Origin of the sequence: Lysinibacillus sphaericus, from assembly GCF_005217585.1 — a bacterium.
Lineage (GTDB): Bacteria > Bacillota > Bacilli > Bacillales_A > Planococcaceae > Lysinibacillus > Lysinibacillus sphaericus.
Genome location: NZ_SZPT01000001.1, coordinates 692,058 through 749,728, shown reverse-complemented (window position 1 = coordinate 749,728; position 57,671 = coordinate 692,058). Strand labels below are relative to the sequence as shown.

Below are 57,671 nucleotides of genomic sequence, written 5' to 3'. Positions count from 1 at the left end.
TAGCTATTCGGCAAGAAGAATATCGAACATTGCAAGCAGAACATCGAGAAAAAATCTCAATGCATACGGCCATAGGAAGGTTTCATCAAGTTCAATATGAGGATACGAAACAGAAGTGTGCAAAGCTTGAACGACTGGCGGATATTTATAAGTTATTGTGTATCGAGGAAGAACGTCAAACAATGAATCACCGTCTATCTTTCCACAAGGAAGCAATAGAGGAAGTTTATAGGCATGTGCAAAGGAAACACCTTTATACGTATAGCGACGCCGTACAACGTCAATTTTGGGATGCCGTTAGTGAAGACATACTAAAAGCAATTGCCCATCTAGATTAACACTAGATGGGCAAACCACTTGATTTATAGTTTTAATACTTTATCTATTTCTTTTTCAATTAAACATTGAAGTCGCACTTTATCCATTGGTACTAAGCCCATTAAAACATGCAGGGCAAGACCATCAATAAATGCATGTAAATGAACAATTTCATCGTGTAGTACTAGTCCATCTTGCAGTAAATTTTGTTGTTGTAAATAAGCAAATATCTTTTCAATACCGCTCAATATATTTTCTTCTGACGCTTCTCCACTTCGCACCTTATAAGAAACAAATTCTAGCCAAACTTGCATTTCAATAATATGTTGTTCAGAGATTGGCACGAGCTCCAAAAGTACTGCTACAATAATTTGCTTAATTGGTAGTGGCTTTTGTAAATGCTGGGCAATACGCTCATTTACTTGCTGCTCTACTAACTCCATCGCAAATACGATTAATTCCTCATGCGTGTTAAAATAGTAACGAACAGCACCTAATGATAAATTTGCCTCCTTTGCAATTGAACGTACTGTAGCACCTCTAAGTCCATCCCTAGCAATTACATTCCACGTGGCTTTCGCGATACTCGCTTTTCTTTCTTCATGATTCACTATTTTTGGCATACTTCAAGTATAGACTATTTTAATACATTTGTATTATTTAAAACTTTATGGTAATTTTATTTAATACAACCGTATCAAAATAATGGAGGGTTTTTATGATTGCTTGGATTATCGCTGCAGAAATAGCATTTTGGATTGTCATATTAATAGCTTTGGTTTGTAGATACCGTTTTAACAAGCCAAAACTAAGCATTTTCTTTTTTGCCCTTACACCTGTTATAGACCTTCTATTAATCTTGCTAACTGCTATGGACTTAAAAGCTGGTACGCCAGCATCCGCTTCTCATGGTATTGCCGCTATCTATATAGGTGTCTCGATTGCCTATGGGAAGACAATGATTACATGGGCAGATGAAAAGTTTCAACAATGGTTTTTAAAAATCCAGATAGAAAAACAGCGGTTAACAGGATTGGCGAAAGGAATCCATGAAGTAAAAATGCTCGGTTTACATGTTCTCGCCTACATTATTAGTACTAGTTTATTGTATGCGATGATTGTATTTATTGGTCAACATACCGATACGTCTTCCCTACTACAAGTGATGAAAATTTGGGGGATTGTTTTAATAATCGATGCCGTCATTAGCCTTTCTTATGTCATTTTCCCCGGCAAAAAATAACAGTCGTGTTCTCTTGCCCCTTGCATGTGGAAAGGGATTGGTTGGATAGGTATTAATCGTGCAATACATAAAGATGTATTTAATAACAAAGCAATTACTAACCTTATAATTTCCAATCCATCCCCTTAGCTATAAACACAGCTAGAGGCTGGGACAAAAGAGAAAAAGTGTTAGATTGATAGCAGTCAATCTAACACTTTTTTGCTGCGCCGTTATTGTCCGCTTCGGCGGTGCTTTCCGCTCAGCGCAGAATGCGCGCTTCTTACGCTGTGTGCGTTCTGTGCAGGAGTCACCGCGTCCCAGCCTCTTTAGCTGTTTACCATTCCCCTTTATTTTCCTCCATACCTTGGCGTAATATGTCTCTTAATTCCTGTACTTGATCGACTTTGATTGCCACTTTGTTATAACGCTTTTTCAGACCTAACATAAACGTTACTTCCACCGGTTCTTTCATCTGCAATATCATGTGAGGATAGGCTTCTCCAAAGTCACGTGCAATAAAATCGATTGTATCTTTCGATAATTTTTCTTTTAACAGTTCTGGGTTTTCTTCCACTTTTTCAATCGCATCGAAGCGAATGGTCGCTCGCTTCATTAAACCTAAAGATAAATATAATGAATCAGAGGTTGCGTAAATAGGATTTAAGCGAATTGCCTGCATATCAGCTATAAAAAATAACACAGAGTAAATATTTATAATGAGTAATAAGATGGATAATAGCATGGATTTCTCATGAAGCCACCAGTGGATACCAATAGTCTCTATCACGATGGCATGAATCATCATTATCTGAAAGGCGATATAGCTAGAGTTTTTATGTAACGTTAATCCCGCCCGCTCTTTTCGCTTCCAACTTGCAAACCCGTAGTAAAGAACGAGTAAATCTGTACAAAGCATCTGTATAATCCGATACTTTGGAGCATGTTTTTCAACTGCTTGTGGAAAAGAAAAAATATCTGGTAAAGAACTTGCCCGCACATCTGCTATAATTTTAGGTAAGTAATATACTAACGTTGTAACAAATAATAGTTCGGTCACGATAAGTGCCCCTTCAATTGCAAATCCAGCCCATGTCACCGCCACATACGGTTGCAAATGATCCATTGGAATAATGAAGCGTGCTGCAATACAACCTGTTGCGGCCAAAACAATCGCATACTTAATAGAAAACTTTCGTTTATACAGCATAAATAGCACTGGTATTACGACGATAAAGTCGAGTAATGAGCCAAATACAACGCCCGCTGTTTCTGCTGGTAAAATGGACATACCTAATCCTGTATTATAAAGCGAGTAGTTGCTAATTAATACAACGACTAAAAACGCCATCCAGATGTTTTGTTTCTTTTTTAAGACCATCATTTCGAATCTCTCCTTTAACTATTAGACTGCTACACGTAATGACATCACTCTTTTCTTATTTCCTCTACCATGCCTTCTTTCAAAACAATGTTATTTAATTTTTGAATAATCTCCTTCAATTGGACTAATTCTGATCGTTCAAGTTTCGAGTAATACTTGGCAATAATATAGCGCTTAATTTCTTCTTCCCGCTTGAAATACTGATTACCCGCTATATCTAAGTGGACAAAAATTTCACGGCGATTTTTGGGGTTAATTTGTCGGATTACATATCGTTGATCTTCAAGTTTACTTACGAGTTGACCAACAGCACTTGAAGTAATATTCAAATAGTGAGCAATTTGTCCAATGGTTACACTTTTATTTTTATGGATAAAATCCATAAGTATCATTTGCTTTGTAGACAAATCATCTGTTACTAAATGCTGATGGACTTTTATAAAATGGCTATCCATCGAGTAAATCGCATCGTTAATTTCCTGTACGAGTTTATATAATGCGTCATCATGTTGGTCCATACAAAATCATCCTTTAAGTTAGGTTAATAGTTAAGTTAACTTTAATGTTAAGTTTATTTTAAAATAGAGTGTATCATTTGTAAACAATTTACAAGGAAAGCAAAGTTTTTAATGTATGAGCATGTCATGAAATATTCACTTTTCTCCGAACACTACGTATTGCTCTGTTCAACTAAAAATTTTTTGCGATACGCATGTGGTGAATAACCCGTATATGCTTTAAAACGCTCAATATAGTAACTAACTGTACTAAAGCCTGTGTCTGATGCAATAAACGTGATGGGCTTGTCACGATCACGCAACAACTCCATACTTTTCCTTAAACGGTAATGGGATAGATAGGTAAATGGTGTCATACCGACTACTTTTTTAAAAAAACGACTGCATTCTGCCTTGCTGATAAACACATGTGCAGCTAATTTTTCCAGGGTTATTTTTTCTTGATAATGACGATGAATGTAGTCAAGCATGTCTTTTGCACGCTCATGTTGCACGATCATAGAAGCATGTATCGTTTCCTCAGTAAGCTTCGATTGCATTAAAATAGCCTCCCAAATCGATAATAATCCCCTCCATACCTGAAATTCAAAAAAGGCATTTCGTTCTTTTAATAATTGGGCAACACGTTCTACAGCTTGTGCTAGCTCACCAGAAAGCTTAACAAATGGTAGTCTATTATTGGCTATATATGGTTGCACATATTTAGTTATCAACACACTGCCTTCATGACCGCCTAAAAATTTCGGATCAACATTTATACAAAACAGCAACGACTGGTCCACCTCATTTGGTTTTGCTTCATGTAAACATGCTGCATTGACAAATAGCCCTTCTCCCGCCTCAAGCAGTATGATGTCCGCACCTACACGATAGTTGACACGTCCACTTTTGACATAGACGAACTGTATTTCTTTATGCCAATGTAATGGCAAAAAATCCAACCGATCTACTTGTAATGTCGTTTCGTATAAAGCAATTGGAAATGCATTCGAACCATGTATCGTTAATTCTTGTAAATCCTTCGCTACTTTAATATGCGTCAATGTCAATGCAAACACCTCAATATATTGATAGTTTAAACCGTTAATACGATATTTTTTACAATGAAAATTATATATTATTTTTTTATATTGATAGTTTAGGAGATGTTAGAAAATGAATCAACAACATAAAAAAAACCGTGCTTTTGGTTTTATGCTTGTCATTCTTGGTGCAAGCTTTTGGGGAATTGGCGGAACAGTTGCGCAAAAACTATTCCAGCAAGAACATATTGAAGTTGGCTGGCTCGTATCGAGCAGGCTGCTTGTTGCTGGTATCTTGTTAATCGCCATTTACAAAATAACACATCGTCACCAATCCATTTTTGTTATGTGGCGAACAAAGCAAGATGCATTCAGACAAATTCTCTTTAGTCTACTTGGTATGCTTGCTGTGCAATATACATATATGATGTCCATTGCAATCGGAAATTCTGCTGTAGCGACTTTATTACAGTATTTAGCGCCACTTTTCATTATCAGTTACTATATTATTAAAAAATACAGTAAACTCACCAAACAAGATGGCATTGCTGTATCACTTACACTAATCGGTACGATTTTATTGCTGACAAACGGTTCATTTTCCACGTTTTCTGTCCCATTTATGAGTGTATTTTGGGGTGTGTTATCCGGTCTGGCTGTCGCTTTTTATACATTGTATGCCGTGCCGCTTTTACAACAATTCCATTCTTTACTTGTAGTCGGTTGGGCGATGCTCATTGGGGGTGTCACCATGAGCATATTCTATCAACCATGGCACATTGAGCTATCGACCTGGACATTTGCGACTACTACTTATTTTTTCTTTATCATTATTTTTGGTACGATGCTTGCATTTTGGTTTTATATTGCCAGTTTGCATTACCTATCCCCAAAAGAAACAAGCTTACTTGGTAGTTTGGAACCTTTAATGGCCGTCATCACAAGTGTTCTTTGGCTGCAAATTCCATTTGGGGGCTTCCAAATGATTGGCACATTACTGATTCTATGCATGATTTTATATCTTACAGTGTTTCAGAAGAAAAACTTAGAATTGTAATTTAAAGCCAGTTTAATAGTAAATAACTCCGAAATTTGACTATTCAAAAAATAATTAGTCGAAATCTACTATACGAGAACATTTTCACCATGAAATTATATATAAAATTTACATATTTCGTATATCTTTTCTCCTTGTTTGTCCAGTATACTAAAAAATATCAAGAAGTTAAGGAGGCTATATATGAATAAAAAAGTTATTTTCTTCGAAGTACAAGGCGGCACTGACAAGGGACCTGACGGCTACAGACTTGATACAATGCCGATGGTCAATGCACTTAAACAACGTGGACAAGATGCGGAAGTAATATTTTTTGAGGTAACAAAAAAGGACGAAATTTTTGACTACGTAAAAGAAAATGGCGTTTCCTATGTATCTCGCATTAATCCTGGTAATTTAGAACATGAGGAAGAATATTTCGAAATGCTACGAGAGTTATGTGCAGCAGGTGTGATTGGCATGCCTCATCCGGATGCAATGATTGGCTACGGTTCGAAAGATGTATTATCGAAATTAGTGTCTACCAATTTAGTACCAGATGATACATTTGCTTATTACACGATTGAGGCATTTAAAGCACAATTCCCTACTTCCCTTGCACTAACGGAACGTGTCTTAAAACAAAATCGAGGTTCAACTGGCGAAGGTATTTGGCGAGTAAAATTAGTCGAGCCCCTTGCTGCTGGCATAACAGAAGTACCTCTTGATGCCAAAATTAAATGTACTGAAGCAAAAGATAATCATGTAGAGTATTGGGAGCTAGGTGCATTTATGACGTTTTGTGAGCAGTACATTACTGGCACAAATGGAATGTTAATTGATATGCGTTTCCTTCCTCGTATTACTGAAGGCGAAATCCGCTTATTTATGTTGCGTGACAAACCAGTTCACGTGGTACATAAAAAACCAGCCGATACTGAAGATGCCTTTAGTGCTACACTTTTCTCTGGTGCGCAATATCGCTACGATAAACCAGAGGATTGGGAACAACTTGTACAAAACTTCTTAACACAGTTACCACTCGTTACCAACTTATTAGGTAATTATGATTTACCACTTATTTGGACAGCCGATTTTATGCTAGATACAAATGAGGCAGGCGAAGATTGCTATATTTTAGGTGAGATGAATTGTTCTTGTGTAGGCTTTACTTCTGAACTCGCTTTGGCACATCAAGTAGCGGAAGAAATAATCGCTTGCATTGAGGAACATCGCACAATTCCAGCATAACGATGATGACAACCTAAAAAGGCATTGAGAATCTACTTCTCAATGCCTTTTGTCGATTATCTGTACATTTTAATTCCTTGAATAAATTCATAAATAAAGTAACCTGCGAAACCAATTAATAACACGCCTGATATCATTGTCAGGGTTTTAATCATTTTTCGACTCATCGCCTTACGTGTAACCGAAACAATGGTCATCAAACCTATGTCGTGCAGTAAAATACCGCTAAGTATACCAGCAGCTATTACTAGGAAACTTGCTGACTCTCCTTTGTCATACGATTTTGCTAGAACTACACCGAATACATTTACCCAAAAAACAAGGTTTCCTGGCGAAATGGCTACCAGAAGCCCGTTGCGATACGATGTGAAAAACGATTTTGTTACCTTTTCACCCGCTAGCGTAATGTCTTGATCGGCATTTTTGATAGAATCTAACCCAAGTAAAAACAAGAAGCCGGCGCCAATAATCCACATAGGCAGCTGAATTAGCGGCATAGCTAATATAGAAGCAAGCCCCATATACAGAGCAAAAACTAATACTACATCAACCGTCATACCGCCAAGCCCTACTGCCCAGCCATGCATAAAGCCATTTTTTAGCCCCTGCTTGGTCATTTCGACCGTGATGGCACCTACAGGCATTGCTATAGCAAGCCCTACTAATACATACGCAACATATAAACTCAAACAAACACTTCTTTCATGCAATAAAATAAGCTTCTTACGTCCGTTTATAATCCTATTCTAGCATAAAAATACAGAAATGTAGTGCCTGCCACTCAAAAAATTTATAAATATACAAGTAAACATCTACTGAAACGCCCGTCGTTAAGCATATTTACTAAGTGCCAGTCACTCAAACAATTCATAAATATACAAGTAAAGCCTGCATAAACGCCCGTGGAATACTATGATTAAAAAGCTCGTCCTTATAGCATTTGTTTCTTCCACTGTGTTAGTAAATCCTCTGACTTAGCGATGTCCACCTTTAACGCCACTTGCTTAGCAAAGCAGCGTTTTTTGGCTTTCGACCAAGCTTCCTCTAGTGCCGGTAAGTAACTTAAATTTTTGGTAGCTGCAACTAACTGGAAAAAGATATTCCCTTGAATATAATACCAACGAGCATTCATGCCATCTAGCTGAATCGCCTCTTCAATGAGACGAAGTGCCAAATACGGGCTCTCTTCCATATGATTAATAAATTGCGCAAATGCTCCCCAATACAGTGCTATATTCGGTTGTAATTTAATTGCTTCCGCATATTGTACCATTGCTTTATCAGGCTCTTTTGCGAGTACAAAATATTCAGCCATTGTATAGTAAGCATTTGCTTGCGCTTCGATAGACCCCGCTAATAATTCATCTACCACTCGACCAAATTGCTCATCGTCCTGACTGCCAATATAGGCACTAAGGACATCACGCTCTGGATACGATCCATCCGCACGTTCGACACTTTGCTTCACATTATCTGCAGTGTGGACTGGCATAGTAGCATAGCCATTAGCCTCTAAAAGTGCCACATGCTGTTGAATAATAGGATAAGAATCATCTGCTTCAAATGATTCGTTCTTTAATAATGCCTTCGCCAAGCTATAGCTTTCTTTCACTTGTCCACTGACAAATAATTCATTTATTTGTTGTACTTGTTCATTAAATTGATTGATCACGATAAAATCCTCACCTTCACCAAAGAGCTTTCTTATTGGTAGTTTACCATCTTTAGAGCGAAAAACAGCAATAATCATAAAACCAATGCATTCTTATGCTGTTTTTTTAATATAAATAATGTCAGCCTACTTGCAACACCATGAAGAATAATCGGTTTCAAGCGCATTGCAACGTCAGCTTCAAAAAGCACCATTCATCATTCATAGAAAAATAACCATTATTTCCATACGAAATTTAGATAAATCCCTCCATCTTTCAAACTTTTTCACATAATAATAGTTATTATTTGGATATTTTTCTGAATTATGAGATAATTGAAGTAAAATATTTTCATCTTTGGGGCAAGTAAATTTTATTTTAGGAGGGGCTTGCTATGAATAAACGTTTTCATCTGTTATTACTTATTATGGGCAATTTATTAACACTTGGAGCCATTTTTATTTATGCTGTGCAAAGTCAAGTGCAAGTGGCCTTCAGCACCTATGGCCTCGTGATGGGATTATTAAGTACGCTGTTAATCATTATTTTTTATTTATGGGGCGATGCAGAACCCCACCTTTGAGTGCCAGTCACTCAAACAATTTTTAAACAATTTAAGGTGCATGACTACCAAGTAAAAATCCATGGAGACTTCTGCTATCTACGCTAAAGCATAACCCAATAACTCAACTATGAGCGTTTTTGTAACCTATGTCGTGCAGGCCAGAATACGCAGTGGATTTTTACGCGTTAGGTGCTCAGCTATCAGGGTATCCTCCACTAATTACGGCTAATAAATGTTGAAATAAAAATTTTTTTGTAGAAATTTAAAAACAATGATTGAGTAGTAAATCAATTTTCTGTATAATCAGCTTGTTTGACAATACTTTATATGAACTTGGGGGTAGACAATTGGGTAAAGCATTGATTATAGGAGCTGGCGGAGTAGCCAGTGTTGTGGTACACAAGTGTGTTCAAAATTCGGACGTATTTGAGGAAATTTGTATCGCAAGTAGAACTGTTTCAAAATGTGACGCTCTAAAAGAAAAACTAGACGGCGGAAAAACAAAGATTCATACTGCACAGGTAGACGCTGACAATACAGATGAATTAATCGAACTTATTAAAAGTTTCGGACCAGATGTTGTCATTAACGTAGCGTTACCTTATCAGGACTTAACGATTATGGATGCTTGCTTAGCGACAGGTGTGCACTATGTGGATACTGCAAACTACGAGCCACCTGAAACGGCAAAATTTGAATATAAATGGCAATGGGCTTATAAAGAGAAGTTTGAAAAAGCTGGCTTAACGGCATTACTTGGTAGTGGTTTTGACCCTGGTGTAACAGGCGTTTTCACAGCACATGCTCAAAAACATGAATTCGACGAAATCCACTATATCGATATCGTAGATGCCAATGCTGGTGACCACGGTTATCATTTCGCAACAAACTTCAATCCAGAAATCAATATTCGCGAAATTACAGCGAATGGTCGTTACTGGAAAGAAGGCGAGTGGATTGAAACAGCACCACTTGAGAAAAAAGAAGTGTATAACTTACCAGAAATCGGGCCAAAAGATATTTACCTGTTATACCATGAAGAATTAGAATCAATTGCTAAAAACATTAAAGGTCTAAAGCAAATTCGATTCTGGATGACATTCTCTGAAAAATACTTAACACACTTAAAAGTATTAGAGAATGTAGGCATGACTTCAATTGAACCAATCGAATTCGAAGGGCAAATGATTCAGCCAATCCACTTCTTGAAAGCCGTATTACCAGATCCAGCATCATTAGGACCACGTACAAAAGGTAAAACAAATATCGGCTGTATTATCCGTGGTTTAAAAGATGGCAAGGAAAAAACGTACTACGTGTATAACGTATGTGACCACGAAGCGTGCTATAACGAAGTTGGTTCTCAAGCGATTTCTTACACAACTGGCGTACCAGCAATGATCGGTGCAATGCTTGTTATGAACGGTCAATGGCAAAAACCAGGTGTCTGGAACGTAGAAGAATTCGATCCAGATCCATTTATGGATGCATTAAACAAATGGGGTCTACCATGGCAAGAAAGCCATAACCCAGAATTACTTGACTTAGAGATCGAAGCGAAGGAAAGTAGCCGATGAAACCAATTGATTTCACAAAAGTTCCATCACCTTCTTATGTAGTGGATGAACGACTATTAACAAAAAATCTTGAGCTTTTAAAGTCGATACAAGATCGTACGGGCTGCCGTATTTTACTTGCTCTAAAAGGGTTTTCTATGCATTCAACATTCCCTTTAGTTGGTGAATACTTAGCTGGGATTACATCAAGCTCACTTTTTGAAGCCCGTCTTGGCTATGAAAAAATGGGCAAAGAAGTTCATGTTTATGCTCCTGCTTATGTAGAGCATGAAATGGACGAGCTTCTTGGCTATGTTGATCACATCGTCTTTAACTCTTTCAACCAATGGGCACAGTACAAGGATAAAGTAAAAGCTGCTGGCAAAACAATTGAATGTGGTATTCGTGTTAATCCTGAGTACTCTGAAATAGAAACAGCACTATATGATCCTTGCTATACGAACTCTCGTCTTGGTACAACATTAGCTAACTTCGACAAATCTCAGCTTGACGGTATTGATGGCTTACACTTCCACGCAATGTGTGAGCAAAACTCTGATACATTAGAGCGTATAATTGAAAAAGTCGAAGAAAAATTTGGTGATGTTTTACACCAAATGAAATGGCTAAACTTTGGCGGTGGTCACCATATCACACGTGAAGATTATGATGTAGAAAAACTAGTGAATATCATTAATTATATTCAAGATAAGTACAATCTCCTTGTGTATTTAGAGCCTGGTGAAGCAGTAGCACTGAATACAGGCTACTTAGTTGCAACGGTTCTTGATATTCAGAAAAATGGCATGGACTTAGCTATTTTAGATACATCGGCAACTTGTCATATGCCAGACGTACTTGAAATGCCTTACCGTCCGATGATTATCGGGTCAGGTCAAGCAAATGAGCTAGCATACACATATCGCCTTGGTGGACTTACATGCCTTGCAGGTGATGTTATCGGTGATTACTCATTTGAAGAACCTCTAAAACCAGGCGATCGTCTTGTCTTTACAGATATGGCCCACTACTCGATGGTTAAAAACCATATGTTTAACGGTGTCAACCTACCATCTATCGTTTCATATAACGATGAAGAAGGTATTAAAGTCATTCGTGAATTTAAGTTTGAAGACTATAGCGGTCGACTTTCTTAATCCAAATGAAAACCCCCTCCAACATTGGAGGGGGTTTTCATGTTATTCCTTTTGTTTATCAAAACTTATGCTTCTACGTTTTCTTTTTCATTTTCCAGCATTTTGTGCAAATAATTGATAATTTCTCGAATGCCATCTAAAGAATTTACAAGAATTTTAGGGTCTACATACGTAATCATACGGTTTTCTAAATTGGCCACTGCCGTAAAGTAACGTGTTTTGGAATAATTAACAAGCCCCATTTGCTTTAAAATGGACTCCTCTAAATCAAGAATTTCACGTGCCTCTGTTACGAGCAAGCCATAGTTCACGACATCCGTATTGAGGACAATAATACGTGCTGTAGCCGCATTTGACGAACGATTATAGAGAATACGTTCAAAATCCAATACAGGAATTAGCTCTCCTCGATTTCTTGTAAAACCTAATAAATAATTTGGTAAATGTGGAATGGGCGTTATTTGCTCTAATTTTTCAATTGAGATTGCTTGCTCCACCGGTACTGCATATTCTTCTGTACCACAAGCGAAAACTACTGCCTTTACACTTTCCATTAGGTCACTTCCTTCTTTTTAGCGCTCGTGTTTAGCTGACTCTTTCACAATTTCCACAAGTAAATCTGCTAGTTTTTCTAATTCTTCTACAGGAATCTTTTCATTTGTTGTATGAATATCTTCATAGCCTACTGACAAGTTCACAGTAGGGATACCAAAGCCTGCAATAATATTGGCATCTGATCCGCCACCAGATATACCTAGTTGTGGCGAGCGGTCAATGTTGCGGGCTGCTGCCATTGCTACTTGAACGACTTTGTCTGACTCTGTAACACGGAAACCAGGATACATTAGTTTCACTTCTATCTCTGCACGTGCACCCATTGCAGCGGCAACTTGTTCGAACGTATCTTGCATATGTTGAGTTTGGGCATCAAGTTTTGTCTTATCAATAGAGCGTGCTTCTGCTAAAATCGTTACTTCATCGCACACTATATTCGTTGCTTGACCACCTTCAAAGCGACCAATATTAGCTGTTGTTTCTTCGTCCAAACGCCCAAGCTTCATTTGTGCAATACATTTTGACGCAACTGTAATCGCTGACACACCTTTTTCAGGAGCAACGCCTGCATGCGCTGTTTTGCCGATGATTTTAGCAAAAATTTTCGCTTGGAATGGCGCTGCTGTCACGATTCCACCTACTTTGCCATCACTATCTACCGCAAAGCCGTATTTTGCACGAATAATTGAAGGGTCCAATTCTTTCGCCCCCACAAGTCCGCTTTCTTCTCCTGCTGTAATGATGAACTCGATATCACCATGTTCGATTTGCTGTTCTTTTAAGCGTTTTACCATTTCAAACATCGCTGCTAGACCCGCTTTATCGTCTGCGCCTAAAATCGTTGTGCCATCAGAAACGATATAACCATCTTCACGTAGAGAAGGTTTAATGCCCTTTCCTGGTACAACTGTATCCATATGAGAAGTAAAATAGATTGGCTCAATGTCTAATGAACCTTTTAATGTCGCAATAATATTGCCAGCTCCATGACCATTTCGAGTATGTGCATCATCTTGCACTACTGTAAAACCAAGTGCTGTTAATTTGTCGATTAATACCGGCGCAATTAGTTGTTCATGTTTTGTTTCTGAATCGATTTGTACGAGCTCAAAAAACTCTTCTACTAAACGACTTGTCATGTTGTAAGACTCCCTTGATTTACGTGTTTTCCACGTCATAATATAAGTATTAGTTTAGCACAATGACTGAAGAGTTGGAATAATACGCTAGTAGTAACTTCTTTATTTTGTCTTTTCATTCCGTAGAAATCCATGAATCGTTGGTAACCCTTTAGCAAGCGCCCTAGCGTTTATAGCAAAAAAGTGTTAGATTGCTCACAAGCAATCTAACACTTTTTCGCTTTTGACTCGGCTTCGTTGTTAAATTTGTAAAATCGCCTTTTTTTCTTTCTGTAATTCTTCTAAATGAACTACTGCTTTATGATGTTTTTCCTGTAAACGTCTAATCGTATTATGTACGTCATCTTGTACACGGGATACTTGCTCTCTTGCTGTTGATATTTTTGAATGGACTGACCAAGCAGAAAAAATATCATCAAAGAAATAATCCGCAAATTTTACAAAACCGTCTGCCTCCACATGTAATGACTGGGTAGACAAATCTTGGACATCAAGCAATTCATTATGAAAACGTTGCAAGGCAATTTGAGCATTGTGAAGATAGCTTTCGGTTTTATCAAGCGCATCATGCTTTAAATGTGTGGCAATAATGCCACCTCCAAAAAACGTATCCCATGTAGAAAATCCACCCGCTGAATGCAGTGACGCTGCTGCCTGACCTAATTTAGTTAGCGCAATATCCCCTGCCTCTTCTGCTTCCGTTATCTCAAGAATTAGCTGCTTCGTCATCACTTCTTCATTCGCAAGCTGTTCCAATTTGTGCGCATATTCAGGCTCGTGTAGTTGAAGATAGCTTTGCTTTTTTTCTTGCAAACGACTTAGCGCTTGTTGCAATGGTTTTTCATTCGATTGGTTGAGCATGTGATTCACTTGCTCCAGGTCGATTGTTAAATCATGTAGCATTTTTTTGGCTTCATTGCTTTTCAATTCCAAAATTGCTGCTTTATCGACTTTCTCCGCTCTTAGCTCATCTTGCTGCCCTGTCCAAGTTCGAATCATATTCATAAATGAAAAACCTTCGAGCTTATCAAGTTTGATTCGAATTTGATTGAGTTCTATAGAATGTTTGGAAATTTCCTGCCTTGCATGCTCGATTTGTCCTTCAATTAAAAGCTTTTTTTCACTTAATCTATTAACATTTCTTAGCTGGGCATGAAGTTTTTCCTGCTCAGACTGTAATTGTTGCCACTCCATTCATCTCAACTCCCTTACCTATTTGTACGGGTGAGTCGCCATAATGTTTCAATTATCTGTCATTTTTTGAATATATTTTTTAGTCGTTCCATTTAAAAAACCCAGCAGCCAACTGGCTACTGGGTTTTTCCAACTTATAGTGGAATGTTTCCGTGTTTTTTCTCTGGACGCGTTTCGTGCTTGTTTGACAACATATCTAGAGCTTGAATAAGTTTGATACGCGTATCACGAGGATCAATAACATCGTCTACCATACCACGAGATGCCGCAACATAAGGATTTGCGAATTTCTCTTTGTACTCTTCAATTTTTGCTGCACGAGTTGCTTCTGGATCTTCAGACTTCGCAATTTCACGTGCAAAGATAATATTTGCTGCCCCTGCTGCACCCATTACTGCGATTTCAGCGTTTGGCCAAGAGAATACTAAGTCAGCACCGATTGATTTAGAGTTAAGTGCAACGTACGCACCACCATATGCTTTACGTAGAATAACTGTAATTTTTGGTACAGTTGCTTCAGAGTATGCATAAAGGATTTTCGCACCATGACGGATAATACCACCATGCTCTTGTTTTACGCCTGGGAAGAAACCAGAAACGTCTTCAAATGTGATAATTGGCACGTTATAAGCGTCACAAGTACGAATGAAACGAGCTGCCTTATCTGAAGAATCGATATCAAGACCACCAGCTAATACTTTTGGTTGGTTACATACAAGACCTACAGATTCACCAGCAATACGTGCAAAACCAACTACGACATTTTTCGCAAATTCTGAGTGAACTTCCATGAATGAACCTTCGTCCACTACTTGTTCTACAACTTTACGCACATCATATGGACGCGTTGTTTCGATTGGCACAGTATCCACGATTTCTGGACGGTAATCGTCACCTTCTGGTCGTGGTTGACGCGGTGCTTTTTCTTTATTATTTTGTGGTAAATAGCTTAATAATTGTTTAATTTGATTGATTGCCGCTTCTTCAGATGGTGCACGGAAGTGAGCGTTACCACTTACTGCATTGTTTACTTTTGAACCACCTAGGTCTTCAGCAGAGATTTTTTCGCCTGTTACTGTTTCAATTACTTTTGGTCCAGTAATAAACATTTGAGATGTTTTATCAACCATTAAGATAAAGTCTGTGATAGCTGGAGAATAAACAGCTCCACCCGCACAAGGTCCCATAATAACAGAGATTTGTGGAATTACTCCAGAGTAAATCGCATTACGGTAGAAGATGTGTCCGTAACCATCAAGAGAAAGAACACCCTCTTGAATACGCGCGCCACCTGAATCGTTAATACCGATAAACGGTGTGCCGTTTTTAGCTGCTAGATCCATTACTGTCGCCATTTTTTTAGCGTGCATTTCACCAAGCGCTCCACCAAAAACAGTGAAATCTTGAGAGAATAAGTAAACTGGACGTCCGTTAATTTTACCAAAGCCTGTTACTACACCATCGCCAGGGCCTTCCATTTTGTCCATACCGAAGTCTACTGTACGGTGTGTAATGAATGGGTTAATCTCGAAAAACGTACCTTCGTCTAGTAATAATTCAATACGCTCACGAGCTGTTAATTTACCTTTATCATGTTGCTTTTCGATGCGTTCATAGCCACCGCCAAGCTCAATTACCGTCTTACGATCATATAAGTCATTAATTTTGTCGAACATATCCATACTAATCACTTTTCCCCTTTTCCACTTTTATCGCATAATTCATATAACACACCGAAAGATGATTTAGGATGCATGAAAGCAACCTCTGCGCCACCTGCACCTGGTCCTGGCTCTTCCGACAAAAGACGCACGCCTTTTTCACGAAGTTCTGCCATGCGTTCACGAATTCCTGTTACACCGAATGCAACATGGTGAATGCCTTCGCCACGTTTTTCGATGAATCCGTGAATAGCGCTTTTGTCGCTCATCGGTTCAAGTAACTCAATTTTCACATTGCCAGCGTCAATAAAAGCAACACGAACCTGTTGAGATTCAACCTCTTCCACTTTCAGCAACTTTAAACCTAAAGTTTCTGTATAATATGTAATGCGTTCATCTAGATCGCGCACTGCAATCCCAATATGGTCTACTCTCTCCATGGTGACATCTCCTTCTGTTATGGTACATAACCTATTTTACAGATTTTTTTGTCAAAACTCTACTACTTGAGAAATTTTTCAGATTTGCTAAACTATTTATAAGAAAAGAAGGAGCGAACGAGCATATGAGTAATAAAAAATTTCAAAAAGTCGTTGTTTATGCCATGATTGCCATCATGGTCATCTCATCTCTTGCATTCGGTTTATCAATGCTAGTTTAAGAAAATGCAAAGCGTCCACGCTACTGTGGGCGCTTTCTTTCTACCTTTAAACCCTTAAATGATTGCTTTATTTCTAAATACCGATCCATTTCTTCAATGAATTGATAAAGCGCTGCTTGCGCAATAAACTCTTGATGGTTTGTAGGTAAAGGTAGTTTCGCAAAATCTCTTTTCGCTAACTCTAATTTTTCCCTATAACGACCTGCCGTATTTCCAGAATGGACATGCTCCCCAAGGTCTTGGACAAAGTCTGCCACAATTTCCGCCTCTTGTACTATAACAGGTAATGCCGTTATTTTCGGGAGAACACGTTCAATAATTTCAAGCTGTTGCTCACGCATATCGAAATAGACATAATAGTCATTTTGTCTACGAGTAAAATGATTTTCTACATCTTTAAAGGCTAATGATTTTGCATCATTCAACGTTTTGACTGCTTGAATCAGTTCTTGTCCATCCCATAACGTATCACCCTGTCTTAAATAGCTGGCAATTTCTAAAAAAATCTTACTGTACAGTTCCTCTATTTTAACTCTATAGTAATTTAATTCCTTTTGAATGTCTGGCATATACATATTAATGGCGATTCCCGTACCATAACCAATAGCCATTAAGGCTAACTCATTCGTTACCAAATCATACGAAAAGCCCTTAGCTGCGTAAATATGCATAATAATCACCGCACTTGATACAAAGCCATCTGCTACCTTTAACGAAACAATCGTCGGTATAAACAATACAAGCATTCCTGCTAATGTTAACGGGTGATAAGAAAATAGCTCAAAGCTCAAAAATGCATACAGCATTCCAATAATGCTTGCGACAAAGCGAGTATAAGCAGCATGAAGGGATTTTTTCTTTGTTGGCTGCACACATAGAATCGTTAGAATACCGGCTGAAGCATATGAAGCCAATTCAAAATACTGCGCAATCGCAATGGCGATTGCTGCTCCGACTGCTGTTTTTAATGTACGATAGCCGATTGAAAATTTCTTCAAGTCGACTGCCTCCCATCCTGCAGCATTCATAACGAATAGTTATTCATTAGAAGCTCATCTTATCTATTTAAACTTTTATTGTGTTGCACATATATTTAGCCAATATTACAAAAATTCCAAAAGGATTTGACTAAAGTGTACTAGTCACTTTAGTCAAATCAATAAAAGCTAAACTTATGTTGAGCGCACCATGTAGGTGTTAATAAACTTTATAGCTCTTCACAATATTCTTCAAAATTTGCTTGTAAGTTTGTCACTACTGACATTGGATCATGGCCTTCGATTTCATAGCGACCTACTTCTGCTACGACTTGTCCATCTTTTAAAAGAACAAATGATGGAGAAGATGGTAAGTGGTCTTCACCGAAGTGATAACGAGCAGCTGCTGTCGCTTCTTTATCTTGACCTGCAAAGACAGTAACTAAATGATCTGGTCTTTTATCGTAATGCACACATTGTGCTGCTGCTGGACGAGCAATGCCCCCTGCACAGCCACATACTGAATTAACCATAACCAATGTTGTACCTGGACGAGCAAACGCCTCTTCAACAGCTTCAGGCGTGCGTAATTGCTCGTATCCTGCAGCCTCAATTTCTGCACGTGCTGTTTTTAAAATTTCTTGCATAAATAAATCGTAATCCATATTCATAAAGCGATAGCTCCTTTCAATTTCGCGCTGTCTTCATTTGCTTTGCATAACTTTAGGTTGAAAGCGCTCATACATCTCCTATCATAGCAGTAAGTGATGCTTTTGTGCACCTACATGCTCATATAAAAGCGTACATTATTTCTGTGATTGCTCATCGCTAAATAAACGATCTACACCTTGCGTTACTGTTAATTGCCCATTGAGGATTTGGCGCTCTAGTAACTGCACTTGTTCCTTGCGATTTGGGTCTCCGTAAAATGCATCAATTAAATGATCCGTAATCATAGATTGGAACCAATCTCTCGTTTGATTTTGACGTCGGATAGACCAATAGTTATTTGCTTCTACCGTTTGCCTAAATTCACCGATTGTATCCCACACTTTATCGAGTCCCTTTTTCTCCCACGAACTAACTGGCATGGCAGTAGACATCCAACCTGGTGTTGCAGGTTGAAGGAAATGCAATATTTGCTTGTATTCGGAAACAGTTTTTTTCGCTAGTCGAACATTGTCACCATCCGCTTTATGCACAACAATTGCATCCGCCAATTCCATGATGCCCTTTTTCATACCTTGAAGCTCATCTCCTGCACCTGTTAACACGAGCAATAGGAAGAAATCGACCATACCGCGGACGTATGTTTCACTCTGTCCAACACCAACTGTCTCAATTAAAATGACATCGTAGCCCGCTGCTTCACATACAAGCATCGTTTCGCGCGTCTTCTTATGGACACCCCCCAGGGTACCAGCAGACGGTGATGGACGAACGAATGCATTCGGCTTTTTCACCAGTTCTTCCATGCGCGTTTTATCGCCTAAAATACTGCCCCCTGATAATGAAGAACTCGGGTCTATTGCAAGGACCGCTACTTTTTTACCCATCTCACATAACATCGTTCCGAAAGCTTCAATGAAAGAGCTTTTACCAGCCCCTGGTACTCCCGTAATCCCTATACGAACACTGTTGCCTGTATGCGGTAAAAGTTCCTGTAATAACTCCTGAGCCTGTGCTTTATGGGCACTATTAGAACTTTCAATGAGCGTAATGGCTTTTGACAACTGTACACGTGAGCCTGCACGTACATCTCGTGCAAGCTCCAGTATATTAAGGTTGTCCGCCTTTTTCTTTCGGAATTTTTTCGGTACACCATACTGCATACCGTCGTGAGATGCTTCCACGCCACCCATGACAAATAGAGCACTTTCCTGCATCCCTTTGTTTTTGTCCATTATTTAGACACTTCCTCGTAACCTAAACGTTTATAGATTTCCTCAATAATTTTAATGGCAGATACAGGTATCACTGTACCAGGACCAAAGATCGCCACAGCACCTGCTTCATAAAGGAATTCATAATCTTGTGCTGGAATAACGCCGCCAACGATAATGATAATATCTTCACGCCCAAGTTTTTTCAGTTCAGAAACCAATGCAGGTACTAAAGTTTTGTGACCTGCTGCTAATGATGATACGCCGATACAATGTACGTCATTTTCAACAGCCATTTGCGCAGTTTCTTCAGGTGTCATGAATAGTGGTGAAATATCTACGTCAAACCCTAAGTCAGCATAGCCAGTTGCAATAACTTTTGCACCTCGGTCATGTCCGTCTTGTCCCATTTTCGCAACTAAAATACGTGGGCGACGACCTTCATTTTCAAGGAACTCATCTGTCATATTTTTCACTTCAGTAATTTGTTCTTCGTCAGAGAAGTTAGCAGAATATACGCCTGAAATGGAACGGATGATGGCTTTATGACGACCAGATACAACTTCGATTGCATCAGAAATTTCTCCCAGTGATGCACGAGCACGCGCTGCATCTACCGCTACTGCAAGTAGGTTTTCCTCACCATCTTGTGCTGCTTTCGTTAAGCGTGCAAGATGTTTTTGTACTTCTGCCTCATCACGAGCTGCTTTCATAGCATCTAAACGCTCAATTTGCTTTTGACGTACTAGTGTATTGTCGATATCAAGAATGTCGATTGGCTCTTCTTTGTCCAGACGATATTTGTTCACACCAACGATTGTTTCTGATTTCGAGTCAATTTTCGCCTGACGTTTCGCCGCAGCTTCTTCAACCTTCATCTTTGGAAGACCTGTTTCAATCGCTTTTGCCATACCACCAAGTTCTTCAATTTCTTCGATTAACGCCCAAGCAGATTCAGTGATTTCATCTGTTAGTTTTTCAACATAATATGAACCACCCCATGGATCAATCACTTTTGTCATGGCTGTTTCTTCTTGTAAGAATAACTGCGTATTACGTGCAATACGTGCAGAGAAATCTGTTGGTAAAGCAATTGCTTCGTCAAGTGCGTTCGTATGAAGAGATTGCGTATGCCCCATTGAAGAAGCATTGGCTTCGATTAATGTACGCGTCACGTTATTGAATGGATCTTGCTCTGTTAAAGACCATCCAGAAGTTTGTGAGTGTGTACGTAATGCTAATGTCTTTGGATTTTTTGGATTGAACGTAGACATCATTTGCGCCCAAATACGGCGTGCCGCACGCATTTTTGCCACTTCCATGTAATAGTTCATACCAATCGCCCAGAAGAATGATAAACGTGGTGCAAAGGCATCGATATCAATACCCGCTTTTAACCCTGTACGAACATACTCAAGTCCGTCGGCTAGCGTGTAGGCAAGTTCAATATCATTTGTAGCACCTGCTTCTTGAATATGGTAGCCCGAAATAGAAATAGAGTTAAATTTCGGCATGAATTTCGCAGTATATTCAAAGATGTCCGCAATAATTTTCATCGACATTGCAGGTGGATAAATATATGTGTTACGGACCATGTATTCTTTTAAAATATCATTTTGAATTGTTCCAGCTAGCTGGTCTGGTGTTACCCCTTGCTCTTCAGCAGCAACGATGTAGAAGGCAAGTACTGGCAGTACTGCACCATTCATCGTCATAGATACAGACATTTGGTCTAACGGAATTTGATCAAATAAAATTTTCATATCTTCGACAGAGTCAATAGCAACCCCAGCTTTACCAACATCACCTGTAACGCGTGGGTGGTCTGAATCATAACCACGGTGCGTTGCTAAGTCAAAGGCAACTGAAAGCCCTTTTTGACCCATTGCAAGGTTACGTTTATAAAAGGCATTTGATTCTTCAGCAGTAGAGAAACCTGCATACTGACGAACTGTCCAAGGACGTGCAACATACATAGTAGGGTATGGTCCACGTGTATTCGGTGCTATACCAGCTACATCATGTAAATGTTTCACATCTTTAATGTCATCTTTTGTATAAATATCTTTAATTTCAATACCTTCATTTGTCATGAATTTTTCATCTGACGCCGCAGGAGCTTCAGTTGATAATACTTTTTCGATTTCAATTGCACTAAAATTAGGCTTGCTCATCGTTGGACCTCCTTCATGCTAGCGAACACTGAATTTAATTTTTCAATGATGTTCTGTCCTGCGAAAATAAAGCCGTTTAAGCCATTTGCTAACCAAGCTTCTTCTTCGTCTTTAAATTTACCTGCAACGTCTACAATGACGTTTGCTGGTTTTTTAGCTAAAATCGCTGGTACTAATTCTTTTGTAGTATCGTCATTGCCTGCAATAACAACATATTTTGCTTCTGTTGTATTTAGCCAAGAGAGCGCTTCCTCAACTGTTGCTACTGGTTCGCTTTTTTCTGGTACTAGACCAACAGTGTTTAAGAAACCAGATACAAAGTCTGCACGAGGTTTTGAACTTTTTAGTGAACCTAATGCTAGAATTCCTGTTTTCACATTGGCAGCAGTCATTTGTGCTCGCAGTTGCTCAAACGGAATCGAAATACGCTTCACATCTGCAAATAATGGGTTCGTTTCACTTTCAAGTACATCTGCTGGATTTGCATAAATATTCGTACCGATAACCGATTGTTTGCGTGTTTGTGCCGCTTTAATTCGCGCTTGGTAAGATACTTCTAATGCTTCTGCCAATTTACCGGATGCCGCATACGCGTCCATTCCACCAGCAGCTTCAATTTCTAAGAATAATGCCCAAGCTTCTTTTACGAAGTCCGCTGTTAATGATTCAATGAAGTATGAACCACCGGCAGGATCTGTTATTTTTAAAACATTTGTTTCTTCTTTTAACACTAAAGATACATTTCGAGCAATACGAACGGATTGTTCTGTAGGCTTCGTTAATGCATCATGTGGGTGAACTGTAAATACATCCGCACCGCCAATTAATCCAGAAAGCGCTTCATTTGCTGCACGTAGTAAATTTACGTAAACATCCAATTTCGAGAAGCTTCGTAGAGAAGTTTCCGCAAGCGTTGGAATTTTCACATTCTCTTCCACACCATAAGCGGATGAGAACGCTTTCCAAAGTACTTTAAATGCACGTAACTTCGCAATTTCTGTGAAGAATTGTGTATCAATCGCAAATGAAACATAAAATTTTTGTGCAAAAGCTTCAAAGTTTTCTTCTTGCTCTGCATATTTTGCTGCAATAGCAAGTGCATACGCTAATTCTTGTACGGCATTAGCGCCTTCATTATGGTAAGTTACTGTGTTTGCACTAATTGTTCGTACATTTGGCAATCCTTCAAGCTTGATAGGGTTTTTAGCTACAATATACCCATTCACAGTTTCACGCTGTTCATTTGTGATGTTGTCAAATACTGCTAACAATGGATCATTCTCGTCTTTCACCGTTATTTTAAACGAATATTCAGAGAAATAAGGAGCTAGTTGTGCCAATATTTCTTCAGACCATTCAAAGTTTACACGGCTATCAATTGTCACAATCTCATTACCACGAGCTAAACTATCATCAAGTTGAGCGAAAAATGCTTCACTTGTTTCTGCATAAACTTGCTGTGCCACACGAAATACTTGACTATTTTGCAGGGAACGGATTGTGGCAACTTGTTTATCTAGTTCATCTCCAAGTTTTGCTACTAAACTTTCTTGTGTATAAAGTGGTTCTAAAGTAACACCCTCACTTGTTTTCGTTAAAAGAGACTCGAATGGTTTCCCTTTTAAAGCTTTGATTGCTGCATCTTGCCATTCTGAATAGGACGGCTTTTCAAATTCAATATTTTTCATGTTGTTTGACATGCGGACGCTTAATCAGCTTCCCCCCTTAGTAGTTTCTATTTGTTATTCTACATGACAAATTGCGACTCGAAAAGCAAAAAAAAATCGGAAACCGTTATACAACAGGTTTCCGACAAGTCATCAGTAGACTGACGTCGAAGATTTATTTGTATTTTCGAGTATTTCTTTTACTCTATTTAGGAATTTACCACAAACTAATCCATCTAATACACGATGATCTAAAGATAAACATAAATTTACGATATCGCGTGCTGCAAACATTCCACCAGGTAAAACAACTGGTTTTTTTACAATACTTTCCACTTGTAAGATGGCAGCTTGCGGATAATTAATAATACCCATCGACTGCACAGAACCGAAAGCACCCGTATTATTAACTGTAAAAGTACCACCTTGCATATTGTCCATTGTCAGTTTTCCTGAGCGTACTTTTTGGGCAAGCTCGTGAATTTCTTTAGCAATCCCTTTAATGGACTTTTCATCAGCGTGTTTTATAACAGGGACAAAAAGTGCATCGTCTGTTGCTACCGCAATGGAAATATTTATGTCATGTTTTTGGATAATTTTATCACCCGCCCACATAGAGTTCATCATTGGGAACTCTTTTAAAGCTTGTGCAACGGCCTTTACAAAGAACGCAAAGTAGGTAATATTAAAACCTTCCTTTTGCTTAAAGTCCATCTTTATACTATCCCGATAAGCCACTAAATCCGTTACATCAACTTCCATCATCATCCAAGCATGCGGGACTTCTTGAGCACTACGTACCATATTATTCGCAATGGCACGGCGCACATTCGTTACCGGAATTTCAATGTCGCCTGTTTGCAACACTGGCGAGGATGCGATTGGTTTTGTTGGTGTTTCGACAGCGGCAACAGGTTGGCTACTAGCCGTTGTTGCAACTGCAACTGGCTCAGAAGGTGTTACATCTTTTGGCGTTGGTATATTTCCTGCGTCAATGAGTTGTTGTAGATCTTTTCGTGTAATACGGCCACCCTCTCCTGTACCAACAACTTGCTCAAGTGGAATATCATGTTCTTGCGCCAGTCTAAGTACAGCAGGCGAATAGCGGTTTTTTTGCTGTCTCACTGAATTTGCTGATGCAATAGGTGCAGTAACTTCCTTCGGAGACTCTTGTTTTTTCTGAATCCCTGCATTTAATATTGCAGCACTTACTGTTGACTTTTTCACTGGTGGAGACGCTGGCACTTCACCGTCACCTGCGATTTCAATGGAACAAACCACTGCTCCAACTGGTAACGTTTGCCCTTCTTCTGCAAGTAGTTCTGTAATGACCCCTTCAAAAGAAGATGGGATTTCTGCATTTACTTTATCCGTCACAACTTCTGCTAATGGATCATATTTTTTTACTGTATCACCTGGTTGTACGAGCCATTTTTCGATTGTACCTTCTGTTACGCTTTCACCGAGCTGTGGCATCGTAATGCTTTGAATCGCCATTATCTTTTCCTCCCATCAATTACGCCCCCATCTAGTCAACCCGAATTTTGAATTGTCCATGTACGGCATGCCATTGCAAAATTCGAGATAACTATTTTGAGAAGCTTCAACTTTTTTTCGCAAGCCTTTAAGCCTACTCAAAAGAGACTACTAATTAGATATGCATCTCCTGAGGAGATTTTTAGAATGCAGCTAAATCTCTCAATGCCCGCTCTACTTTTTCAGGATTTATCATGAAAAACTTTTCCATTGTAGGCGCATATGGCATTGCAGGTACATCTGGTCCAGCTAAACGTTGAATAGGCGCATCAAGGTCAAATAAGCAATGTTCTGCGATAATGGCCGCAACCTCACTTATAATACTGCCTTCCTTGTTATCTTCTGTTACAAGCAATACTTTTCCTGTTTTACTTGCCGCTTCAATAATAGCTTCTTTATCTAACGGATACACTGTACGTAAATCTAAAATATGGACAGAGATGCCATCTGCCGCTAAACGCTCGGCTGCCTGTAAAGCGAAATGAACGGCTAGACCATACGTAATGACCGTAACGTCTTCCCCTTCTCGCTTCACATCTGCCTTGCCGATTGGTAATGTATAATCGTCTAATGGGACTTCCCCTTTGATTAGGCGATACGCACGCTTATGTTCAAAGAATAATACCGGGTCTTCATCACGAATTGCTGCCTTTAACAAGCCTTTCGCATCATACGGAGTGGAAGGAATAACAATTTTCAAACCGGGTGTTCCAGCAAAAAGTGCTTCTACCGATTGTGAATGATAAAGCGCTCCGTGAATCCCACCACCAAAAGGAGCACGGACTACTATAGGACAAGTCCAGTCATTATTGGAGCGATAACGGATTTTCGCAGCTTCCGATACAATTTGGTTCACAGCAGGCATTATAAAGTCTGCAAACTGCATTTCAGCAATTGGACGCATGCCGTACATTGCCGCGCCAATACCAACTCCTGCAATCGCACTTTCCGCAAGCGGTGTATCTAACACACGATACTCCCCAAACTGCTCATAAAGACCCGTAGTTGCTTTGAAAACGCCACCTTTACGACCAACGTCCTCTCCTAAAATGAAAACTCGTTCATCTCGTTCCATTTCTTCCTTCATCGCTAATGTAATCGCATCAATATAAGACATTACTGCCATTACACGTCACCTCCGTCCACTGGTGCATATACGTACTTCAAGGCTTCCTCTGGTTTAGCGTAAGGAGCTGCCTCTGCATAGTCCGTCGCTTCATTTACTTCGGCCATCACACGCTCTTCTATTTCAGTACGAAGAGATTCCGTCATAATGCCAGCATCTTGTAAATACTTCTCAAACAATACAATCGGATCCTTCGCTTTGCCTTCCGCGATATCTTCTGCTGTACGGTATTGACGATCATCATCATCCGAAGAGTGTGCAGTTAAACGGAATGTCACCGTTTCTATTAAACTTGGCCCTTCACCGCTACGAGCGCGTTCTGCCGCCTCTTTGACAACCTTATAAACTTGCAGTGGACATTTGCCGTCTACTGTTACGCCTGGCATGCCATAGCCAATACCACGATCGGATACTTTTGCACAACCTAACTGACGTTCCACTGGTACTGAAATAGCATATTGATTGTTTTCTACCATTATAATGACTGGTAGTTTATGCACACCGGCAAAATTTGCCCCTTCATGGAAATCACCTTGGTTGGAAGAACCTTCTCCTAACGTAACAAAGGCGATGAAATCCTCCTTTTGCAAGCGCCCCGCAAGCGCCACCCCAACAGCATGCGGTACTTGTGTTGTTACGGGTGAAGAACCAGTCAAAATGCGGTTTTTCTTTTGCCCAAAATGCCCGGGCATTTGACGGCCGCCAGAGTTTGGATCTTCAGCCTTTGCAAATGCTGATAACATCAGCTCTTTTGGCGTCATACCAAAATGTAAAACTACACCCATATCTCGATAATACGGTGCAATATAATCTTTATTTTTATCTAGCGCAAATGCTGCTCCAACTTGTGCAGCCTCCTGTCCCTGACAAGAAATTACAAATGGAATTTTACCTGAACGGTTTAATAACCACATGCGCTCATCTAATCTTCTTGCCATTAACATCGTTTCGAACATAGCAAGGACTTCTTCATTCGTTAACCCTAAATCTTCATGTTTCAGTTGAACGTCTTGCATATGAACACCCCTTTCGCATTAGAAAACGTGCTAAAGTGCCTGTATTTTGCGCACAAGCTCCTTTAGTATCACAATTTATGTCGGTCTTTTTATTTGTTACAATTCGGCGTAATGTCTATAAACGCATTAAAAATGAATAGCTCGCTTATCGACAGCTAAAGCTGACTCCACTAATACTTCATTTAATGATGGATGTGGATGGATTGCTTGACTAATTTCCCAAGGAGTTGCATCTAATAATTTCGCTAATGAAGCTTCTCCTATTAAATCTGTCACATGCGGCCCTACCATATGAATACCCAAAATATCGTCCGTTTTTTCATCGGCTATTATTTTAACAAAACCATCTGATTCTCCATTAACTAGCGCCTTACCTATTGCTTTAAAAGGAAATTTACCAATCTTTAATACATGACCATTTTCGCGAGCAGCACTTTCCGTTAAACCGATACTAGCCACTTCTGGGAAGGAATACACACATTTCGGTACTTGCAAAACATCTAACGGCGCTACTTTTCCTGTCGCAATATGTTCAATAGCGGACAAGCCTTCATGTGAGGCAACGTGCGCCAATTGTAAACCACCGATTACATCTCCAATGGCATACATATGTGATTCCTTTGTTTGATAAGAATCGCGTACTTGAATAAAGCCGTTGTCGATTTCAATATCGGTATTTTCTAAACCAATGCCATGTATATTTGCTTCACGTCCAACACAAAGCAATAATTTCTCTGCTTCAAATTGTTCCTCATTATCCTGAAGCTTCGCCGAAATGAAAACGTTATCATTTTCTATTTTAAAGCTATCTGTATTTAACCGAGCATTCGTCACAATGCGCACACCACGATTTTCAAGCTGTTTTGTCACTTCTTTTACAATATCCGCATCCTCAGCTGGTAAAATCGTAGGACCGTATTCAATTACAGTTACAGCTACTCCAAAATCACAAAGCATAGATGCCCACTCGATGCCGATTACACCACCACCAACAATCAATAATGAAGTCGGTAATTCTTCCATTTGCAATGCATGGTCAGAATTCATGACATACTTCCCATCAACCGTTAATCCTGCCATTCCTCGTGGCTTCGATCCTGTTGCAATGACAACATTGGTAGGAACAAGCATTTCATTTTCCTCACCATTGCGCATCTCTACTGATATAGTACCTGGCATTGGTGAGAAAATAGATGGTCCTAAAATTCGACCTGTTCCTTCATAAACATCGATTTTGCCTTTTTTCATCAGTGTATTCACACCTTGGCTTAATTGCTCTACTATTGCTTGTTTGCGCGCTTGCACCTTATTGAATTGCAAGGTAACACCTGTAATGTCTACGCCAAATTCACTCGCGGTTTTATTGGCCATACGATATACTTCAGCACTTCGAAGTAATGCTTTACTCGGAATACAGCCTTTATGTAGACAAGTACCACCAAGTCGTTCACGTTCCACAATAGCTGTTTTTAAGCCTAATTGTGCCGCACGGATTGCTGCAACGTAGCCACCTGTCCCTCCCCCTAAAATAACAACATCATAATTTTGAGCCATATGTTATTCCTCCTTATGAGAAAAGTGCTAAAGCCTCTCTCTCCTAACTGGCGTCATAGTGCAATCCATCGAGGAAAAGCGCTGTATCGCCACAGGCAACAATCTCTATCTTAAAGACATTGCAATGAAAGGTGTACGTCATTTATTGTAATGACGAATCTATTAGCCTAGACATTTATTTACTACTATTTAAACAGAAGAAGTCGACAATGCGACTTCTCTTTAGCGAATAGACGTTGTTAACGGCCGTTCAAAATATTTTTTTCATTTTTTAAGAACTGACTACGCGATTTCGCTACACGAGCAATACGTTCTTCTGCCAAACGATTTGCCGCAACATATGTTGGAATACTATCACGTTTGGAAATTTCAAAGATTTTTTCAATACTATCGTAAATACCATCTACACGTTTCATCGCTCGTTCACGATTATAGCCATATAATTCGTCCGCGACATTGATTACACCACCTGCATTAATGACATAGTCAGGTGCATAAACAATGCCTAGCTCGTGTAAATAATCTCCATGTCGTGAATCTTGTAGTTGGTTATTAGCAGAACCAGCGATAACTTTTGCTTTTAATTGCGGAATCGTTTCGTCATTTAAAATTGCGCCAAGTGCACACGGTGAGAAAATATCGACTTCTTGTGAATAGATTTCATCAGGTGCAACTGCTGTAGCGCCAAAATCATTGACAACACGATCAATAGCCGCTTGGTTAATATCTGTTACTACAAGTTTTGCACCTTCATTATGTAAATACTCGCAAAGCTTGTAAGCTACGTTTCCTAGCCCTTGTACCGATATAGTACGACCTTCTAGCATATCCGTACCAAATGCTTCTTTCGCCGCTGCTTTCATGCCACGATAAACGCCATAAGCAGTTACTGGTGAAGGATTACCCGATGAACCAAACGCTGGCGATATACCTGTAACGTAATTTGTTTCCTCATGGATTAAATCCATATCTGTTACGGTTGTACCAACATCTTCAGCGGTAATATAGCGACCGTTTAATCCTTGAATGAAACGACCTAAAGCACGGAACATTTCTTCGTTTTTATCTTTAAATGGGTCCCCAATAATGACCGTTTTTCCACCGCCAAGGTTTAAACCAGCAGCTGCATTTTTATATGTCATCCCGCGTGCTAATCTTAATGCATCCTCAATCGCATTTTCTTCTGTCGCGTAGGTCCACATACGAGCACCACCTAATGCTGGTCCAAGTGTTGTGTCATGGATAGCGATAATCGCTTTTAACCCAGATGCTTCGTCTTGGCAAAATACCAATTGTTCATAATCATACTTTTCCATATACTTGAAGATTTCCATGAAAACTCGCCCCTTTGCTTTGGAAAGTGCAACCCCTAATGCCCATCCCAATCAAATTTTTAAAAAATGATAAAACTGTTTTGCAATGGATAATATCGCTCCATTTAATTTTACAATACTGACAAATTCACAATTTCGCAACTATTATTACACTTTTCCTACTAAGTAAGAATTTTCTAAAAATTCAGTTACGATTACTAGTTTTTGAGCTTCTTCCTGCGCTTTTACGAGACGCCTTAGATTCATAGGCTTTCTTGACATTCCATTATCCACAGGTACAATTAAAGTTAGGTATGAGGAGGGACATGTATGGCTCGTTTTGCTGCGTTTATTGTCATGCTAATTCCAGGTCTAATGGCCGCAGGTGGCATTAAATTTATGCGTGATACATTATTCGGTAAGCTCATCTCACCTTTCCCATTTTTATGGCTACAATTTGTTGTTGGCATCATTTTCTTTGTTGTCGGCTTTGGCTTTTTCGCAGGCTTTTTATTACACCGCGATCGAAAAAAAGGAAAAGTGGCTCCGCGCTTCCAAAAAAAATAAAAATAGCTATCCAAATAGGCCACAGAACTTTGTGACTTACTGGATAGCTATTTTTATTGACGTAGCTGTACATGGATAACTTTATCCGGAAAATCAGTAATCCACCCTACTACGGATGTATGTGGATTCGTCAAAAACTTTTCACTGCCATCAATCGCATAAAAGCGACATGTCTTAGCACTAGCTACACATGCCTCTAAATAGCGGGGTTTATAATACTTTTTATGCATATGAACACAATCAATTGCCTTATAATCACTCAGCAAATCCCATTTTAATTTTTTTGTGACGATTAGCGCTGTTTCATGCTGTGGCGCATGACGTTTCACAACCTCTAACAGCTCATAATGAAATGATGAAAAATGGCTACCTGCTGGTAATTTAAGCCCTTGAAGCAGTTGAACGAGCGCATCTTGATTGTCAAGAATGGTCGATTTTAATTCAATATTCAGTGGGAGTTGGTGTTTATTTGCCCATGCTAAAACCGCTTCAAATGTCGGAATTCTATACGATGAAAAAAACCTTCTCCACGGCTTCCCTAATTTAAAGCTCTGCAATTCCGCTATTGTGCAATCATTCACTAGCTTATTACTGCCTACTAATCTTGATAATTGCGGATCATGGTAAACAACGGGTATCCCTTCTTTTGATAGCTGAATATCTAACTCAATCCCATTGGCACCTAGCTCTAATGCTTTTTCAAACGCTTTGAAACTATTTTCTAGCGCATAAGCAGACGCCCCGCGATGCGCAAACACAGGGATGAATGATTCATTATACATTCAGCTCACCAAACTCCAGTAAAAATTTTCCGTTCGTCATTTTATTTAACAACGAGGACTTTTTGCCAATTTGAATATAGGTACCAGGATAGGCTTCCTTTGTAACAATAATTTCTTCTTTTCCAGCATGACGCATTTCATCCATCATTAACTTAATTTCACGATCTAGCGTCACCGCTTCTGCTTTTAACTTTGATAAGCTTTGCTTTGTTTCTTCAAAGGCAGCAATTTGCTGTGTAGACATTTGCTTAAGCAGCGGTAGTAAACTTGTAATCTTCGCTTCACGCTCTGAAATATCGGATTGCAATTGCTTTAACTGTGTTGCTTTGTCTTGCATCATTGCATAACTTTCCTGTTTATTGACACTTTCAATGATTAAATCCGTTCTCCGCTCTAGACGGTTTCCCGAAATGGCTGTAACAATTGTATTTTTGGCAACAGCACGCCCACCAATGATTTTTCCTCTGCGCTCATCGACAAAAATGGAATGGGCAGTAAGTTGTGATCCAAGTGAATAAAAACCGATATGAATACTATCATCTGCGACTAAAATAGCTTCATTGACATGCTTCACGAAAATATTGCCACCGGCTTCAACGAGTGTTGAACCCAAACCAAAAATACCACCTCGAATGTATACATCACCTTCGATTGATTTAATTAGTTTTGCGCCGCTTACCCCTTCCGCACCTTCAATGGAAATATCTCCGGTTGCAATAACAGTATAGCCAGTTGTAACGGTTCCCTTAATGCTTAAAGAGCCATTAAACTCTAAATTCCCCGTCTCAACGCCTACATCTCCATGAATTGGTAGATGGCGATTTACACCAATCGCACCTTTGACATCATCTAACACACCCGCTATTTTCGAACGAATGACGATTTTACCATCTTCTTCTACTTCATACGCTGATTTTTTGTCATATCGAATAGGAAAATCACGACCAGGTGCTGCCGCAATCATTTCACCGAGTACATTTTGACCAGGCTTGCCCATCGTTGCAGGAATTTTCTCACCGAGCCAAGAGCCTTCTGAAATTTCTGAAATAAAATTCATGTCGTAGTAATCGGCTTTCCCATCCTCACGAATGACAGGTTTTCTTTCAGGTTTAGGTAAATATGTAATTTGTGCATCCGTACCTGCCACAGGTGACGTTCCTTGCGCAATTAAAAACGCTTTGCCAGGTTCAACCTTTGAAATATCAAAGTCTAAAATGCCATAAATAATGCCTTGATCCGCTAATGTTTCCAAAATTTGTTCCGTTAATTTTTCTTTATTCTTTTGAATATAATCAGCTGTTTCATATATAAATATAGAGGCAGACATTTTATCTCGAGCAATTTCAGCTTCAACATTTGGAAGCCAGCGTCCAATCTCAACAGGACTTGTGCTTTCTGTCGCTAGTACAGTTTTTAATATAGAAAAATTAGATAACTTTAGTCGTGGGTGACTACGTAAGACGCCATCAAATTCTTTTAATGGAAACCCAGCGCTGTATGTAAGCATAAATACCTTTCCGTTTTCTTCCGATATTTCGAAGTTATCATTTCGAACTAGAATCACGCTACCTCCTCCTTCCCTCTATATGTAAGTATATACAATCTATTTACATTTGTTTAGAGACAATTGTCACTACTCATAAAGAAAATACCCCTACTTTATCAGTAAGCTCTGTACATAGTGCAAACCTTTTTCCTCTAAAAAATAGACGATATATACTATAAAAAAACATGTTTTCCTTCGTTGCAAAAGTGGAAATGTTATTATTGCATAAAAACCCAGTAAATTTTTAGGTTATTTTTATGAACACTTTGAAAAAGAAATAGCTATATTCACATAAATCCTCATTTTATTTTTTTTGCATTAGGTCTTGTCTACTAAAAAACTTCTTAAAGTAGAACATTACTGCATAAAGTACCGTTTTAACTTACTATTTATTTGCAAATTTACTTAAGTATCCAACATAAAGACTCTGGGCTTTTAGTCATTTATTATCTGTAAATAAGTCACTGCTTAATCTATCTTGAAATGCTTCAATTCTGCTATCCGTGCATAATTGTTCACGCGTTAAATAGAAAACACTGATGCTTCCATTAACGCTCAGTCGCAGCTCATATAACTGCTCATTAATTTGTGTTATTTCTAATGCGTTATGATGGTCAAGTTGAAAATTTACGCTTTTCATTTATAATCCCTCCGTCCCTATTATAATCAAAAAGGCAAAAAAACGATTAACAGCTTTAACCCTGTTAACCGCCCATTGAATACTAACCTAGCACATATTCTGCTAAAACACTTTGCACTTTATAAATGTTAGTCGATTTATTAAAATTTTTCTGTATCGGCAATTGGCTGCCTGAAACCCAAATTTTCAGCTCTGCATCCAAATCAAATGTGCCCGCCGTTTCCACTGAAAAATGTAAAATATTTTTGTAAGGAATTGAATGATATTCGGTTTTCTTGCCCGTTACCCCTTGTTTATCGATTAAAATTAACCGCTTATTCGTAAAAATAAACGTATCTCTAATAATTTTATACGCATTTTGAATGGTCTCATTCGGTATTAAGATCTCTTTCATTTCTTCCTGCAATTTATCTAGATTGACTTCACTTGCATTGCCCATTAATCCATCAAATAACCCCATGTCTATTTCCCTCCAATTTTTCAAGCTTTATATAGTATATATTACATTTTGTAACAATAATACCATTCATAGTTCATTAATGATAGGATACAATCCATCATTAATTTGCCACTGTACTTTGCAGAAATAAATAAACTGGGGGAATTTAAATTAATTTGCAATAAACGGTGCTTTATGTACATAGTTTAAATTGTCGATTTGATGAATGATAAAAGTCGCAATATCTTGATTAGTTATTTTTGTGCCAGGCATATCCGTTAAATGTTCTTTCAAATTTCCTCTTTCTGCGCCATCTACTATAAATGGTAGTCTAATTAACGTCCATTGAATATGTGGATGATTGGTCAAAATATCCCATTCTTTCTTCTTGTCTCCCATCATATTAGAGTACATTATTTTAAACAACGCTGCCCCTATTCTATTTAACGTACTTTTGTGATCGCCTGTTATTGTTAGAGAGCCACCTGTTACACCAATGTAACGATCAATATGTAATGCAGTCATTACATCGAGTATATTTTTAGTGATACTGCTATACATCGCCTTCTCTTTGATTGGTTGACCAAAGGTATTTATAACTACTTGACAATCTTTTAGTAGCTTACGAATATCTTCTACATTTTTTACATTCCCTTTGACGATTTCAATCCTACTGTCCTTGTCTATTACTTTTTCTGGATTTCGAACTAACATGCGGACTTGATATCCTTTCGCTACCGCTTTAGAAGCAATATAACGCCCTACTTTCCCCGTTCCACCAATAAGAGCCACCTTGTAAGCATTAACCATAAAATCCCTCCAAAACTCATGATACTAGGTATACGGTCAAACGTCTGTTTAGATTCAAATTTCCTGTTCTTCAACTTCTATGCCGTATTACTTCAATGGCTCGCTGCCCTATCATTTTTTATCTAACGACGAAAGTATTATAAAATTTTCGGTATATAAAAGACGCCTCTTTAAACAGTACATGTAAACTGTCTAAAAAGGCGTTATGATTTTCACTGTGAAGCGCCATGACCAACCTAAACAGAAACAATAATCCGCTCGTATGCTCTCGCGCTATGAATGTATTACAAGCAATGTTTACAATTATTGATATATGAATTATTCGCCTCTTGCAGCATTGGCCTGTTTGATGGCAGCATTAAATTGCTCAACAGCAGAACGATGTGCTTGATTCACATCACCGCCATTATAAATCGTTTCAAGAGCCGTTTCTATAATTTTACGACCTTCTGGAAGCATATCCATTAACGCACCTTGTGTTGCAAAAGAAGCTTTTGTATCTTGTAGCTGATCTACTGTAACTTGTAATTGTGGTTTTTTAGCCCAAGCATCTTTCACGATTTGTTCTTCATATGCAGACGGATTAATGGCAAAGTACCCTGTTTCTACATGCCACTCTGCTTGAACTTCTGGAGTTTGTAAATATTTCATAAATTCCCAAGCTGCTTTTTGCTCAGCCTCTGGTTTACTAGCAGTCATCCAAAGACTAGCCCCACCAATAACAACGCCTTGACGAACTTTATTTGCTGGATAAGGCAAATAAGCAATACCTACTTCAAATGGAGCATTATCAATAATATCCCCTGAACTAGCAGAAGATTGTAAAAACATTGATACATCCCCTGCTAAAAAACCAGCCATCATGTTATCATAATTTGTACCATAATTAGCAAATGTCCCATCGTCAACCATATTTTTCACCCAGTTGAGGATTGATTTGCCCTCTTCTTCCGACCAACCGATTTCCGTAGGCGTCTCATTTCGTCCATTGTCATTATTTAATAATAACGCACCTTGGTTGGCTAATAATTGCTCCCATAACCAACCGTATGCTTGTAATGCAAAACCTTTCATTTTTGGATTAGATTCAACGATTGCTTTACTTGCTTCTGCTACTTCCTCAAACGTTTTTGGTGGCGCATCTGGATTTAGTCCTGCCGCTTTAAATGCATCTTTATTGTAATACATAACTGGAGTGGAAGAATTAAAGGGCATTGAATAGAACTTCCCATCTAACGAATAATACTTTGTAATATTTTCTTCTAATCCACTCATATCATATCCGTCTGCATCAATTAACTCTTGAATAGGAACAATTTGTCCACTGTTAATCATCGCCTTTGTGCCTATTTCAAATGTTTGAATGACTGTCGGTGCACTATCTGAACCAGCAACTGCGTTAAACTTTGTTAACGATTCATCATAAGTACCTTGGTAGAGCGCTTTAACATGAATTTTATCTTGTGATTTATTAAAATCTCCTACAATTTTATTTAACGAATCTTGGGCAGCTCCACCCATCGAATGCCAAAACGTTACCTCTTGCATCCGTGTATTTTCAGTAGAACTAGGCTTGTCTCCTTCTTGCCCTTGTGTAGAATTACCTTCTGAATTACATGCTGACAACAATACAACAATTCCAAGTGTAAGAAATGCAAATAATTTTCTCATCTTATTTCTCCTTTTAATGGATTTAAATAAATTCGATTACTTCAATGCACCTTCCGTTAAACCTTTTTGAAGCTTCTTTTGTCCAAAGAACAATAAGATTAATGTTGGAATAATGACAATCACTGCGCCTGCCATGATAACACCCCATTCATTTACCTGCTCTTGGGTCTGTAATTGCTTCAAACCGATTTGTACAGTACGTACCTTGTCATTTGTTGTGGCTAAGAGTGGCCATAAGTACATGTTCCACGAGGATAAAAATCCATATATCCCGAATGTCACTAAACTAGACTTTGCAACTGGTAATACAACTGTTAGATAATATTTAACATCACCTATACCGGCAATTTGACTTGCCTCCCTTAATTCCTTAGGTATTTGTTTAAAGTTTTGTCTTAGCAAGAAGGTTCCAAAAGCTGTTGCAAAGAAAGGGATAGTCAACCCTGCATAAGAATCAATCCAATCTAAATCACGGATTAAATGAAAATTAGGAATAACCGAAACCTCAAAAGGAACCATTAAAGTTGCAATAAAAATATAGAATAATAAATCTCTCCCTTTGAACTCTAAAAAAACAAAAGCATAAGCTGCTAAACTTGATAACAGTAGTTGTCCCAGCATAATAACAATTGACACTAATAAACTATTTATTAAATAACTAAGTAAAGGTGTACGTTCAAATGCTCGACTATAATTATCAACGGTGAGTGCAGTCGGTATGCTACCGGTTAAAATATCTTGATTAGTCATCAAGCTCATTACAAATGCCAAAATCATAGGTCCTGCTAACAGTAAAGCTGAAAGGATGAGAATGACATAAAAAATGACTTTTTTGCTGGTAGACATTGTCATTGGTAATGTACCTTCCTTTCACCTAGCTTAAATTGTAATAATGTCATTAATAAGATTAAAATGAACAGCACAATGGCTTGTGCACTTGCTGAACCAAACCTATAATTTACAAAAGCCTCTCGATAAATCGAGTAAACAAGTAAATTCGTTTCATTTACTGGTCCGCCCTGTGTTAAGATATCAATTTGCCCAAACGATTGAAATGCATTAATAATTGTTACAGTAATTACAAAGAATAACGTGGGTGACAGCATTGGAATTGTTATTCTACGCAATTTATAGAAATAACCTGCTCCTTCGATCTCAGCACTTTCATATAAAGATGAATCAATCGATTGCAACCCACTAAATAAAATTAAAAAGGTAAAACCTATGTTCATCCAAATTGTTGTAGCAGAGACAGCAAGAAGTGCCCATTTTGGATCTGTTAGCCATCCAATGACTTCAAACCCAAAGACATCGAGTATTTGGTTAAATAACCCCATCGTCGGATTAAACAGATACAACCATAATACAGAAGCTGCGGCAACTGATACTCCCATAGTGGAGGAAAAAATCGTTCGAAAGAAGCCAATTCCTTTAAGTTTTTCATTGGCTATTACAGCAAGGAACAAACTAATAATGATGGTAGTGGGCACCGTATAGAAGACAAATAAAAACGTAGATTTCATGCTTTTCAAAAAAAGAGGTGAGGCGAACATATTCACATAGTTTTCGAGCCCAACAAATATAGTCGTATCACCGCTTGCTTTCGTTAAGAAAAAGCTTAAATAGATAGTCCGAAACAGAGGATAAAACAAGAAAACACTAAACAAAATAATAGAAGGTAATAAAAACAACATCCCTTTATAAAAATTGTTCATTCGGATTTTCTTTTTAACTTGCTCCATTTCTATAAGGTGGTTGTTATTTGTATTATTAGTAGTGTTCGTCATACGCATGTTGTTAAAACCTCTTGTACTCTACCTTGAGAAACTGAGTGAATTAAATTGCCAGTTACCGAATCAAAGAATAATAGATTTTCTGGCAATATTTGTACTGGCACTTTTTGTCCTATTTTGATGAACCATTGTCCAGACCACCTAGCCGTCCATAACTCAGCACCAACTTCAAATGCTATTGATGTTTCATTCCCTAATTGTTCTACATTCACCGCTTCCAAAAGATAGTTTGTGTTTTCAATTGTTCCTGGCAGTAGATGCTCAGCTCGAATGCCAATCGTAAACTGTCTATTTGTAGGTAGTTCCTCCCCAAATAAAGAACTTATGTCTAGATGAAGATGACCTTCAACTACTAATTGCTTGCCCTCTTCTGAAAGAATCGCTTTTCCCAAATTCATCTTTGGAGAACCGATAAAAGAAGCTACAAATAAATTAGCTGGTTCGTTATAAAGCGTAATTGGTTTTCCAACTTGTTTAATTTCCCCATCGTTTAAGACCATTATTCTGTCTCCCATTGTCATCGCTTCTACTTGGTCATGGGTAACATAAATCATTGTCATTCCTAACTTTTTTTGCAATCTACGAATTTCCACACGCATATTCGCACGCAACTTTGCATCCAAATTTGAAAGTGGTTCATCCATTAAACATAATGGTGATTGACTTACAATCGCTCGCGCTAGTGCTACACGTTGCCTTTGACCTCCGGATAACTCTCTTGGTTTACGTTCCAACAATTCAATTAATCCCATCATTTCCGCGGCTTCATATAATCTTCTTTGTCGCTCTTGTTTCTTCACTTTTTTTGCCTGTAAACCAAATAGAATGTTTTGTTCTACAGAAAGATGCGGATATAAGGCATAATTTTGGAAAACCATTGATAAATTCCGATCTTTTGGTGGAATATGATTTACAATTTTACCGTTCATTTTCAATATACCTTCAGAAATTTCCTCAAGACCTGCAATCATTCTAAGTAACGTACTCTTTCCAGACCCAGAAGGTCCAACAAGGACAAAGAACTCACCTTTGTTAATTGTTAAATTGATTTCATTCAATACAGCTTGCTTTTTTTGGTACGTCTTTGAAATCTTAACTAACTCAATATGGCTCATATCTAACCTCCTTATTTTTTCTCGCTATTATTTTAAAACATATATTTTTCGAAAAATAAGGATTTCTGCAGATTTATAACAAAAAATTAACATTATTTATAAAGCCTTAATATTTTTATAAATCTGCCTGAAAACGTCTTTTTTGCATATGTATCGTTTTAATTACTTGTTTCTTGCCAAAATCTCGCAAAAAAAAAAAAACACCTCCATAAATGGGATATCCCAGAAATGAATGTGTTTCATAGTTTAATGTAATGACTTGCATTAGCTACTTTATAAATTTTTAAAAAATCTCTCTAAATAAGTCCTGTAAGCTGTTATAACTGTTAATTAACTCGCCATCATATCAATACGAATCTTGTCCGCAATCATGGCGATAAATTCGCTATTTGTCGGCTTCGACTTTAAGTGGTGTACGGTGTAGCCAAACATCGACGAAATGGACTCGTAATTGCCACGATTGGCTTAGCGTATGTTTTACTTATTATATTTAACGATCATACTACATAAGTTTACCGGTCATTCTAACGGTAGCCTTCGCAGTTATTAACGATTTATATTTACCGATAATATTACAGTCATTTAAATTGAATATCAAGCTAAAAATTATCATCTATCAATATTGATACTGTAAATAACTTTTAAAGCAAAACGAATAGCATCTCGCTCTCCTATTTCTTCTACTCGGCTTTTATAAAGTAAAAAAGAAGCTAATGCATAGTCATCATATACTCTCCCTCTACTGCCTTGTTTACTAAAATGCCTATTATGTTCCTCAAATAAAGCAGCAATACGCCTAATCGTATCTACCTTATAATCGCTTTTTTCTGCAATCTCTTTCGGAGTATAGTATTGCTTAGTTTCGTCCATAACTTACTCTCATTTCCCGGTGTCGACAACCGGCTTATTAGCGCTAAAAGACACTATACATTACTCAATTAAAACATACAACCCATGCTGTATTACCGAAACTTGCGTCGATAAATTCCATTATTTCTCCCCTAAACAGTTGGTACTGTTAGCATAAAAGGGCTTTTTACTTTCCGTTAGTTTTACGTCAATTTAATTTTTATATTATAATAAGTAGAAACTCGATTTTAAATTTTACATTGAGGATTTAAAAATATTATTTAGAAGTCGCGAGGAGCAGATGAGCGGGTTACGGCTGACGGGCTTGGGGGTAACGCAATTTCAACGCAAAAAAAGAAGCGACCAACAAACGAGGTTTAATTCGTTCATTGATCGTTTTGTTATCGTTTTATTCCTTCACGTTCAAGCAATCGATAAATTGTTCCTGTTCCAACTTTATAAGTCTTGCGAATATCAGCGATTGAAACGCCGTCTTGATAATCCTTTATGATTGCGTTGCGTCTTACTTCTTCTTCTCCGCCTTCGACTAACTTCGTTTTACGTCCTTTAAACTTTCCTTTTGCTTTTGCGATTTCAATTCCTTCACGTTGACGACGCTTATTCTTCTTACGTTCTTGCTCCGCAACATACGCCAACATCGATAGGAATTGATCCTCTAACAGCTTACCGATGTCACCCATAGACTTAAACCGTCTACTATCGAATAGCTCAGCATTGGACGTTATTACGATATCCGCACCTACCTTACGTGTGATATACTTCCACTCGTCAATCACATCGTCATATGAGCGCCCTAATCGATCCAAGTCGTCCATATAAATTAAGTCGCCACTTTGTATCGTGCTGCGTAACTCTTGATATTGCGGACGGTTCGTATCCTTCCCCGACGCTTTATCGACGTATACATTCTTACGCTCAACGCCTAGCTCCTTCATTGTCGCAAGCTGACGAGCTTCGTTCTGTTCAACTGTTGATACACGTACATAACCGTAAGTTGCCATCGTATTACCGCCTTTATCCGTTATTGTTAGCAATATCGTACCAATAATTACGGTAACAATCAAACGGTAATTTAAGAATAGCTCTATATCAACGTTTGTAAGCATTCATTTTCGTTACCACATAAGTGTACTCTAACGGTAACGACCGGATTCACGACTGCCTGCCTTTTGCATAACGTTATAATGCGTCGAAACTGCGTCAGATTGAACCGTGGAGATTTCAGACACCCTCACGCGCCAGCCCTGTCTGCCCGATGATTTCGTGATTATTCGTGATAATGCGGACATAAAAAAAGACGGACACACCCGAAGGCATGCCCGTTAACATTGCGTCATTTATTTATACTGTACCGCGTAGTCGCTCAATTTCCGCCTTAATCGCATCAACGTCATGTACTTGCGTCTCTTGCGTAGTCTGTATGATTTCTCGTTTCTCCGTTAGCTTACCGATTAATTTATAGTACATCTCTAGCGCCTTAATAGACGCATTGCCATTATTAGAAGTACCGTTCACCAGGCGCATTAGCTGTGCGTCTGCTGCTGCTCTAGCGCTATCTAACTTTGTATCGCTGACTGTTGCTAAGTATCGTACAAAGTCGGTATTTTGTCGCCAGTGATAAAGCGTTGACGTATCAATGCCAAGTTCTTCCGCAATTTCTGCGTAAGTTTTCTTCTCTCCTTTTGGAGCATACTCCTTTTCTAGCAGTAATTCCGCCGCTCTTAATTGATTCGTCGTTAGTTTAGCCTTTATTCCGTCTAGTGTTAGTTTAACCATTGTTTATATTCCTCCATTTTTTGCGTTAAGTATGCGTCATAGTCACCGCTGTAATCGAGACGCTCCATTTCTTCTTCAAGCGGACGATATGTTTCTTTTACGATTGATAGAATCGTAGCAGCACTCACAATAGCAGATCCTGTTCCGCCTTGAATGGCTTGCTTTAAATAGTACGCAGTCATACCGCATGTACAAGCTAGCAGTACGTCGTGACACGTTCCTGCTACTTCGAATGCGTCTATCCACTCACGTAGTTTAGGTGTTTCATCCACATCAAAATAGCGTCCCGTCTTTATAAGAATGCTTGCGTAACCTAATAGAAACTGATTCGCTTCACTCCTATATCTTTCGTATACCTCGTAAGCAAAGTAATCACTTGTGTTCGGAAAAGGTACATACTCATCGCCTAGCAATGCGCTAAGTGTTGCTAGTTCGCCCGTCAATTGTGCGTTAGTTGTAAAAGCCATCTAATCCCCTGCTTTCGTTGTAATAGAAAAGGCAAACACCGATGTAATAGCCGATGCCTGCCTCGTTAATTCATGCCGTCACCCCACGTTTCTCCAAGATTTTCGCTACAAGTTCGTCAGCAATTCGTGTAACATCCGCATCCTCACGTACTACGATACTGTCCGCAAGTTTAGCGATGGAAATGCTCGTTGAACCTTGCGTCGGTTTAGCGTCAATTCCACTACTGTTCGTAGTATTCTGATTGATAGTCGTATTATTTACGCTTCTTGCTTCGTGCTTAAAGTCGGATACGCCAGCAACCTGCATTTCTCCGCCCATAACTGCGTCATATTGATCGGCTTCGAATCGGTTTAATACTCGCTCACCTGCGTGGAGTTCTGCGATATACCCGTCCCATCCAATACGTCCAATACCGTTATAGTGTGAGCCGTCCTTTTTGCCTCCTCCGAAAATGTTACTTGCAAAACTTGCGGCACCACTTCCGATTTTTCCGATCCAACCGGGCACTTTAACACTTTTTAACGTTTCTGCAAAGTTTGAAATTTTACCGGCTGCAGCACTAATCAATCCGCCGATTTTTTCAAATACGCTACCGATTTTTTCTACGATAGGAATTGCGAGTTCAACCGCCTTAGCAAATATTCCTGTTAAATTTTCAGCAAATGGCGCTATAATTGTGTCCCAAACTATTTTCAGAACTTCGAAAGACAATTTAATTGCGGCGCCAATTAATTCGAGGATAGGCCCAATAATGCTCCAAACGGCAGAAAATGCGGCGCTCAATAAGGCAAGACCCGGAACAATTATGTTATTAAACGCCCATGTAGCAACGTCGGCTACTCGTTGGATACTTGACCATATGTTCGATAAAATCGGCTCTAATACACTCCAAACTGCAGGAAATACTTCCATCACGACGCCTTGAACCTTTTTAAAAGCGTTTTGTAGCATTTCGAAAGTTGGGCGCATCTGCTCGAACTTTTCCTTAATGAACGGAATCACTTCGCCTAATTGCGTCTTAATCGTGTTAACAAATGAAGTAATATTATTAATAGCTTCCGGGGATAATCCGAGTGCAGCAAGGAAGTCTGACGATCCCCCACCCATCATCATCGTACCCAAACCGTCAAATATTTCTACTACCTTATCGAATGCTGACTTTAAGCCATATCCAAAACTACGAATAGTTTCGATTTGATCTTCCGTGAATCCTGCGCTTTTTAAAACGTCTATTGCTGCTTTATGTTCGCCTGTGAAAATATGTGCTGTACTTTGGAAGATGCCTTTCAGTTTATCGAACGCATCTTTCATAGAATATCCGAACTTGCGGATAAGACTGATTTGTTCTTCCGAAAAACCAGCACTTTTTAAAACGTCAATTGCCGCTTTGTGCTCACCTGTAAAAATATGTGAGATGCTTTTGAACGCACTACCAATTCCATCTATTACTTTCTTAACCGTCTCACTACGTTGATATAGTTGCATAAATCCAAATACTAACCCAGTAATGGCTCCAGCAATCAAACCAATAGGCGATGCCAAGAAAGCAATTGCAGCGCCAATACCCATAATCGTTTTAGCTACTAAGACAATTCCACCGACGGATAACCCAAACGTACCAACTACTTTCGCAACTGACGCAATAGTTTCTCTCAATGACCATATCTTTTTGGTAAAGTCTACAACCTTTTCGAGTCCAATACCTAGAGCATCGCCCACTTTTCTCGCAAATGCATCCGTATTTATATTGTCAAATGCTACGTTTATTTCTTTTAATATGGCCCCGAGTTTAGTATTAGGCGTTTTCCCTATTAACCTCGAGAATACACCAACCTTCTCGGTGATAGCTGACCACTGACCTAGTGTTGAGCCTGCCATTTCCTCTAATGTCCTATCTGTTACACCCATTTTATCGAGCAGAGCGTTCATAGCAGTAATTTTAGCGTCCACGCCGTTCAACTTGACGATTTTTTGCATTTCCTTTTTATCAATACCAATTGCGTCAACGATACTGATATAATCCCCTTGAAATGCTTCTTTCAATGAAAAACTGGCTTGTTTCGTATCGACGCCCGAGAATGCTTGTAATTTCTCCGTGATATTCCACATTTTTTCTAATTGTCCAAGATCCTTGGTAAGTCCTACGTAAGACTTTGAGCCAACCATCATGTCGTCAGTATTTAGTACTGCAGATTTTAGGGCCATATCCTCCATTAATTTCATATACTCGGCTGCCTTACCATCATCTTTAAACATGGTGCGTGTTACTAATTCTTGCTGCTCGAATTTTGCAGCATTACCGACTGTTGAGTTAAAAGCCTTAACCGCTGTTTGAGCCCCCAAGTACGCTCCTGCAACTCCTGCTATTTGCGACTTTAATCCACTTAACTGATTCGCCTGATTCCCAATTGCTCGAGTTGCATTTCTAGTAGCGTTCCCTAGATTGTCCATTTGGCGCATTATGCGTCGTATTTGGGCGGTTCCTTCGTCTTGCATACGAAAGATGGCGACTAAATCAATTGCCATTTAATCACGCCCCATGTGAACGCGCATCATCTCGGATAACTTGTCACGTTGCTTATGCGCAGTTTCTAAATTCTGTTGTGTTCGATTCTGTAGATATTTAATCGTAGATGTAACGAGCGTTTTCGCTTGTTGACCGAATGGCTTTAATTCAGCATCTTTCACTAGCGTTAAGCTCGCTTGATAACCTTTTAAATCGCGTAAAGTTTTCGTCATATCGACGTTAGCCGTTGTTTCAATTGCTAAAGTTGCCATCGTAGCAGCTTGCTTGATTAATGCGCTTTGTGTATGTTTGTGCATATATTCACACTCCCATTCCGTTTTTCAAATAAAAAGAAGCCTGCGAAATTAATCGCAAGCCTCTCGAAAATTGTTACGCTAAATTCTTAATTCGGCCATGTGCCGCCTCTTGTTTGAACTCTAGTGTATATTCGCCAATTATCAGGCCGGCTTTTCTGTCGCCTTGTTCCGGCAACTCTTTATGGAAGAACCCACGTCCCCCTAACGGCTTGATTTTCGTGCGGCTAATGTCAATTAAGAAAATTTCATTCGTCTTAACGTTAGCGTTCATTACAATCGGGAATTTCCCAAAGTCTGTTACTAGGTGGTCAACTACTTGTCCACGAATATTTTCCGCTTGTGTGATACGGATTTTATCGTTTTGTAATTCACTGATTGCACGTTTTTGATGTGCTGATACAATAAACGCATGGTTACCACCGCCCGCTAAGCCACCACTTTCGAATACGGTCTGCGCTAAATCGGTTAGCATTTTATCGGTAACTTTTGTTCCCGCAGCGTCAATGACATTCGTTTTAATTAACTGACGTAATCCAGCCATGTGACGAACAACACCATTGTCGAGCTTGACGCCGTTTATAAGTGATTTTTCTAGTTGTAACGCTACTTCTTCTTGCTTCTTCGCTTTTTCGTAGTTGTATAAATCATTCATACCGTACTGATTAACTTCTTGTGCCGTTCCCGTCACCTCTACCGTCTCCATAAATATTTGAGTTACGTTATTTTGCGGAGTACGCGCCTTGTATCGCGATTTCGGTGCGTCTGCTCCCTCCGGAGTCATGTCATACTGGAACTCGAGTTCAGCATCTTTTACAATTGCTACCGCCGTAGTATCCGCATATCCACGCTCTACTGTCAGCTTATTAGCCGCCTTATCAATAGCAGTAACAAGAACTAATTCCTCGTCGACTTGTGCAACCGAATCAATTACAAACGGCTCCACGCTTGCTACTGTTAATTCCGTTGCTGCTGCAGTTGCTGCCGCTGTTACTTTTGTTTTTGTTGCGAATACACTGTCCTCATACCACTGATGAATGGTATTCGTTACTGGCTGACTAAAACCGAGTAAGTTGATTAAGGGTGTTTGGTTTGGATTAAGTAGTAATACCTCGTCTACTACAGATTCTTTCTTACCTACTAAGTTTGTTGTATTAATTGCGTTTGTCATTATCGTCGTCCTCCAAATTGTTTAATTTTTTGTTTTAGTCCGCTAAATGCGGCAATATCTTCTGCTGATCCTGTACGTTTTGCTGCTGCCTCTGCGTTTGCAAGCATCGTTTCTTGTGAAGTCTTTTGACCACCATTACCGCCATTTGTCGCTGTACCAATCGGTGTCTGCTTTGGCTTCATGCCTTGCAAAATGCCGAGCAGTTCATCGAGCGCATCGCCCTCTAGCTTTGTAGCATCTAAAAACGGCTGTAATTTATCGAAGTCTTTAACGCCAGATTGTTCGACCTTCTGCGCGAATATCTCGGCTTTTTGAGTCGCCTCTTGCTCTGCTAATTGCGCTTTTAGCGCTTCAAACTCGGCTACCTGCGCTCGTAACTCGTCAATTTCCGTTTGCTCTGTCGGTTGTTCCGTTGGCTCGATAACTTCCGTTGAAACTTCGTCAACTTGTTCGATTTGTTCCTCTGTCATTTACTCACCCCCTTCGGAAAGCACTTGAATGTAATCCGACAATTGTTGAATTAACTTTGCGCTCTTTTTTCGTTCGCGAGTTAAACGTTTAGAAATAATTTCGTCTAGTTCGCTCTGTGTAAATAATTTTTCTTCTACTAAATCGGTCTGTTTTTCATCTGTCATTTTTAAATCCCCCTTTTAATTGTCACCTTGCTTTTTTTACTACGTATATTGACACGACTCTGTCGTTTCGCTTGATTTCAGCGACATTAGACTAGTGGGTAAGGTGTTTGTTCACCCGAAGGCTAACCCGTGTCTAACGACGGTGTTTCTACGATTTCATGTACACTTTTGTTGATACGCTTTTCGATTCTTTTTGCGGATCGATAGTCCTTTTCAGACACTCGCCACTGTAAACCAATTAGTTTTCCGTTCTTTTGATATGTCGCTGTAATATCCCAATCGCGTGTTCGTTTAATGTTGCGGATTTCTCGCTTATGCTCTGAGTCAATGTACAAAGCAAACGTTGAATCTGTTTGTCTCCAAAGTTCTGCTGAAATAGCAGTCATCCCCTTCGCTGCTTATTGGCTGATTCTCTTAACGCTTTACTTTTGACAAAAATCATGATATTGTGTAATCATGGATGATTCCATTTAATTTTTCGAAATCACGCAAAAAAGCAATAAACTCATCTGTAATTTCAAACTGTCGAGTGATAGCAGCTAACAACGCAGCAGACGGATATTTCCGCATGTTCTCTACATCACTAATCGTTGTTCGAGCGTAGCCAATCTGCGAAGCGAACTCTCCTTGCGTCAAACCATGATACGAACGTAGTGCCTTAATCGTGCGAGGTTTCATCGCATGTCCTCCTTTGTATTCTATTGTTCAATATTGACGCTACTACCTTAAAAATAAATGCGGGCTAATGCCCTTCACATATATGGGGGTTTGTCCGACGGATAATATCATGATAAATGGCTATTTTATCAACTTTTTCTGCAATTATTTGGGCTTGTTTGGCTTCGGCCAACGTTTTATATTTGACCATTTTCCCATGCTTGTAATCCTCGTTTTTCAACTGTACTTTAAACATCGGTTTCTTCTTCATTATCTCCGATTCGATTACATATCCTGGCTGTGTTTTTTCGTGAAGTCTATAACGATCGTCTATCGATTCGTTGTACAGTGGTGAATAATACTCGATAGGTAAATACGAACCCGTTTTAATAAATCGTTTCTTCGCATCATGTGAGGCTTTGCGGCACGCATCGCAGCAAAATCGGCTGTCAACTCGCTTTGATTTATCCTCTCGTGCATTTTCTTTTTCAATCGGAAACATGTTCAGACAAAACATGTACTTACAACGTCTGAACTTCTTACGCTCCTGGACGTAATACGAGTAATCTAATACGGTAGAATAGTACGGCAACGCATCGAATCCAAACGTATAAACCAACGCCATATATCGAAGTAGCGACCATTCAATCTTCGACATTAAATCGTTGTATAAATCCGTAATTGTAAATTCGTATCGCTCAACGTAAGCCCTATCGTTAACAGGCGGATTCGCTTTAATACTCTTGCGGTCCAAATGCTCCCATAGTTTACTGAACTCGCGAGTCATTCCTTCAAGCGTTGTAACCTTCGCAGTTTTTAGCCGTACATCATCTACATTTGCAAAACGCTCCAGTATCGACGGGCTTTTGGATTTCGCCATATCTCCGCTAGACTTAACGTGATGGTACGCTGTGAGTATTTTATGTGTAAATATCGAGCCGGGATAAACGTTTTCATAAGTGGCCGGAATGCCCGTTAATTTCTTTTCAGCTTCGGCATATTCGATTAGTGCGAACGTTGTTTTGCTAGCTCTCATAGCTCTTAATTTGTTGGCTGCGACTAATTTCGTCATTGGCTGACCTCCATTTTAGTGGTGTAAAAATTTAACCACTCGTTGTATTTTTTGTTCATACTCTTTTAAATACCATCACTAATATATGAGAGTGATAGATAGCGTTTATTAATGCACTCTTTTAAGCATTAATGAGCGCTAAATGTTTTAAGTCTTTATACGTAAGTCTTGGTAAGTAAGTATTAATACGGTACAGAAATTACACCACAGCAAAGTAAAAATTACACATTGGAAAATATATATTCACAAAAGACCTTGTTTCGCTGCCCTACGTTTAGCTTCAAACTCCTCTTTTCGTTCATGCCTCTGTTGAATATCTAACAGACGAGATTGCTCGTGCTTAATTCTTTTCGCTAATGCCTCTGGGAATTTGCGCTCAAATGTAGATCGGTCAACAATAGGTCGCTTAAAGAAGTACACATCGTTACCGTGAGTGGGATTGCGCTCAACTATAATTAAGTCCAATTCCTTTAAAGCCCTAATTGACGAACCAACTGTGGTGCGACTTACACATACCGCATCTGCTATTTGGTCATGCGTTGGCCAAGCGTAACCTTCTTTATGGTTATGGCGGTGTAATAAGAACAAGTAAACAAGCATCGTCGCCCCAGTAAACTTTGGATGAAACGAATAAATTTCGAATATGGAGTTAGGGACGCCTGTCCAACCTGCGTCGTACTTGTAAGGTAAAGCTGTTTGTACCTCGATCGTTTGAGTTGTTTGTTCCGTCATAATATCGTCTCCTTTAGCTGTGTAATAGTTTGGCTGCGGACAATTATCGTTTCTAGTGTTGAAAGGCGTACTTTAATGCCTCTTGTAAAGCCGGAGTATCTTCGAAAATGAAGCATGTATACCGGGGTGACTTACGGCAAGGCTCGACACCTATAATGCGATGCCCCTTCGCCGTTAAATCGTTTACCACTCGTAATGAACGTATTACTTTAATGCGTTTATTCATTTACGTTCCTCCTAGTTCGGGTATTTTTCCGCATAGAATAATTGCGGAAACCGTGCCTCTAACTCTGTTGTATCTAACGAATATTTCGCGAAAATACCTAGCAGCTTACCTTCACTAGATTGTTTCAATGAATGAACATGAATGGACATTGTTTCATTGACACATTGTATTTGTTTTACAATTTCCTCAACTCCTCTCAATTCGAAAAGTCTCTCAAATGCTCCGATAACATTTAGTTCGCTCACAATAAGATCCCCATCTTTTATTGCAAGAGGTAAAAGTTTAATATGTCTTTCCATTAGTTCTTCTAAGATAGTTTCGAAAGTTTCTCCAGCAATCTTTTTGTGAATCGCTTTAGTAAACAAGTTTACATATACATCTAAAATTTGTTGTCTTTCATTAAGTTGTTTAAATGAGGCTACTGATTCCGTTTCAAACTGTTTTACCTCTAACTCAACTGTGTTTGTCATAATAAAATCTCTCCCTTTTGTTTGTTTTGGTTTTTTATATGTGAACGTCGTTTGTTTGACGCTATTGCTACACTGCTTTGAATAAACCAGTAATTCTAGCTATGATTTCCGCTTTATTTTCCTGGCTTGTTTGAGCCATCGCACTTAATGACACCACACTCAATTCGTTCATCAATTGCAAGAAATCACCTAACGTATTTTCGATGTATAATGCATGAACATCCTTAACAATTCGATACACTTGAATCGCTGATAATGGATTGTCCCAATATAACGTGTATTGAACAGCATCCATATCGTTATAATGAAGCACGTCGATCATCGTTTGAAAACCTTCGTTAGTTTCAAAGGTAGATTGTTCGATAATTACGTTATTGTTTAATAAAGCCTCGTTGTAATATAGGTAACTTTCTTTCTCCTCATTGAATACGCGGTTTAATGTTTGTGACATAAAAATCTCTCCCTTTTGTTTGTTTTGGTTTTTTATATGAACGCCGATTGATCGACGGGATTGCCTCTACTTACTACTCACAGTAAAATGATTCTTATTGCAACAATTTCATAAAATAATTTGCACCTATTTTACATAGCCTACTAAAATCAAATTCTATTAACATTTCCGATAAAAAATTTGCTCCCTACCTTATATACCCGATTGAAAATTCAGTTTCGGACATGATTTTGATAATTTTCTTCCTACACTTTACATAGGGGATTAAAATCTTAATTTGATATCACATTTTGAAAAATTTTCGTTCTACTGTATACTGCACACTAAAACGATAGATTTTGGGACAAATACTATAAAACTTTGCTCTTACTTTATATATCCCGATTTTTCAACTCGTTTTGCAACAAGCTACAGAAAAAACATTCTCCTACTATTAAGTACCGAGTAAAACCGAGAATCGATATCACTTTTTATAAAATTCTCACCCTAATTTATAATGCGGACTTAAATTTTTATTCATTAACACTTTTCGCAAACTTTCTGAAAAATTTCTACCTACTATACATAGCAGACTAAAATATCTTGTTTTGGGACAACTTTCCGTAAAAATTTATTCCTACTGACTTATATACAAAAAATTTCCGTTTGGCGCACTTTTATTAAAATTAAACTCCGTCCCTACTAAACTAATATAGATAAACAATTAAATCCGTACACTTTTACGAAAATAAATTTCAAAATGCGATAATCAATTACTTGCATATTGCGACCTCCTTACTTTATTAAGCGGACTTCGGAAAGCCGATTTGCAACAAACGCACAAAATTAATTAAAAATGTACCAATATACCTACGAACTTTGTCGTTGTTATAAAAAATAACGGCTCTCACGCTGCAACATGAAAACCGTCATATAATAAGGAAGTTTGTTATTCTCTCTGCATTAGCGGAATGTCGTTAATTACATCATTACATATATAAACAAAGCTATTGCGATAGAAAACGCTGTTGTACCGTAGTACCATACTCTAAGTTCACCGTCTTCGCCTTCTTCGCCGAAAAAATATGCGTCTACCTGCTTCGCTGTATCAACGGCTGCTTTCGTTAGTAACTTAATGTACGCCTTCTTATATTCACGCTCAAACGACTGTGCTGACGGTTTATGTTTCATGCTGGAATACCCCCAATCACTAACTCCTGACCATCAACTATTAAGGCGCGATAGAAATCTGAACAAACTACATGCATATGATCGAAAATCGGAATTGTTTTAAGTGCTTTATTTGATAAACGCATAACAATCGTTCGCCACGCGCCTTTCTCTGTTAATACTGCTTCGTAGTTATCTAAGTAGTCACTACTATCTGCGATAACAATTTCCGTAGCTTGGTCGGCTACTTTTTTCGTATGCTCTGCTATTAAACGCTTGCACTTGCGAATAGTGTCGTCAATCATTTCCTGTACGTATAACGGAATTGGTATCGTGGGAACTGTGTAATCCCATCTATAATTACGTCGTTTCACAAACACTTGATAAGACGTTGAGAATACGCCTTCTTTTTCAAACGTCACAATCTGATACTCCACTGACCAAACTTCGTTGTCTGTTAACCATTTGCCTTCGTCTAACGTCGTAAACATTTCACATTCCGCCTCTCTCAGTGTTATTTTTGAACACTACAGTGTGCTTAATAATTAATATAATATATACTACAGTGTGCATTGTCAACAATAAATTGAAGTTACGTACACTACAGTGTAAAATGAAGTAAAAAAGGAATGTGATTACATATGATTAAAGTACATTTATCTCGTTTATTAGGTGAAAAAAGAATGAAGATTTCTGAATTAGCGGAAGTAACTGGATTACATAGAAATGGCCTTTCACGATTATATAACGAAGAAACTGATGGAATAAAGTTCGATACATTAGAGAAGATTTGCAAAGCTTTGAATTGTGATATTAGTGATCTCATTGAAATAGTAGATGAAGAAAAAGCGCATGCCTAATTGGCTGCGCTCTTATCTTTTAAAAGGTTTGGACTTCTTTATATTTTTCCAATATACCTTCATATTCTTTTTTTAGAAGTTTTTCAACAGTACTTAAATCAGAAATATTCTCCCAAATAATTGGATTATATTGATCATAAACATCTTCTTCAAGTTCAAAAGAATTTTCTATTCCATCCGTAATATTAAAATGTATAAAAATCACTCTATCGACAATATTGATATATTCTTTTACTATTTGATAAAAATCGGTATTAACGTTAGCCGCTTTCTCAAGTATATTTTGCTTATTCTCAGCTAAATTATAAAATTTAGAATAGAAATCTTTATAATTATTATTATAAAGTAAAGTTTCTAATAAATCTAAATCCAAAGAATTACTTAATATGTAGTCCATACTTAAAATCTTCCCCGGTAATTTGTCTAGCAATTCATTTTTCTCAGAGTTTTTTATTGTTATGTATACACCGCCTAAAGTTAATCCCCCACTAATAATGCCTCCTATAATTGCTGCAATTATACTTGCGTAAAAGCTAATCCATGTGGAATTTTGTGAAATATTAAATCCTAAATTCCAATTAGTTAAATAGTTTAATATAATTGCAAAAACTAAAACAAATAATATCAAACACATACTACAAACAATAATAAATGACTTATTTTGTTTCGAAATTTTCCCCATTCCTCTACCCTCCTTTTTATGTGAATTCAAACTTTATTATAAAGGCATTGAGCCTAATTTACTATATTAATTCTTTTTTATGTCTTTTAGGAGGATTAATTGGTGTACTGTTATTTTATTATTTAACGAAAATTGGTATATGATGACTATATTAAATTCCATAACATTTTGGAATTACATAATAAACAAAACAAATAATATTAAAAAACGAACCTTCCGAATCAGATGAAATGGATGTGATTTCCAGAACTAAATCTTGACAACCGCACCCATTTTCAGCAGAATAGCTGCTTGCTCCGGGAAATCGGCGCAAAGTGGTTACCTATTATCGCTAGTCTCGTAGAAATACGCGAATAGCAACAATAAGTAACAACCGCATATTTCAGCGTCATAGTGACGTCCTAGGTGGCTCGTATGCTCCTGTTAGGTTGGGATATTTCTATCCGTATGTACTCGTCTATTTATCGTCCTAGACGTGCGGTAGTCCTTAATTGAGCGTATTTGCACGCTGATTGTCCGCTTGTACATGCTTACCCTAGCCGTAACTAGCCGATAAACCATGCCGCGCCCTTAAATGGTGGCGCTCACCAATTCATCGCAACCGTAACAGGAAACGGTTTGACCTGCGATATATTCCGTAGTTTGCGATGTGACGGACGGCACTGACCAGGTTAGATTAACGACGAATTAGTGGGCCACCTCGTCGGATTTCACTAAAAATGGGTGCACTTAATAAACCTTGCACCACCGAATTTTTTTCGGTATAATGAAGGTCATAAATACACTACGGCGTCAGAACTTTAGTGTAATCGTATTAAGTTAAGGTCTAGCGCTCCAACGCTAGGCTTTTTCTTTTTTTGTCTAAACGTCTAAATTCTCTAGTGGACTATGTTGTCTATACTTCTTCATAATCTCTTTATCTGCGAAATCTAAATATATTTGCGAGGTTATTTCAACACTGGCGTGTCCTAGTAAGCGAGAAAGCGTAGCTAAGTCACCCCCGTTAATTAAATATCTTTTGGCAAAATTATTTCTAAGCAAATGAGGTGTGACCTGTAAGCCAACATCTTTACTTCTTAATCTAAACGACCGCTCTACTCCTTCAATCCGTAACTTGGTCCCGCGATTTGTTGGAAATAGATACGGACTATCTGTATAGCGATCTTTGTAGGTAATCCATGACTTTAAATGTCTCCTAGTCTTTTCAGAATAGTAAACAAAACGTTGCTTTCCCGTCTTTGTCTTACGCAATAACAACGCATTCCCACGTAAGTCTAAGTCTACAGGCACGACTTCTAACAATTCTCCAATCCTCGTACCCGTATCAAATATCATCCGAGCTATTATCCAATCACGGTATTGATCGAATTTCGTTACGTCGAAAGAACGGAAAAACTGTTTTAATTCATTATCTTCGAGCATTACTTTCACTTTGCGCTCCGGTTTGACATTCTTAACGTCTTTCAGCGGATTTTTGCGAATCAGTTGTTCATTATATAAGTGCGAATAAAAAGCTTTAATATTGCGAATATAGTTAGCTATTGTCGTTTTACTTACTGGCTTACCATAATCGCCACGTCGTTCTGGGTAGTTTACAGGCGTTTCAGCAGCACTTACTTGAAACTTTCCCCGTTCTTCAATTGAACGGATATAAGCTCGTACATGGTCATCTGTAACTGTTTTAGCGTCAGTTATATTGAATGTATCTTCTAAATACCGCGCAAACAGTTTCAATGTCTGTTCATATGAACTTAGTGTTTTTTTAGAAAGACCTTTCGCTGAACAATCGAGCATATATCGGTCTATTTCTACTAAAAACGGATTTAAAGCCATAAAAAAATACGCCCCCTCAAACAGTCGTCATAAACTGCTTAATAAGGCGTTATTAATTACGCAATATAATCGTTATATATAATAAGTTTACCGGCTATTCTCCGCTAGCCTATCGTCCACAAACGCAGTCATACCGCAATTAACTCGCCATCATATCAATACGAATCTTGTCCGCAATCATGGCGATAAATTCGCTATTTGTCGGCTTCGACTTTAAGTGGTGTACGGTGTAGCCAAACATCGACGAAATGGACTCGTAATTGCCACGATTCCATGCGACTTCAATGGCATGACGAATTGCACGTTCTACACGTGACGGTGTTGTATTGAATTTCTTTGCTATTTCTGGATAAAGAATTTTCGTCACAGACCCTAATAACTCGATATCTTCAAACACCATTTGTATCGCTTCCCGTAAATACGAGTAACCTTTAATATGAGCAGGTACGCCAATTTCTTTAATAATCGCTGTAATGGTGCTATCAAGCTGATGCTGATTTAATTTTTGAGGAGTTGTCGGCTGTAATACACTCGCCTTTTTCGGTATAGAAGCCTTTTGGCCAGCACAATGTAATATTTTTTGGACAAGCTGGTCGAATTCAAATGGTTTTAGCATAAAGTACGATGCTCCTAAATCCACTGCCTGTTTCATTACATCTTCTTGACCAAATGCTGTGAGCATAATGACTTGTATCGAAGACATACGATCATTTTGATACATCGCTTCCAATACTGCTAATCCATCTAGATGAGGCATAATTATATCCAGTAATAAAATATCAGGTGTGTATTCTTCAAGCATTTGAAGACATACTTTCCCATTCGAGGCCGTTGCAATTATTTCAATTTCGGGATGTCCTTGAAAATAATGCTCCATTGTTTTTAATAATTCTCGATTATCATCTGCTATCGCCACTTTTACCTTTGTCATTTCCATTCCTCCTTCTGGACTTTGCTTTGACTGTTCAAAGCATAAAACCGTTACCCCTAATGTCTTTTTGACACACTGTGGAATTTTCGACATTTTTGGGTTAAAAACCTTTTCAATTTCCAAAAATGAGTATGTAGTCCGATACTTTCTTTTTTTCTCGACAAGTTACGATACTTAACAGCAAATTGTCGAATACACTTATCACTTATTTTAGTGAAAAAATGCTGATAAAACTACACTTTTTTTTAAGTATCGCTAAAGTGTTCACAAAAACCATGAAATACTTGGGGAAAGAGCTAAAATATACTATTTTACCCATGAAAGAACGGAGCTACCAGAGGCAGCTCCATCCAATTCATGAAGATTTTCTTAACATTTCTGCCACTGTAATAGCAGCCCCTTTTTTCGGTTCCTCAACAAACATATGTGTGACAGCACCAACGAAACGACCATCTTGTATGATGGGACTACCACTCATACCTTGTAAAATGCCACCTGTTTTTTCAATAAGCTTTTCGTCAGAAACGATAAATTCAAGCCGTTCATTTTCAACTTTTGTAATTTCAATGGAAAATGTTTCGACTTTACTTCCTTCAATAGCTGTATAAATTTCAGCCTTCCCCAATTTTATATCTTTTGCATGCATAATTTCGATGGCTTTGGGCAATCTTTGTTGATAGCTATCTTCCCATCGGCCAAAAATTCCATAAACCGTATTTTTATCAATACTCCCTAATCGTTCCTGATGTTTTTCAATGGAGGAAATTTTATAGCCGGGTTGACCAGGTAGGCTTTTACGGATTTGATGAATGGATGCTAAGAAAATGGAGCCTGCTCGGAAGACAGGTGCTTCTTGGAGAGTTGAGTCGACAATCTGGTGGCCTAATGCTCCGTAATTTAATGTCTCTGGATCAATGTATGTCAATGTCCCTACTCCATCTGTTTCATCCTTTAAAAAAGAGATGACATGTTCTGCTTCTTGCTTTTGTAAGTCAACTGTTAATGCTTTACCTTCACTTTTTATCGTCCATTTTTGTTGCCCATGGCGAGCAATGGCTTGCTTGGCATCAGCAAGTGTTTTTACCGTTGTATCATTTATTTTTTCGATAACGGCGCCTCCTTTCATCCACTGATTGGAAGCTAATAACACATCATGCGCAACAAAGACATGTGATAATTGAAGCTGAATTCCAATTGCTTCACCCATCGGTATTAATTTTTTGGCCGCAAAAGCCTGAATGGGCATAAATAACAAAACGATGAGCATAGGCAAAATGACAAATTGACGCCAACGACGATTCATACGACACCTCCTTTTGAATTTTGTCTTTATACTATGTGTTGTTGTGCGGTTCTTATAAGCGGTAA

The 57,671-nt window shown here is 38.5% G+C and carries 62 protein-coding genes and 1 pseudogene (1 of these 63 only partly in view); 10 read left to right on the top strand and 53 right to left on the bottom strand.

The genetic code is table 11. The features are described 5' to 3' along the window. Positions 1–338: the 3' portion of a hypothetical protein gene (locus FC748_RS03710; RefSeq protein WP_108030045.1), read on the top strand. Its footprint begins 127 nt before the window's first position; only the last 338 of its 465 coding nucleotides appear in the window; its start codon lies beyond the left edge, outside the window; it ends in the stop codon at positions 336–338. Between the two features lie 24 nt (positions 339–362). On the opposite strand, the gene FC748_RS03705 is transcribed toward FC748_RS03710, so the two are convergent. Beyond that, positions 363–929 (bottom strand): TetR/AcrR family transcriptional regulator, encoded by a 567-nt coding sequence (locus tag FC748_RS03705; protein WP_158497891.1) that lies wholly within the window; start codon positions 927–929, stop codon positions 363–365. Positions 930–1,036: 107 nt separating this feature from the next. On the opposite strand from FC748_RS03705, the gene FC748_RS03700 reads away from it, so the two are divergent. Beyond that, positions 1,037–1,561 carry a hypothetical protein gene (locus FC748_RS03700; RefSeq protein WP_025219903.1) on the top strand — a complete coding sequence of 175 codons (525 nt, stop codon included), beginning with the start codon at positions 1,037–1,039 and terminating at the stop codon, positions 1,559–1,561. A 316-nt stretch (positions 1,562–1,877) separates the two neighbouring features. On the opposite strand, the gene FC748_RS03695 is transcribed toward FC748_RS03700, so the two are convergent. From FC748_RS03695 to FC748_RS03685, 3 genes are all read right to left on the bottom strand, one after another. Continuing rightward, positions 1,878–2,924, bottom strand: coding sequence for a beta-carotene 15,15'-monooxygenase (locus FC748_RS03695; RefSeq protein ID WP_108030044.1), 1,047 nt, complete (start codon positions 2,922–2,924; stop codon positions 1,878–1,880). A 44-nt stretch (positions 2,925–2,968) separates the two neighbouring features. Further along, positions 2,969–3,442 (bottom strand): MarR family winged helix-turn-helix transcriptional regulator, encoded by a 474-nt coding sequence (locus FC748_RS03690; RefSeq protein WP_108030043.1) that lies wholly within the window; start codon positions 3,440–3,442, stop codon positions 2,969–2,971. 152 nt (positions 3,443–3,594) lie between these two features. Continuing rightward, complete coding sequence (locus FC748_RS03685; protein WP_238600153.1) at positions 3,595–4,485, bottom strand: AraC family transcriptional regulator; 891 nt, start codon at positions 4,483–4,485, stop codon at positions 3,595–3,597. Positions 4,486–4,597: 112 nt separating this feature from the next. On the opposite strand from FC748_RS03685, the gene FC748_RS03680 reads away from it, so the two are divergent. Both FC748_RS03680 and FC748_RS03675 read left to right on the top strand, forming a co-directional pair. After that, on the top strand, positions 4,598–5,521 hold the full coding sequence (locus tag FC748_RS03680) for a DMT family transporter (protein WP_108030041.1): 924 nt from the start codon (positions 4,598–4,600) through the stop codon (positions 5,519–5,521). A 183-nt stretch (positions 5,522–5,704) separates the two neighbouring features. Then, positions 5,705–6,751 carry a Cj0069 family protein gene (locus tag FC748_RS03675; protein WP_108030040.1) on the top strand — a complete coding sequence of 349 codons (1,047 nt, stop codon included), beginning with the start codon at positions 5,705–5,707 and terminating at the stop codon, positions 6,749–6,751. Between the two features lie 56 nt (positions 6,752–6,807). On the opposite strand, the gene FC748_RS03670 is transcribed toward FC748_RS03675, so the two are convergent. Next, a complete protein-coding gene (locus tag FC748_RS03670) occupies positions 6,808–7,440 on the bottom strand; it encodes a LysE family transporter (RefSeq protein ID WP_024361140.1) in 633 nt (210 codons plus the stop codon). Between the two features lie 242 nt (positions 7,441–7,682). Next, positions 7,683–8,501 carry a tetratricopeptide repeat protein gene (locus FC748_RS03665; RefSeq protein ID WP_238600152.1) on the bottom strand — a complete coding sequence of 273 codons (819 nt, stop codon included), beginning with the start codon at positions 8,499–8,501 and terminating at the stop codon, positions 7,683–7,685. A gap of 296 nt (positions 8,502–8,797) precedes the next feature. On the opposite strand from FC748_RS03665, the gene FC748_RS03660 reads away from it, so the two are divergent. The 3 genes from FC748_RS03660 (at position 8,798) to nspC (ending at position 11,681) form a co-directional block, all read left to right on the top strand. Then, a complete protein-coding gene (locus FC748_RS03660; protein WP_024361142.1) occupies positions 8,798–8,986 on the top strand; it encodes a hypothetical protein in 189 nt (62 codons plus the stop codon). A 329-nt stretch (positions 8,987–9,315) separates the two neighbouring features. Further along, positions 9,316–10,545: a saccharopine dehydrogenase family protein gene (locus tag FC748_RS03655; protein WP_024361143.1), complete on the top strand. Its 1,230-nt coding sequence runs from the start codon at positions 9,316–9,318 to the stop codon at positions 10,543–10,545. After that, complete coding sequence (gene nspC, locus FC748_RS03650) at positions 10,542–11,681, top strand: carboxynorspermidine decarboxylase (protein WP_024361144.1); 1,140 nt, start codon at positions 10,542–10,544, stop codon at positions 11,679–11,681. The genes FC748_RS03655 and nspC overlap by 4 nt, the downstream gene beginning before the upstream one ends. 65 nt (positions 11,682–11,746) lie before the next feature. On the opposite strand, the gene FC748_RS03645 is transcribed toward nspC, so the two are convergent. The 5 genes from FC748_RS03645 to mce all read right to left on the bottom strand — a co-directional run bounded on the left by FC748_RS03645 (position 11,747) and on the right by mce (position 16,670). Then, complete coding sequence (locus FC748_RS03645; protein WP_108030039.1) at positions 11,747–12,235, bottom strand: chemotaxis protein CheW; 489 nt, start codon at positions 12,233–12,235, stop codon at positions 11,747–11,749. A gap of 18 nt (positions 12,236–12,253) precedes the next feature. Beyond that, complete coding sequence (locus FC748_RS03640; RefSeq protein WP_108030038.1) at positions 12,254–13,375, bottom strand: M20/M25/M40 family metallo-hydrolase; 1,122 nt, start codon at positions 13,373–13,375, stop codon at positions 12,254–12,256. 240 nt (positions 13,376–13,615) lie between these two features. After that, the gene (locus FC748_RS03635; RefSeq protein ID WP_108030037.1) at positions 13,616–14,569 is read right to left on the bottom strand and encodes a hypothetical protein; all 954 of its coding nucleotides are present in this window, start codon (positions 14,567–14,569) and stop codon (positions 13,616–13,618) included. 134 nt (positions 14,570–14,703) lie between these two features. Next, on the bottom strand, positions 14,704–16,251 hold the full coding sequence (locus FC748_RS03630) for an acyl-CoA carboxylase subunit beta (RefSeq protein ID WP_025219913.1): 1,548 nt from the start codon (positions 16,249–16,251) through the stop codon (positions 14,704–14,706). Positions 16,252–16,256: 5 nt separating this feature from the next. After that, the gene (gene mce / locus FC748_RS03625) at positions 16,257–16,670 is read right to left on the bottom strand and encodes a methylmalonyl-CoA epimerase (RefSeq protein ID WP_024361149.1); all 414 of its coding nucleotides are present in this window, start codon (positions 16,668–16,670) and stop codon (positions 16,257–16,259) included. A gap of 125 nt (positions 16,671–16,795) precedes the next feature. On the opposite strand from mce, the gene prli42 reads away from it, so the two are divergent. Beyond that, positions 16,796–16,891 (top strand): stressosome-associated protein Prli42, encoded by a 96-nt coding sequence (gene prli42 / locus FC748_RS21940; RefSeq protein WP_152490651.1) that lies wholly within the window; start codon positions 16,796–16,798, stop codon positions 16,889–16,891. Positions 16,892–16,911: 20 nt separating this feature from the next. Here prli42 and FC748_RS03620 read toward each other — a convergent pair whose 3' ends face one another. From FC748_RS03620 to FC748_RS03575, 10 genes are all read right to left on the bottom strand, one after another. Beyond that, complete coding sequence (locus FC748_RS03620) at positions 16,912–17,919, bottom strand: aromatic acid exporter family protein (RefSeq protein WP_029747083.1); 1,008 nt, start codon at positions 17,917–17,919, stop codon at positions 16,912–16,914. A gap of 179 nt (positions 17,920–18,098) precedes the next feature. Beyond that, positions 18,099–18,539 (bottom strand): BrxA/BrxB family bacilliredoxin, encoded by a 441-nt coding sequence (locus FC748_RS03615; protein WP_024361151.1) that lies wholly within the window; start codon positions 18,537–18,539, stop codon positions 18,099–18,101. Between the two features lie 135 nt (positions 18,540–18,674). Further along, entirely contained in the window at positions 18,675–19,772 is a 1,098-nt protein-coding gene (meaB, locus tag FC748_RS03610) for a methylmalonyl Co-A mutase-associated GTPase MeaB (protein ID WP_024361152.1), read from the bottom strand. Further along, positions 19,772–21,925 carry a methylmalonyl-CoA mutase gene (gene scpA, locus FC748_RS03605; protein ID WP_024361153.1) on the bottom strand — a complete coding sequence of 718 codons (2,154 nt, stop codon included), beginning with the start codon at positions 21,923–21,925 and terminating at the stop codon, positions 19,772–19,774. The genes meaB and scpA overlap by 1 nt, the downstream gene beginning before the upstream one ends. Continuing rightward, positions 21,922–23,613, bottom strand: coding sequence for a methylmalonyl-CoA mutase family protein (locus tag FC748_RS03600; RefSeq protein WP_370510646.1), 1,692 nt, complete (start codon positions 23,611–23,613; stop codon positions 21,922–21,924). The genes scpA and FC748_RS03600 overlap by 4 nt, the downstream gene beginning before the upstream one ends. A gap of 132 nt (positions 23,614–23,745) precedes the next feature. After that, a complete protein-coding gene (locus FC748_RS03595; protein ID WP_108030036.1) occupies positions 23,746–25,089 on the bottom strand; it encodes a dihydrolipoamide acetyltransferase family protein in 1,344 nt (447 codons plus the stop codon). Positions 25,090–25,270: 181 nt separating this feature from the next. Further along, positions 25,271–26,254, bottom strand: a complete 984-nt coding sequence (locus FC748_RS03590) for an alpha-ketoacid dehydrogenase subunit beta (RefSeq protein WP_024361156.1) — start codon at positions 26,252–26,254, stop codon at positions 25,271–25,273. Then, positions 26,254–27,270 (bottom strand): thiamine pyrophosphate-dependent dehydrogenase E1 component subunit alpha, encoded by a 1,017-nt coding sequence (locus tag FC748_RS03585; RefSeq protein WP_024361157.1) that lies wholly within the window; start codon positions 27,268–27,270, stop codon positions 26,254–26,256. Before FC748_RS03585 ends, FC748_RS03590 begins: the two co-directional genes overlap by 1 nt. Positions 27,271–27,396: 126 nt before the next feature. Next, positions 27,397–28,824: a dihydrolipoyl dehydrogenase gene (gene lpdA / locus FC748_RS03580; RefSeq protein WP_024361158.1), complete on the bottom strand. Its 1,428-nt coding sequence runs from the start codon at positions 28,822–28,824 to the stop codon at positions 27,397–27,399. Between the two features lie 239 nt (positions 28,825–29,063). After that, positions 29,064–30,158 carry a Leu/Phe/Val dehydrogenase gene (locus FC748_RS03575; RefSeq protein ID WP_025219917.1) on the bottom strand — a complete coding sequence of 365 codons (1,095 nt, stop codon included), beginning with the start codon at positions 30,156–30,158 and terminating at the stop codon, positions 29,064–29,066. A gap of 309 nt (positions 30,159–30,467) precedes the next feature. Here FC748_RS03575 and FC748_RS03570 point away from each other — a divergent pair, with 309 nt between their 5' ends. Then, the gene (locus FC748_RS03570; protein WP_010859733.1) at positions 30,468–30,704 is read left to right on the top strand and encodes a DUF2627 family protein; all 237 of its coding nucleotides are present in this window, start codon (positions 30,468–30,470) and stop codon (positions 30,702–30,704) included. Between the two features lie 53 nt (positions 30,705–30,757). On the opposite strand, the gene FC748_RS03565 is transcribed toward FC748_RS03570, so the two are convergent. The 28 genes and pseudogenes from FC748_RS03565 to FC748_RS03440 all read right to left on the bottom strand — a co-directional run bounded on the left by FC748_RS03565 (position 30,758) and on the right by FC748_RS03440 (position 52,488). After that, complete coding sequence (locus tag FC748_RS03565) at positions 30,758–31,486, bottom strand: glycerophosphodiester phosphodiesterase (RefSeq protein WP_108030035.1); 729 nt, start codon at positions 31,484–31,486, stop codon at positions 30,758–30,760. Continuing rightward, positions 31,479–33,050, bottom strand: a complete 1,572-nt coding sequence (locus tag FC748_RS03560) for a flagellar assembly protein A (RefSeq protein ID WP_025219919.1) — start codon at positions 33,048–33,050, stop codon at positions 31,479–31,481. The genes FC748_RS03565 and FC748_RS03560 overlap by 8 nt, the downstream gene beginning before the upstream one ends. Before the next feature lie 421 nt (positions 33,051–33,471). After that, positions 33,472–33,672, bottom strand: a complete 201-nt coding sequence (locus tag FC748_RS03555; protein WP_108030034.1) for a hypothetical protein — start codon at positions 33,670–33,672, stop codon at positions 33,472–33,474. An 82-nt stretch (positions 33,673–33,754) separates the two neighbouring features. Next, positions 33,755–34,132, bottom strand: a complete 378-nt coding sequence (locus FC748_RS03550) for a PH domain-containing protein (protein ID WP_024361163.1) — start codon at positions 34,130–34,132, stop codon at positions 33,755–33,757. A 150-nt stretch (positions 34,133–34,282) separates the two neighbouring features. Further along, positions 34,283–34,921 carry an NAD(P)-dependent oxidoreductase gene (locus FC748_RS03545; protein ID WP_108030033.1) on the bottom strand — a complete coding sequence of 213 codons (639 nt, stop codon included), beginning with the start codon at positions 34,919–34,921 and terminating at the stop codon, positions 34,283–34,285. 318 nt (positions 34,922–35,239) lie between these two features. Continuing rightward, entirely contained in the window at positions 35,240–36,592 is a 1,353-nt protein-coding gene (locus FC748_RS03540; RefSeq protein WP_108030032.1) for an ABC transporter substrate-binding protein, read from the bottom strand. Positions 36,593–36,628: 36 nt separating this feature from the next. Continuing rightward, the gene (locus FC748_RS03535) at positions 36,629–37,444 is read right to left on the bottom strand and encodes a carbohydrate ABC transporter permease (protein WP_108030031.1); all 816 of its coding nucleotides are present in this window, start codon (positions 37,442–37,444) and stop codon (positions 36,629–36,631) included. Then, on the bottom strand, positions 37,441–38,334 hold the full coding sequence (locus FC748_RS03530) for a carbohydrate ABC transporter permease (RefSeq protein ID WP_029747084.1): 894 nt from the start codon (positions 38,332–38,334) through the stop codon (positions 37,441–37,443). The genes FC748_RS03535 and FC748_RS03530 overlap by 4 nt, the downstream gene beginning before the upstream one ends. A gap of 41 nt (positions 38,335–38,375) precedes the next feature. Next, positions 38,376–39,500: an ABC transporter ATP-binding protein gene (locus tag FC748_RS03525; RefSeq protein WP_108030030.1), complete on the bottom strand. Its 1,125-nt coding sequence runs from the start codon at positions 39,498–39,500 to the stop codon at positions 38,376–38,378. Between the two features lie 330 nt (positions 39,501–39,830). Continuing rightward, a pseudogene (locus FC748_RS03520) lies at positions 39,831–39,962 on the bottom strand (sporulation initiation factor Spo0A C-terminal domain-containing protein); the annotation flags it as partial. 147 nt (positions 39,963–40,109) lie between these two features. Then, a complete protein-coding gene (locus tag FC748_RS03515) occupies positions 40,110–40,370 on the bottom strand; it encodes a hypothetical protein (RefSeq protein WP_108029702.1) in 261 nt (86 codons plus the stop codon). A gap of 380 nt (positions 40,371–40,750) precedes the next feature. Further along, a complete protein-coding gene (locus FC748_RS03510; RefSeq protein WP_108030008.1) occupies positions 40,751–41,371 on the bottom strand; it encodes a recombinase family protein in 621 nt (206 codons plus the stop codon). A gap of 340 nt (positions 41,372–41,711) precedes the next feature. Beyond that, positions 41,712–42,146, bottom strand: coding sequence for a phBC6A51 family helix-turn-helix protein (locus FC748_RS03505; protein ID WP_108029703.1), 435 nt, complete (start codon positions 42,144–42,146; stop codon positions 41,712–41,714). Continuing rightward, positions 42,134–42,613 (bottom strand): hypothetical protein, encoded by a 480-nt coding sequence (locus FC748_RS03500; protein WP_108029704.1) that lies wholly within the window; start codon positions 42,611–42,613, stop codon positions 42,134–42,136. Before FC748_RS03500 ends, FC748_RS03505 begins: the two co-directional genes overlap by 13 nt. 70 nt (positions 42,614–42,683) lie before the next feature. Further along, on the bottom strand, positions 42,684–45,065 hold the full coding sequence (locus tag FC748_RS03495; RefSeq protein WP_137102284.1) for a phage tail family protein: 2,382 nt from the start codon (positions 45,063–45,065) through the stop codon (positions 42,684–42,686). Positions 45,066–45,140: 75 nt separating this feature from the next. After that, on the bottom strand, positions 45,141–45,437 hold the full coding sequence (locus FC748_RS03490; RefSeq protein ID WP_103977086.1) for a hypothetical protein: 297 nt from the start codon (positions 45,435–45,437) through the stop codon (positions 45,141–45,143). Positions 45,438–45,510: 73 nt separating this feature from the next. Continuing rightward, complete coding sequence (locus tag FC748_RS03485) at positions 45,511–46,605, bottom strand: SU10 major capsid protein (RefSeq protein ID WP_108029706.1); 1,095 nt, start codon at positions 46,603–46,605, stop codon at positions 45,511–45,513. After that, a complete protein-coding gene (locus FC748_RS03480) occupies positions 46,605–47,075 on the bottom strand; it encodes a hypothetical protein (RefSeq protein ID WP_108029707.1) in 471 nt (156 codons plus the stop codon). Before FC748_RS03480 ends, FC748_RS03485 begins: the two co-directional genes overlap by 1 nt. After that, positions 47,076–47,240 carry a hypothetical protein gene (locus FC748_RS21935; RefSeq protein ID WP_167492622.1) on the bottom strand — a complete coding sequence of 55 codons (165 nt, stop codon included), beginning with the start codon at positions 47,238–47,240 and terminating at the stop codon, positions 47,076–47,078. Between the two features lie 122 nt (positions 47,241–47,362). Then, positions 47,363–47,626 (bottom strand): hypothetical protein, encoded by a 264-nt coding sequence (locus FC748_RS03475; protein WP_108029708.1) that lies wholly within the window; start codon positions 47,624–47,626, stop codon positions 47,363–47,365. A 52-nt stretch (positions 47,627–47,678) separates the two neighbouring features. Further along, the gene (locus tag FC748_RS03470; protein ID WP_103977090.1) at positions 47,679–47,918 is read right to left on the bottom strand and encodes a helix-turn-helix domain-containing protein; all 240 of its coding nucleotides are present in this window, start codon (positions 47,916–47,918) and stop codon (positions 47,679–47,681) included. 64 nt (positions 47,919–47,982) lie between these two features. Further along, positions 47,983–48,969, bottom strand: coding sequence for a hypothetical protein (locus FC748_RS03465; RefSeq protein WP_108029709.1), 987 nt, complete (start codon positions 48,967–48,969; stop codon positions 47,983–47,985). A 243-nt stretch (positions 48,970–49,212) separates the two neighbouring features. After that, positions 49,213–49,701: a helix-turn-helix domain-containing protein gene (locus FC748_RS03460; protein WP_108029710.1), complete on the bottom strand. Its 489-nt coding sequence runs from the start codon at positions 49,699–49,701 to the stop codon at positions 49,213–49,215. A gap of 52 nt (positions 49,702–49,753) precedes the next feature. Next, positions 49,754–49,927, bottom strand: coding sequence for a hypothetical protein (locus tag FC748_RS21930; protein WP_167492621.1), 174 nt, complete (start codon positions 49,925–49,927; stop codon positions 49,754–49,756). 11 nt (positions 49,928–49,938) lie between these two features. Further along, a complete protein-coding gene (locus FC748_RS03455; protein ID WP_108029711.1) occupies positions 49,939–50,397 on the bottom strand; it encodes a hypothetical protein in 459 nt (152 codons plus the stop codon). A 67-nt stretch (positions 50,398–50,464) separates the two neighbouring features. After that, complete coding sequence (locus FC748_RS03450) at positions 50,465–50,848, bottom strand: hypothetical protein (protein ID WP_108029712.1); 384 nt, start codon at positions 50,846–50,848, stop codon at positions 50,465–50,467. Between the two features lie 960 nt (positions 50,849–51,808). Then, on the bottom strand, positions 51,809–52,018 hold the full coding sequence (locus FC748_RS03445) for a hypothetical protein (RefSeq protein WP_108029713.1): 210 nt from the start codon (positions 52,016–52,018) through the stop codon (positions 51,809–51,811). Next, a complete protein-coding gene (locus FC748_RS03440) occupies positions 52,015–52,488 on the bottom strand; it encodes a hypothetical protein (protein WP_108029714.1) in 474 nt (157 codons plus the stop codon). The genes FC748_RS03445 and FC748_RS03440 overlap by 4 nt, the downstream gene beginning before the upstream one ends. Before the next feature lie 150 nt (positions 52,489–52,638). Here FC748_RS03440 and FC748_RS03435 point away from each other — a divergent pair, with 150 nt between their 5' ends. After that, a complete protein-coding gene (locus FC748_RS03435) occupies positions 52,639–52,857 on the top strand; it encodes a helix-turn-helix domain-containing protein (RefSeq protein WP_108029715.1) in 219 nt (72 codons plus the stop codon). Between the two features lie 19 nt (positions 52,858–52,876). Here the strand turns inward: FC748_RS03435 and FC748_RS03430 are convergent, their stop codons facing one another. The 4 genes from FC748_RS03430 to FC748_RS03415 all read right to left on the bottom strand — a co-directional run bounded on the left by FC748_RS03430 (position 52,877) and on the right by FC748_RS03415 (position 57,606). Continuing rightward, complete coding sequence (locus tag FC748_RS03430; RefSeq protein WP_108029716.1) at positions 52,877–53,539, bottom strand: hypothetical protein; 663 nt, start codon at positions 53,537–53,539, stop codon at positions 52,877–52,879. A gap of 861 nt (positions 53,540–54,400) precedes the next feature. Then, complete coding sequence (locus FC748_RS03425) at positions 54,401–55,372, bottom strand: tyrosine-type recombinase/integrase (RefSeq protein ID WP_108029717.1); 972 nt, start codon at positions 55,370–55,372, stop codon at positions 54,401–54,403. A 139-nt stretch (positions 55,373–55,511) separates the two neighbouring features. Further along, positions 55,512–56,303: a sporulation transcription factor Spo0A gene (spo0A, locus tag FC748_RS03420; protein ID WP_024361169.1), complete on the bottom strand. Its 792-nt coding sequence runs from the start codon at positions 56,301–56,303 to the stop codon at positions 55,512–55,514. 355 nt (positions 56,304–56,658) lie between these two features. Next, a complete protein-coding gene (locus FC748_RS03415) occupies positions 56,659–57,606 on the bottom strand; it encodes a SpoIVB peptidase S55 domain-containing protein (RefSeq protein ID WP_024361170.1) in 948 nt (315 codons plus the stop codon). Between the last annotated feature and the right edge of the window lie 65 nt (positions 57,607–57,671).

Bases quoted from the DNA above. Each gene is read 5' to 3' on its own strand.
- FC748_RS03565 (WP_108030035.1), bottom strand. From the start codon at position 31,486: ATGTATAATGAATCATTCATCCCTGTGTTTGCGCATCGCGGGGCGTCT.
- meaB (WP_024361152.1), bottom strand. From the start codon at position 19,772: ATGGACAAAAACAAAGGGATGCAGGAAAGTGCTCTATTTGTCATGGGT.
- FC748_RS03470 (WP_103977090.1), bottom strand. From the start codon at position 47,918: ATGAAACCTCGCACGATTAAGGCACTACGTTCGTATCATGGTTTGACG.
- FC748_RS21935 (WP_167492622.1), bottom strand. From the start codon at position 47,240: ATGACAGATGAAAAACAGACCGATTTAGTAGAAGAAAAATTATTTACA.
- FC748_RS03455 (WP_108029711.1), bottom strand. From the start codon at position 50,397: ATGACAAACACAGTTGAGTTAGAGGTAAAACAGTTTGAAACGGAATCA.
- FC748_RS03665 (WP_238600152.1), bottom strand. From the start codon at position 8,501: ATGATTATTGCTGTTTTTCGCTCTAAAGATGGTAAACTACCAATAAGA.
- lpdA (WP_024361158.1), bottom strand. From the start codon at position 28,824: ATGGCTCAAAATTATGATGTTGTTATTTTAGGGGGAGGGACAGGTGGC.
- FC748_RS03460 (WP_108029710.1), bottom strand. From the start codon at position 49,701: ATGACGGAACAAACAACTCAAACGATCGAGGTACAAACAGCTTTACCT.
- FC748_RS03660 (WP_024361142.1), top strand. From the start codon at position 8,798: ATGAATAAACGTTTTCATCTGTTATTACTTATTATGGGCAATTTATTA.
- FC748_RS03525 (WP_108030030.1), bottom strand. From the start codon at position 39,500: ATGAGCCATATTGAGTTAGTTAAGATTTCAAAGACGTACCAAAAAAAG.
- FC748_RS03500 (WP_108029704.1), bottom strand. From the start codon at position 42,613: ATGGCTTTTACAACTAACGCACAATTGACGGGCGAACTAGCAACACTT.
- FC748_RS03480 (WP_108029707.1), bottom strand. From the start codon at position 47,075: ATGACAGAGGAACAAATCGAACAAGTTGACGAAGTTTCAACGGAAGTT.
- prli42 (WP_152490651.1), top strand. From the start codon at position 16,796: ATGAGTAATAAAAAATTTCAAAAAGTCGTTGTTTATGCCATGATTGCC.
- FC748_RS03445 (WP_108029713.1), bottom strand. From the start codon at position 52,018: ATGAAACATAAACCGTCAGCACAGTCGTTTGAGCGTGAATATAAGAAG.
- FC748_RS03440 (WP_108029714.1), bottom strand. From the start codon at position 52,488: ATGTTTACGACGTTAGACGAAGGCAAATGGTTAACAGACAACGAAGTT.
- FC748_RS03490 (WP_103977086.1), bottom strand. From the start codon at position 45,437: ATGCACAAACATACACAAAGCGCATTAATCAAGCAAGCTGCTACGATG.
- FC748_RS03630 (WP_025219913.1), bottom strand. From the start codon at position 16,251: ATGGATATGTTCGACAAAATTAATGACTTATATGATCGTAAGACGGTA.
- FC748_RS03485 (WP_108029706.1), bottom strand. From the start codon at position 46,605: ATGACAAACGCAATTAATACAACAAACTTAGTAGGTAAGAAAGAATCT.
- spo0A (WP_024361169.1), bottom strand. From the start codon at position 56,303: ATGACAAAGGTAAAAGTGGCGATAGCAGATGATAATCGAGAATTATTA.
- FC748_RS03430 (WP_108029716.1), bottom strand. From the start codon at position 53,539: ATGGGGAAAATTTCGAAACAAAATAAGTCATTTATTATTGTTTGTAGT.
- FC748_RS21930 (WP_167492621.1), bottom strand. From the start codon at position 49,927: ATGAATAAACGCATTAAAGTAATACGTTCATTACGAGTGGTAAACGAT.
- FC748_RS03675 (WP_108030040.1), top strand. From the start codon at position 5,705: ATGAATAAAAAAGTTATTTTCTTCGAAGTACAAGGCGGCACTGACAAG.
- FC748_RS03425 (WP_108029717.1), bottom strand. From the start codon at position 55,372: ATGGCTTTAAATCCGTTTTTAGTAGAAATAGACCGATATATGCTCGAT.
- FC748_RS03570 (WP_010859733.1), top strand. From the start codon at position 30,468: ATGGCTCGTTTTGCTGCGTTTATTGTCATGCTAATTCCAGGTCTAATG.
- FC748_RS03510 (WP_108030008.1), bottom strand. From the start codon at position 41,371: ATGGCAACTTACGGTTATGTACGTGTATCAACAGTTGAACAGAACGAA.
- FC748_RS03550 (WP_024361163.1), bottom strand. From the start codon at position 34,132: ATGGGGTTATTTGATGGATTAATGGGCAATGCAAGTGAAGTCAATCTA.
- FC748_RS03555 (WP_108030034.1), bottom strand. From the start codon at position 33,672: ATGAAAAGCGTAAATTTTCAACTTGACCATCATAACGCATTAGAAATA.
- FC748_RS03690 (WP_108030043.1), bottom strand. From the start codon at position 3,442: ATGGACCAACATGATGACGCATTATATAAACTCGTACAGGAAATTAAC.
- FC748_RS03620 (WP_029747083.1), bottom strand. From the start codon at position 17,919: ATGAATGCTGCAGGATGGGAGGCAGTCGACTTGAAGAAATTTTCAATC.
- mce (WP_024361149.1), bottom strand. From the start codon at position 16,670: ATGGAGAGAGTAGACCATATTGGGATTGCAGTGCGCGATCTAGATGAA.
- FC748_RS03640 (WP_108030038.1), bottom strand. From the start codon at position 13,375: ATGACAAGTCGTTTAGTAGAAGAGTTTTTTGAGCTCGTACAAATCGAT.
- FC748_RS03585 (WP_024361157.1), bottom strand. From the start codon at position 27,270: ATGCAAGACGTTCAACTGAAACATGAAGATTTAGGGTTAACGAATGAA.
- FC748_RS03475 (WP_108029708.1), bottom strand. From the start codon at position 47,626: ATGACTGCTATTTCAGCAGAACTTTGGAGACAAACAGATTCAACGTTT.
- FC748_RS03535 (WP_108030031.1), bottom strand. From the start codon at position 37,444: ATGACAATGTCTACCAGCAAAAAAGTCATTTTTTATGTCATTCTCATC.
- FC748_RS03515 (WP_108029702.1), bottom strand. From the start codon at position 40,370: ATGGACGAAACTAAGCAATACTATACTCCGAAAGAGATTGCAGAAAAA.
- FC748_RS03635 (WP_108030037.1), bottom strand. From the start codon at position 14,569: ATGGAGTGGCAACAATTACAGTCTGAGCAGGAAAAACTTCATGCCCAG.
- FC748_RS03700 (WP_025219903.1), top strand. From the start codon at position 1,037: ATGATTGCTTGGATTATCGCTGCAGAAATAGCATTTTGGATTGTCATA.
- FC748_RS03600 (WP_370510646.1), bottom strand. From the start codon at position 23,613: ATGAAAAATATTGAATTTGAAAAGCCGTCCTATTCAGAATGGCAAGAT.
- FC748_RS03680 (WP_108030041.1), top strand. From the start codon at position 4,598: ATGAATCAACAACATAAAAAAAACCGTGCTTTTGGTTTTATGCTTGTC.
- FC748_RS03595 (WP_108030036.1), bottom strand. From the start codon at position 25,089: ATGGCGATTCAAAGCATTACGATGCCACAGCTCGGTGAAAGCGTAACA.
- scpA (WP_024361153.1), bottom strand. From the start codon at position 21,925: ATGAGCAAGCCTAATTTTAGTGCAATTGAAATCGAAAAAGTATTATCA.
- FC748_RS03590 (WP_024361156.1), bottom strand. From the start codon at position 26,254: ATGGCAGTAATGTCTTATATTGATGCGATTACATTAGCGATGAAGGAA.
- FC748_RS03545 (WP_108030033.1), bottom strand. From the start codon at position 34,921: ATGGTTAATGCTTACAAGGTGGCTCTTATTGGTGGAACGGGGAAAGTA.
- FC748_RS03645 (WP_108030039.1), bottom strand. From the start codon at position 12,235: ATGGAAAGTGTAAAGGCAGTAGTTTTCGCTTGTGGTACAGAAGAATAT.
- FC748_RS03575 (WP_025219917.1), bottom strand. From the start codon at position 30,158: ATGGAAATCTTCAAGTATATGGAAAAGTATGATTATGAACAATTGGTA.
- FC748_RS03615 (WP_024361151.1), bottom strand. From the start codon at position 18,539: ATGAATATGGATTACGATTTATTTATGCAAGAAATTTTAAAAACAGCA.
- FC748_RS03505 (WP_108029703.1), bottom strand. From the start codon at position 42,146: ATGGTTAAACTAACACTAGACGGAATAAAGGCTAAACTAACGACGAAT.
- FC748_RS03695 (WP_108030044.1), bottom strand. From the start codon at position 2,924: ATGATGGTCTTAAAAAAGAAACAAAACATCTGGATGGCGTTTTTAGTC.
- FC748_RS03540 (WP_108030032.1), bottom strand. From the start codon at position 36,592: ATGAGAAAATTATTTGCATTTCTTACACTTGGAATTGTTGTATTGTTG.
- FC748_RS03495 (WP_137102284.1), bottom strand. From the start codon at position 45,065: ATGGACAATCTAGGGAACGCTACTAGAAATGCAACTCGAGCAATTGGG.
- FC748_RS03415 (WP_024361170.1), bottom strand. From the start codon at position 57,606: ATGAATCGTCGTTGGCGTCAATTTGTCATTTTGCCTATGCTCATCGTT.
- FC748_RS03450 (WP_108029712.1), bottom strand. From the start codon at position 50,848: ATGTCACAAACATTAAACCGCGTATTCAATGAGGAGAAAGAAAGTTAC.
- FC748_RS03465 (WP_108029709.1), bottom strand. From the start codon at position 48,969: ATGACGAAATTAGTCGCAGCCAACAAATTAAGAGCTATGAGAGCTAGC.
- FC748_RS03435 (WP_108029715.1), top strand. From the start codon at position 52,639: ATGATTAAAGTACATTTATCTCGTTTATTAGGTGAAAAAAGAATGAAG.
- FC748_RS03530 (WP_029747084.1), bottom strand. From the start codon at position 38,334: ATGGAGCAAGTTAAAAAGAAAATCCGAATGAACAATTTTTATAAAGGG.
- nspC (WP_024361144.1), top strand. From the start codon at position 10,542: ATGAAACCAATTGATTTCACAAAAGTTCCATCACCTTCTTATGTAGTG.